Annotated in this window: 55 protein-coding genes, 1 pseudogene and 1 riboswitch; of the genes and pseudogenes, 29 read left to right on the top strand and 27 right to left on the bottom strand. The window is 60.1% G+C overall.

Annotated elements, in window-relative coordinates; all coding sequences use genetic code 11:
• The 6 genes from hemA to ACIONG_RS19155 all read left to right on the top strand — a co-directional run.
• Positions 1–1,010 (top strand): glutamyl-tRNA reductase (gene hemA, locus ACIONG_RS19180; RefSeq protein WP_401301954.1); only part of this gene is annotated, 1,010 nt, incomplete at its 5' end.
• Positions 1,007–2,089 carry a peptide chain release factor 1 gene (prfA, locus tag ACIONG_RS19175; protein WP_103306075.1) on the top strand — a complete coding sequence of 361 codons (1,083 nt, stop codon included), beginning with the start codon at positions 1,007–1,009 and terminating at the stop codon, positions 2,087–2,089. The genes hemA and prfA, both read left to right, overlap by 4 nt.
• Positions 2,090–2,920 carry a peptide chain release factor N(5)-glutamine methyltransferase gene (gene prmC, locus ACIONG_RS19170; protein WP_103306076.1) on the top strand — a complete coding sequence of 277 codons (831 nt, stop codon included), beginning with the start codon at positions 2,090–2,092 and terminating at the stop codon, positions 2,918–2,920.
• Positions 2,914–3,669 (top strand): molybdopterin-synthase adenylyltransferase MoeB, encoded by a 756-nt coding sequence (locus ACIONG_RS19165; RefSeq protein ID WP_401301950.1) that lies wholly within the window; start codon positions 2,914–2,916, stop codon positions 3,667–3,669. The genes prmC and ACIONG_RS19165 overlap by 7 nt, the downstream gene beginning before the upstream one ends.
• Entirely contained in the window at positions 3,662–4,453 is a 792-nt protein-coding gene (gene murI / locus ACIONG_RS19160) for a glutamate racemase (protein ID WP_315446502.1), read from the top strand. The genes ACIONG_RS19165 and murI overlap by 8 nt, the downstream gene beginning before the upstream one ends.
• A 112-nt stretch (positions 4,454–4,565) precedes the next feature.
• Positions 4,566–5,084 (top strand): acyloxyacyl hydrolase, encoded by a 519-nt coding sequence (locus ACIONG_RS19155; RefSeq protein WP_213026572.1) that lies wholly within the window; start codon positions 4,566–4,568, stop codon positions 5,082–5,084.
• A gap of 129 nt (positions 5,085–5,213) precedes the next feature.
• On the opposite strand, the gene ACIONG_RS19150 is transcribed toward ACIONG_RS19155, so the two are convergent.
• The 12 genes from ACIONG_RS19150 to ACIONG_RS19095 all read right to left on the bottom strand — a co-directional run bounded on the left by ACIONG_RS19150 (position 5,214) and on the right by ACIONG_RS19095 (position 15,330).
• Positions 5,214–5,519 carry a YkgJ family cysteine cluster protein gene (locus tag ACIONG_RS19150; RefSeq protein WP_103306080.1) on the bottom strand — a complete coding sequence of 102 codons (306 nt, stop codon included), beginning with the start codon at positions 5,517–5,519 and terminating at the stop codon, positions 5,214–5,216.
• Positions 5,520–5,572: 53 nt separating this feature from the next.
• A complete protein-coding gene (locus tag ACIONG_RS19145; protein WP_401301945.1) occupies positions 5,573–6,064 on the bottom strand; it encodes a DUF2878 domain-containing protein in 492 nt (163 codons plus the stop codon).
• Complete coding sequence (locus ACIONG_RS19140) at positions 6,057–7,322, bottom strand: cyclopropane-fatty-acyl-phospholipid synthase family protein (RefSeq protein WP_103306082.1); 1,266 nt, start codon at positions 7,320–7,322, stop codon at positions 6,057–6,059. The genes ACIONG_RS19145 and ACIONG_RS19140 overlap by 8 nt, the downstream gene beginning before the upstream one ends.
• Entirely contained in the window at positions 7,309–8,112 is an 804-nt protein-coding gene (locus ACIONG_RS19135) for a DUF1365 domain-containing protein (RefSeq protein WP_401301941.1), read from the bottom strand. The genes ACIONG_RS19140 and ACIONG_RS19135 overlap by 14 nt, the downstream gene beginning before the upstream one ends.
• Positions 8,109–9,356 carry an NAD(P)/FAD-dependent oxidoreductase gene (locus ACIONG_RS19130; protein WP_103306084.1) on the bottom strand — a complete coding sequence of 416 codons (1,248 nt, stop codon included), beginning with the start codon at positions 9,354–9,356 and terminating at the stop codon, positions 8,109–8,111. The genes ACIONG_RS19135 and ACIONG_RS19130 overlap by 4 nt, the downstream gene beginning before the upstream one ends.
• A complete protein-coding gene (locus tag ACIONG_RS19125) occupies positions 9,353–10,135 on the bottom strand; it encodes an SDR family oxidoreductase (RefSeq protein WP_103306085.1) in 783 nt (260 codons plus the stop codon). The genes ACIONG_RS19130 and ACIONG_RS19125 overlap by 4 nt, the downstream gene beginning before the upstream one ends.
• Entirely contained in the window at positions 10,132–10,554 is a 423-nt protein-coding gene (locus tag ACIONG_RS19120; protein WP_213026566.1) for a nuclear transport factor 2 family protein, read from the bottom strand. The genes ACIONG_RS19125 and ACIONG_RS19120 overlap by 4 nt, the downstream gene beginning before the upstream one ends.
• Positions 10,547–11,992 (bottom strand): deoxyribodipyrimidine photo-lyase, encoded by a 1,446-nt coding sequence (gene phrB / locus ACIONG_RS19115; RefSeq protein ID WP_401301936.1) that lies wholly within the window; start codon positions 11,990–11,992, stop codon positions 10,547–10,549. Before phrB ends, ACIONG_RS19120 begins: the two co-directional genes overlap by 8 nt.
• Positions 11,993–12,012: 20 nt before the next feature.
• A complete protein-coding gene (locus ACIONG_RS19110) occupies positions 12,013–12,954 on the bottom strand; it encodes a MerR family transcriptional regulator (RefSeq protein WP_401301933.1) in 942 nt (313 codons plus the stop codon).
• Entirely contained in the window at positions 12,954–13,916 is a 963-nt protein-coding gene (locus tag ACIONG_RS19105) for a DUF523 and DUF1722 domain-containing protein (RefSeq protein WP_103306089.1), read from the bottom strand. The genes ACIONG_RS19110 and ACIONG_RS19105 overlap by 1 nt, the downstream gene beginning before the upstream one ends.
• A 215-nt stretch (positions 13,917–14,131) precedes the next feature.
• Positions 14,132–14,347 (bottom strand): TIGR02450 family Trp-rich protein, encoded by a 216-nt coding sequence (locus ACIONG_RS19100; RefSeq protein ID WP_103306090.1) that lies wholly within the window; start codon positions 14,345–14,347, stop codon positions 14,132–14,134.
• Positions 14,344–15,330, bottom strand: coding sequence for an NAD(P)/FAD-dependent oxidoreductase (locus tag ACIONG_RS19095; RefSeq protein ID WP_401301928.1), 987 nt, complete (start codon positions 15,328–15,330; stop codon positions 14,344–14,346). The genes ACIONG_RS19100 and ACIONG_RS19095 overlap by 4 nt, the downstream gene beginning before the upstream one ends.
• A gap of 197 nt (positions 15,331–15,527) precedes the next feature.
• On the opposite strand from ACIONG_RS19095, the gene ACIONG_RS19090 reads away from it, so the two are divergent.
• Together ACIONG_RS19090 and hemH are read left to right on the top strand one after the other, a co-directional pair.
• Positions 15,528–16,430 carry a TIGR01777 family oxidoreductase gene (locus tag ACIONG_RS19090; RefSeq protein WP_401301925.1) on the top strand — a complete coding sequence of 301 codons (903 nt, stop codon included), beginning with the start codon at positions 15,528–15,530 and terminating at the stop codon, positions 16,428–16,430.
• A gap of 13 nt (positions 16,431–16,443) precedes the next feature.
• The gene (gene hemH / locus ACIONG_RS19085) at positions 16,444–17,469 is read left to right on the top strand and encodes a ferrochelatase (protein ID WP_401301922.1); all 1,026 of its coding nucleotides are present in this window, start codon (positions 16,444–16,446) and stop codon (positions 17,467–17,469) included.
• A 145-nt stretch (positions 17,470–17,614) separates the two neighbouring features.
• Here the strand turns inward: hemH and ACIONG_RS19080 are convergent, their stop codons facing one another.
• A complete protein-coding gene (locus ACIONG_RS19080) occupies positions 17,615–18,889 on the bottom strand; it encodes a uracil-xanthine permease family protein (protein WP_103306094.1) in 1,275 nt (424 codons plus the stop codon).
• Between the two features lie 2 nt (positions 18,890–18,891).
• The gene (gene upp / locus ACIONG_RS19075) at positions 18,892–19,530 is read right to left on the bottom strand and encodes a uracil phosphoribosyltransferase (RefSeq protein ID WP_122599134.1); all 639 of its coding nucleotides are present in this window, start codon (positions 19,528–19,530) and stop codon (positions 18,892–18,894) included.
• 162 nt (positions 19,531–19,692) lie between these two features.
• Here upp and ACIONG_RS19070 point away from each other — a divergent pair, with 162 nt between their 5' ends.
• The 3 genes from ACIONG_RS19070 to ACIONG_RS19060 all read left to right on the top strand — a co-directional run bounded on the left by ACIONG_RS19070 (position 19,693) and on the right by ACIONG_RS19060 (position 21,268).
• Complete coding sequence (locus tag ACIONG_RS19070; protein WP_003228116.1) at positions 19,693–20,250, top strand: hypoxanthine-guanine phosphoribosyltransferase; 558 nt, start codon at positions 19,693–19,695, stop codon at positions 20,248–20,250.
• A 181-nt stretch (positions 20,251–20,431) separates the two neighbouring features.
• Positions 20,432–20,917 (top strand): hypothetical protein, encoded by a 486-nt coding sequence (locus tag ACIONG_RS19065; protein WP_213026561.1) that lies wholly within the window; start codon positions 20,432–20,434, stop codon positions 20,915–20,917.
• A 63-nt stretch (positions 20,918–20,980) separates the two neighbouring features.
• Entirely contained in the window at positions 20,981–21,268 is a 288-nt protein-coding gene (locus ACIONG_RS19060; protein ID WP_315446508.1) for a PA4642 family protein, read from the top strand.
• Positions 21,269–21,521: 253 nt separating this feature from the next.
• Here ACIONG_RS19060 and mqo read toward each other — a convergent pair whose 3' ends face one another.
• Together mqo and ACIONG_RS19050 are read right to left on the bottom strand one after the other, a co-directional pair.
• The gene (gene mqo / locus ACIONG_RS19055; protein ID WP_401301917.1) at positions 21,522–23,030 is read right to left on the bottom strand and encodes a malate dehydrogenase (quinone); all 1,509 of its coding nucleotides are present in this window, start codon (positions 23,028–23,030) and stop codon (positions 21,522–21,524) included.
• A gap of 706 nt (positions 23,031–23,736) precedes the next feature.
• A complete protein-coding gene (locus ACIONG_RS19050) occupies positions 23,737–23,970 on the bottom strand; it encodes a hypothetical protein (RefSeq protein WP_042561026.1) in 234 nt (77 codons plus the stop codon).
• Positions 23,971–24,175: 205 nt separating this feature from the next.
• Here ACIONG_RS19050 and ACIONG_RS19045 point away from each other — a divergent pair, with 205 nt between their 5' ends.
• On the top strand, positions 24,176–24,760 hold the full coding sequence (locus tag ACIONG_RS19045) for a YajG family lipoprotein (protein WP_095190594.1): 585 nt from the start codon (positions 24,176–24,178) through the stop codon (positions 24,758–24,760).
• Positions 24,761–25,041: 281 nt separating this feature from the next.
• Here ACIONG_RS19045 and ACIONG_RS19040 read toward each other — a convergent pair whose 3' ends face one another.
• A complete protein-coding gene (locus tag ACIONG_RS19040) occupies positions 25,042–25,248 on the bottom strand; it encodes a hypothetical protein (protein ID WP_103306252.1) in 207 nt (68 codons plus the stop codon).
• Between the two features lie 191 nt (positions 25,249–25,439).
• On the opposite strand from ACIONG_RS19040, the gene ACIONG_RS19035 reads away from it, so the two are divergent.
• The gene (locus ACIONG_RS19035; RefSeq protein WP_103306248.1) at positions 25,440–25,718 is read left to right on the top strand and encodes a hypothetical protein; all 279 of its coding nucleotides are present in this window, start codon (positions 25,440–25,442) and stop codon (positions 25,716–25,718) included.
• 142 nt (positions 25,719–25,860) lie between these two features.
• Here the strand turns inward: ACIONG_RS19035 and ACIONG_RS19030 are convergent, their stop codons facing one another.
• Positions 25,861–27,024, bottom strand: coding sequence for a 1-acyl-sn-glycerol-3-phosphate acyltransferase (locus ACIONG_RS19030; protein ID WP_177431448.1), 1,164 nt, complete (start codon positions 27,022–27,024; stop codon positions 25,861–25,863).
• Between the two features lie 141 nt (positions 27,025–27,165).
• Between ACIONG_RS19030 and ACIONG_RS19025 the strand changes: the two genes are divergently transcribed.
• Genes ACIONG_RS19025 through ACIONG_RS19015 form a run of 3 tightly spaced genes read left to right on the top strand, consistent with a single transcriptional unit; the run spans position 27,166 to position 28,278 of the window.
• Complete coding sequence (locus ACIONG_RS19025; RefSeq protein WP_103306246.1) at positions 27,166–27,348, top strand: CPXCG motif-containing cysteine-rich protein; 183 nt, start codon at positions 27,166–27,168, stop codon at positions 27,346–27,348.
• A gap of 9 nt (positions 27,349–27,357) precedes the next feature.
• Entirely contained in the window at positions 27,358–27,618 is a 261-nt protein-coding gene (locus tag ACIONG_RS19020) for a putative signal transducing protein (protein ID WP_025109321.1), read from the top strand.
• A gap of 36 nt (positions 27,619–27,654) precedes the next feature.
• Positions 27,655–28,278 (top strand): SOS response-associated peptidase, encoded by a 624-nt coding sequence (locus ACIONG_RS19015; protein WP_401301911.1) that lies wholly within the window; start codon positions 27,655–27,657, stop codon positions 28,276–28,278.
• 206 nt (positions 28,279–28,484) lie between these two features.
• Here the strand turns inward: ACIONG_RS19015 and ACIONG_RS19010 are convergent, their stop codons facing one another.
• Together ACIONG_RS19010 and ACIONG_RS19005 are read right to left on the bottom strand one after the other, a co-directional pair.
• Entirely contained in the window at positions 28,485–29,228 is a 744-nt protein-coding gene (locus ACIONG_RS19010; protein WP_371919333.1) for a methyl-accepting chemotaxis protein, read from the bottom strand.
• Positions 29,229–29,339: 111 nt separating this feature from the next.
• Positions 29,340–29,537 (bottom strand): annotated as a pseudogene (locus ACIONG_RS19005) (HAMP domain-containing protein); the annotation flags it as partial.
• 1,349 nt (positions 29,538–30,886) lie between these two features.
• On the opposite strand from ACIONG_RS19005, the gene ACIONG_RS19000 reads away from it, so the two are divergent.
• Positions 30,887–31,705, top strand: coding sequence for a M48 family metallopeptidase (locus tag ACIONG_RS19000; protein ID WP_103306243.1), 819 nt, complete (start codon positions 30,887–30,889; stop codon positions 31,703–31,705).
• A 124-nt stretch (positions 31,706–31,829) separates the two neighbouring features.
• On the opposite strand, the gene ACIONG_RS18995 is transcribed toward ACIONG_RS19000, so the two are convergent.
• From ACIONG_RS18995 to ACIONG_RS18985, 3 genes are all read right to left on the bottom strand, one after another.
• Positions 31,830–32,414, bottom strand: a complete 585-nt coding sequence (locus ACIONG_RS18995; protein ID WP_103306242.1) for a TMEM165/GDT1 family protein — start codon at positions 32,412–32,414, stop codon at positions 31,830–31,832.
• Between the two features lie 89 nt (positions 32,415–32,503).
• A riboswitch (yybP-ykoY riboswitch) is annotated at positions 32,504–32,626 on the bottom strand.
• 51 nt (positions 32,627–32,677) lie between these two features.
• A complete protein-coding gene (locus ACIONG_RS18990; RefSeq protein WP_401301906.1) occupies positions 32,678–33,676 on the bottom strand; it encodes a methyltransferase in 999 nt (332 codons plus the stop codon).
• 32 nt (positions 33,677–33,708) lie between these two features.
• Positions 33,709–34,674, bottom strand: coding sequence for a 2-hydroxyacid dehydrogenase (locus tag ACIONG_RS18985; protein ID WP_401301903.1), 966 nt, complete (start codon positions 34,672–34,674; stop codon positions 33,709–33,711).
• Positions 34,675–34,967: 293 nt separating this feature from the next.
• Between ACIONG_RS18985 and ACIONG_RS18980 the strand changes: the two genes are divergently transcribed.
• A complete protein-coding gene (locus ACIONG_RS18980; protein ID WP_401301900.1) occupies positions 34,968–35,597 on the top strand; it encodes a LysE family translocator in 630 nt (209 codons plus the stop codon).
• Positions 35,598–35,661: 64 nt separating this feature from the next.
• Here the strand turns inward: ACIONG_RS18980 and ACIONG_RS18975 are convergent, their stop codons facing one another.
• Positions 35,662–36,426 carry an AraC family transcriptional regulator gene (locus tag ACIONG_RS18975; RefSeq protein ID WP_401301897.1) on the bottom strand — a complete coding sequence of 255 codons (765 nt, stop codon included), beginning with the start codon at positions 36,424–36,426 and terminating at the stop codon, positions 35,662–35,664.
• A gap of 85 nt (positions 36,427–36,511) precedes the next feature.
• On the opposite strand from ACIONG_RS18975, the gene ACIONG_RS18970 reads away from it, so the two are divergent.
• The 7 genes from ACIONG_RS18970 to ACIONG_RS18940 all read left to right on the top strand — a co-directional run bounded on the left by ACIONG_RS18970 (position 36,512) and on the right by ACIONG_RS18940 (position 47,608).
• Positions 36,512–37,696 carry an MFS transporter gene (locus ACIONG_RS18970; RefSeq protein WP_401301894.1) on the top strand — a complete coding sequence of 395 codons (1,185 nt, stop codon included), beginning with the start codon at positions 36,512–36,514 and terminating at the stop codon, positions 37,694–37,696.
• 146 nt (positions 37,697–37,842) lie between these two features.
• Positions 37,843–39,525, top strand: a complete 1,683-nt coding sequence (locus ACIONG_RS18965; protein WP_213026553.1) for a fatty acid--CoA ligase — start codon at positions 37,843–37,845, stop codon at positions 39,523–39,525.
• A 338-nt stretch (positions 39,526–39,863) separates the two neighbouring features.
• Entirely contained in the window at positions 39,864–41,753 is a 1,890-nt protein-coding gene (locus tag ACIONG_RS18960; RefSeq protein ID WP_103306236.1) for a DUF1302 domain-containing protein, read from the top strand.
• Positions 41,754–41,780: 27 nt separating this feature from the next.
• On the top strand, positions 41,781–43,145 hold the full coding sequence (locus ACIONG_RS18955) for a DUF1329 domain-containing protein (protein WP_401301889.1): 1,365 nt from the start codon (positions 41,781–41,783) through the stop codon (positions 43,143–43,145).
• Between the two features lie 176 nt (positions 43,146–43,321).
• Complete coding sequence (locus tag ACIONG_RS18950; protein WP_401301886.1) at positions 43,322–46,054, top strand: LuxR C-terminal-related transcriptional regulator; 2,733 nt, start codon at positions 43,322–43,324, stop codon at positions 46,052–46,054.
• A gap of 60 nt (positions 46,055–46,114) precedes the next feature.
• Positions 46,115–46,759, top strand: a complete 645-nt coding sequence (locus tag ACIONG_RS18945) for an MBL fold metallo-hydrolase (protein ID WP_103306233.1) — start codon at positions 46,115–46,117, stop codon at positions 46,757–46,759.
• Positions 46,760–46,873: 114 nt separating this feature from the next.
• Complete coding sequence (locus tag ACIONG_RS18940) at positions 46,874–47,608, top strand: OmpA family protein (protein ID WP_103306232.1); 735 nt, start codon at positions 46,874–46,876, stop codon at positions 47,606–47,608.
• A 253-nt stretch (positions 47,609–47,861) separates the two neighbouring features.
• On the opposite strand, the gene ACIONG_RS18935 is transcribed toward ACIONG_RS18940, so the two are convergent.
• Complete coding sequence (locus ACIONG_RS18935; RefSeq protein WP_007961596.1) at positions 47,862–48,296, bottom strand: YhcB family protein; 435 nt, start codon at positions 48,294–48,296, stop codon at positions 47,862–47,864.
• 144 nt (positions 48,297–48,440) lie between these two features.
• Here ACIONG_RS18935 and ACIONG_RS18930 point away from each other — a divergent pair, with 144 nt between their 5' ends.
• From ACIONG_RS18930 to zapE, 3 genes are all read left to right on the top strand, one after another.
• Entirely contained in the window at positions 48,441–49,070 is a 630-nt protein-coding gene (locus tag ACIONG_RS18930; protein WP_401301959.1) for an alpha/beta hydrolase, read from the top strand.
• Positions 49,071–49,094: 24 nt separating this feature from the next.
• The gene (locus ACIONG_RS18925; RefSeq protein ID WP_103306231.1) at positions 49,095–50,450 is read left to right on the top strand and encodes a tryptophan--tRNA ligase; all 1,356 of its coding nucleotides are present in this window, start codon (positions 49,095–49,097) and stop codon (positions 50,448–50,450) included.
• A 90-nt stretch (positions 50,451–50,540) separates the two neighbouring features.
• A complete protein-coding gene (gene zapE, locus ACIONG_RS18920) occupies positions 50,541–51,635 on the top strand; it encodes a cell division protein ZapE (protein ID WP_103306230.1) in 1,095 nt (364 codons plus the stop codon).
• A gap of 195 nt (positions 51,636–51,830) precedes the next feature.
• On the opposite strand, the gene ACIONG_RS18915 is transcribed toward zapE, so the two are convergent.
• On the bottom strand, positions 51,831–52,727 hold the full coding sequence (locus tag ACIONG_RS18915; RefSeq protein ID WP_169842445.1) for a GlxA family transcriptional regulator: 897 nt from the start codon (positions 52,725–52,727) through the stop codon (positions 51,831–51,833).
• 250 nt (positions 52,728–52,977) lie between these two features.
• Between ACIONG_RS18915 and ACIONG_RS18910 the strand changes: the two genes are divergently transcribed.
• Positions 52,978–54,114 carry an acyl-CoA dehydrogenase family protein gene (locus ACIONG_RS18910; protein WP_401301881.1) on the top strand — a complete coding sequence of 379 codons (1,137 nt, stop codon included), beginning with the start codon at positions 52,978–52,980 and terminating at the stop codon, positions 54,112–54,114.
• A gap of 145 nt (positions 54,115–54,259) precedes the next feature.
• Here ACIONG_RS18910 and ACIONG_RS18905 read toward each other — a convergent pair.
• Positions 54,260–55,290, bottom strand: a 1,031-nt coding sequence (locus ACIONG_RS18905) for an NADP(H)-dependent aldo-keto reductase (protein WP_401301878.1), incomplete at its 5' end; no start/stop codon positions are given.

Raw genomic sequence — 55,290 nt, 5'->3', positions numbered from 1 at the left:
CGGCAGTTCGTCACATGATGCGCGTCGCCTCCGGGCTCGACTCGCTAGTGCTGGGCGAACCGCAGATTCTCGGCCAGATGAAATCGGCCTACGCCGTGGCCCGCGAGGCCGGCACCATCGGCCCGTTGCTGGGGCGACTGTTTCAAGCGACGTTCAACGCCGCCAAGCAAGTACGCACCGACACCGCCATCGGCGAAAACCCGGTGTCCGTGGCATTTGCCGCGGTCAGCCTGGCCAAGCAGATTTTCAGCGACCTGCAACGCAGCCAGGCCTTGCTGATCGGCGCCGGCGAGACCATCACCCTGGTCGCCCGTCACCTGCATGAGCTGGGGGTCAAGCGCATTGTCGTCGCCAACCGTACGCTGGAGCGCGCCAGCCTTTTGGCTGAACAGTTCGGCGCTCACGCGGTGCTGCTCTCGGACATCCCGGCAGAACTGGTGCGCAGCGACATCGTCATCAGTTCGACCGCCAGTCAGTTGCCGATTCTGGGTAAAGGCGCAGTCGAGAGCGCGTTGAAGCTGCGCAAGCACAAACCGATCTTCATGGTCGACATTGCCGTTCCCCGGGATATCGAACCGGAAGTCGGCGAGTTGGACGACGTTTACCTCTATAGCGTCGATGATCTCCACGAAGTGGTCGCCGAAAATCTCAAGAGCCGCCAGGGTGCAGCCCAGGCGGCTGAAGAAATGGTCTCGGTTGGCGCCGACGATTTCATGGTGCGCCTGCGCGAGCTGGCAGCGGTCGACGTGCTCAAGGCCTATCGTCAACAGAGCGAACGCCTGCGTGACGAAGAGCTGCAAAAAGCCCTGCGTCTGCTGGCCAACGGCGGCAACGCCGAAGACGTGCTCGGGCAACTGGCCCGTGGCCTGACCAATAAACTCTTGCATGCGCCCAGCGTGCAATTGAAAAAGCTTTCTGCCGAAGGCCGCCTCGATGCGCTGGCCATGGCCCAGGAACTCTTCGCCCTCGAGGGCTCACCGGATAGCTTTTCGGATAAAAAACCGCAATGAAAGCGTCACTGCACAATAAGCTGGACACCCTCCAGGACCGATTCGAGGAACTGACCGCGCTGCTCGGCGATGGCGAAATCATTGCCGATCAGGCCAAGTTCCGCGCCTATTCCAAGGAATACGCCGAACTCGAGCCGGTCGTACACGCCTATCAAAAGCTGCTCAGCGTACAAAGCGATCTTGAAGGCGCGCAGGCGCTGCTCAAGGACAGCGACCCGGACATGCGCGAAATGGCTGTGGAAGAAGTCCGCGAAGCCAAGGAATTGCTGATCACCCTGGAATCCGACCTGCAACGCATGTTGCTGCCCAAGGACCCGAATGACGGCCGCAACGTCTTCCTCGAAATTCGCGCCGGCACCGGCGGCGACGAGGCGGCAATATTCTCCGGCGACCTGTTCCGCATGTACTCGCGTTATGCCGAGCGTCGCGGCTGGCGTGTGGAAATTCTCTCGGAGAACGAAGGCGAACACGGTGGCTATAAAGAAGTCATCGCTCGCATCGAAGGCGACAACGTTTACGGCAAGTTGAAATTCGAGTCCGGCGCGCACCGTGTACAGCGTGTGCCCGCCACCGAATCCCAAGGCCGTATCCACACCTCGGCCTGCACCGTGGCAGTGTTGCCTGAGCCGGACGAGCGCGAAGCCATCGAGATCAACCCGGCGGATTTGCGCGTCGACACGTTCCGCTCCTCCGGGGCCGGTGGTCAGCACGTCAACACCACCGACTCGGCGATCCGCATCACGCACATACCGACCGGCACTGTCGTCGAGTGTCAGGAAGAGCGTTCCCAGCACAAGAACCGTGCCCGAGCGATGGCCTGGTTGTCGGCCAAGCTCAACGATCAGCAAACTGCAGCGGCGGCGAATGCGATCGCCAGCGAGCGTAAATTGCTCGTCGGTTCCGGCGACCGTTCCGAGCGCATCCGCACTTATAACTTTGCCCAGGGCCGGGTCACCGACCACCGCGTCAACCTGACTCTGTACTCGCTGGATGAAATTCTCGCCGGTGGCGTTGAAGCGGTGATCGAGCCGTTGCTGGCCGAATATCAGGCTGACCAACTCGCAGCGATAGGTGAATAAATGACCATCATTGCCAGCCTGTTGCGTGCCGCCGAACTGCCGGACTCACCGACTGCGCGTCTGGACGCCGAATTGCTCCTCGCCGCTGCGCTGGGCAAGTCGCGCAGTTTTCTCCACACCTGGCCCGAGCGCATCGTGCCGAGTGAAGCCGCGCTGACCTTTGCCGAGTACCTGCAACGTCGTCGCGGCGGCGAGCCGGTGGCCTACATTCTCGGCCAGCAAGGTTTCTGGAAACTCGATCTGGAAGTCGCGCCGCACACGCTGATCCCGCGCCCGGACACTGAACTGCTGGTGGAAGCGGCGTTGGAATTGCTGCCCGCGACCCCGGCCAAAGTGCTCGACCTTGGCACTGGCAGCGGCGCGATTGCCCTGGCCCTGGCCAGCGAGCGTCCGGCGTGGAAAGTCACCGCCGTGGACCGTGTACTGGAAGCGGTGGCCCTGGCTGAACGCAATCGCCAACGCCTGCACTTGAACAACGCTACCGTGCTGAGCAGCCATTGGTTCAGCGCGCTGGAAGGTCAGCGTTTCCAACTGATCATCAGCAACCCGCCGTACATTGCCGCGACCGATCCGCATCTGGTCGAGGGCGATGTGCGCTTCGAACCGGCCAGTGCGCTGGTAGCCGGTGAAGACGGGCTCGACGATCTGCGCCTGATCGTCGACCAGGCACCGGAGCATCTGCAGGCCGGCGGCTGGCTGATGCTCGAACACGGCTATGATCAAGCCGAAGCCGTGCGCGACCTGCTGCTGACGCGCGGTTTCGAAGAAGTACACAGCCGCACCGATCTGGGCGGCCATCAACGGATCAGTCTGGGGCGCCTGCCGTGCTGAATGATCAAGAGCTGCTGCGTTACAGCCGACAGATTCTGCTGCAACACATCGACATTGATGGTCAGTTGAAGCTCAAAGACAGTCGTGTGTTGATCGTCGGCCTCGGCGGTCTCGGTGCACCGGTGGCCCTGTATCTGGCGGCGGCGGGCGTGGGTGAGCTGCATCTGGCGGATTTCGACACGGTCGATCTGACCAATCTGCAACGCCAGATTATTCATGACACCGACAGCGTCGGCATGAGCAAGGTCGACTCGGCGCTCAAGCGTCTGGGGGCGATCAATCCCGAAATCAAACTGGTCGCCCATCGTCAGGCGCTGGACGAGGATTCCCTCGCCGCTGCCGTGACGGCGGTGGATCTGGTGCTCGACTGTTCCGATAATTTTTCCACGCGTGAAGCGGTCAACGCGGCGTGCGTGGCCGCAGGCAAACCCTTGGTCAGCGGCGCGGCGATTCGCCTTGAGGGGCAACTCTCGGTGTTCGATCCGCGTCGCCCCGAGAGCCCGTGCTACCACTGTTTGTACGGGCACGGCAGCGAAGCCGAACTGACCTGCAGCGAAGCAGGTGTGGTCGGGCCGCTGGTTGGCCTGGTCGGCAGTCTGCAGGCGCTTGAGACGTTGAAAGTGCTGGTCGGCTTCGGTGAACCACTGGTGGGCCGCTTGTTGTTGATCGATGCTCTGGGTTCGCGATTCCGCGAGTTGCGGGTCAAGCGTGATCCGGGTTGCAGCGTTTGCGGATCGCGCCATGCGTGAGGCACCGATCGCGGTGTTCGATTCCGGTGTCGGCGGCTTGTCGGTATTGGCGGAAATCCAGCGCTTGCTGCCCAATGAATCGCTGCTGTATTTCGCCGATTGCGGGCACATTCCTTACGGCGAGAAAACCCCGGAATTCATTCGCCAACGCTGCGGCGTGATGGCGCGTTTTTTCCGCGAGCAGGGCGCCAAGGCATTGGTGGTTGCCTGCAATACCGCCACCGTCGCCGCTGCGGCCGATCTGCGCCGTGATTTTCCCGACTGGCCGATCGTTGGCATGGAGCCGGCGGTCAAACCGGCGGCCGCCGCAACGCGCAGCGGCGTGGTCGGCGTACTCGCCACTACCGGTACTTTGCAGAGTGCCAAGTTCGCTGCTTTGCTCGACCGCTTTGCCACCGATGTGCGGGTGGTCACTCAGCCGTGCCCGGGTCTGGTCGAGTTGATCGAGAGCGGCGATCTGCGCAGCGCCGAGCTGCGCCAGTTGCTGCAAAGCTATGTCGATCCGCTGTTGGCCAACGGGTGTGACACCATTATTCTCGGTTGCACGCACTATCCCTTCCTCAAGCCGATGCTCAAGTCGATGGTCCCCGAGACCATCAGCCTGATCGATACCGGCGCTGCCGTGGCGCGGCAACTTCAACGTCTTTTGGCCGAACGCGACTTGCTCGCTGAGGGGCCCGACCAAGCGGTCAGATTCTGGACCAGTGGTGACCCGCAGCACTTCCGCAAAACCCTGCCGCTGTTGGGGCAGACCGTGGGCGACGTGCAAAACTTCAGTTTGTAAAAAAAATGTGAAATAACCGAAAAATCAGCTGAACTTCTGATCAAGCGCTGACTTCTATAGCGATGAGTTACCTGGAAAACCAAACGATCGTTCCGGAAAGGGAAGTTTCAAAGTGAAGCGACTATTCTGTTTGGCCGCGATTGCGGCCGCACTGATGGGGCAAAGTATTACCGCACAAGCCGCCGGCGTTGAATTCGCCGTCGGTGCTACCAGCGATTCGACCATGACCTATCGCCTGGGAATGAATTTCGACTGGGACAAGAGCTGGCTGCAAAGCGACGTCGGTCGCCTGACCGGTTACTGGAGTGGCGCCTACACCTACTGGGAAGGTGACAAGACCTCCAGCAACAACAGCCTGTCGTTCTCGCCGGTATTCGTTTACGAATTTGCCGGCCAGTCGGTGAAACCGTATGTCGAGGCGGGGATTGGTGTCGCGGCGTTCTCCAACACCAAATATGAGTCGAACAATCTTGGCGGTTCCTTCCAGTTCGAAGACCGTCTCGGTTTTGGTCTGCGCTTCAATGGCGGGCATGAAGTCGGGATTCGTGCGACGCACTATTCCAACGCGGGCCTTTCCAGCGACAACGACGGGGTAGAAAGCTACGCGCTGCATTACACGATGCCGTTGTAAGCAGTACGCATAACCCCTGTAGGCCTTCGCCTGCTCGCGATTGCGGAGTGTCAGTCAAACAAATGTTGGCTGACACACCGCAATCGCGAACAAGCTCACTCCTACATTTGTTTTAGGGTGTGCTTGGGATCAGCGGTACGCCGTGGCGATGCCCTGGCGCTCTTCGATGCACTCCGGCGCACCCATCTCGAACTCGCGGCAGATCAGCGGACGTTTCTCGTAAATCGTGCACATCATCGTGTCGCGATCCAGCGCCGCACACCAACCGTCGTCCAGACGCAGCATCACTTCGCCGCCCCACTCATCGGTATCGATAAAGCGATCAGGCACGCCCGTGTCGGTGATCAGCATCACTTCGAGCTGGCAGCAGCAGGCTGCGCACGTCGAACAGGTGACCGCCGGTTCGGCGATCTGGAGGTGGGGGATGGTTTTCATGGCCGGCAGTGTAAGGCAGTGCTTGCCGCGTGTGTGAATGCTCTGACAGACGCTCACTGGCCCAGGCGTCGAGCCATCAGGTGGAGCAGTGGAAACAGCAGGGCCCAGAGCAAGCCGATGCCGATCAGGCTGGGTAACTCGCCGTAAGGAAATTGCACCCCGGCCAAGTGTCCGCCACCGTAATAAGACAAGGCGCCGCCGCCGGCACCGAGCACGCTGGCCAGCCACCATGGCCGGGCGCTCCACGCCAGACAATGGCGCAAGGTGGTGGCGAGCAACGCCCACAGCAACATCAGCCACAGCGGAATCAACGGCGATGGATCCTGAAAGTCGAACACGCCGAGGCCACGCAAAGCGCTGTCCACGGCAGTGCCGACAATCACCACACTCAGTATCAAGCGGCCCTCGGCTGCCCAACTGCTGATCCAGCGCAGATGGATCACCAGCACCGCCAATGCCACTAGCAGCCACAAACTGTTGCCGCCGAGCACGCAGGTCAGCCAGCCGATCTGGAACAACACGGCATTGGCGATCCGCTCAAGCATCGAAGCGTCCGAGCAGCGGCGCCGGCATCGCCGCCGGTTTGGCCAGCAGCAATTGCGCCGTGCCGATGGTGCGCTCGAGGAAGCCACCCTCGCAGTAGCACAGGTAAAACTCCCACAGCCGCAGGAAATAATCGTCATAGCCCAGCTCGCTCAAGCGACCGTGAGCGCGACGAAAATTCTCGTGCCACAGGCGCAAGGTCTTGGCGTAATGCAAACCGAAATCTTCCATGTGCAGCAGGTTCATATCGGTGTCACGGCTGACGATTTCGAGCATCTTCTGCACGCAGGGCAGGGCCCCGCCGGGGAAGATGTAGCGCTGGATGAAATCGACGCCGCGCTTGGCCTGTTCATAGCGCTGCTCGCGAATGGTGATCGCCTGGATCAGCATCAGGCCGTTGCTCTTGAGCAGGTGTGCGCATTGTTTGAAGTAGGTCGGCAGGAAGCGGTGGCCGACGGCTTCGATCATCTCGATCGACACCAGTTTGTCGTACTCGCCGGTGAGGTCGCGGTAGTCCTTGAGCAGCAGCGTCACTTGATCCTGCAAGCCCAGTTGTTCGATGCGCCGGGCGGTGAAGGCGTACTGCTCTTTCGACAGCGTGGTGGTGGTCACGCGGCAGCCGTAATGCTGCGCGGCATAAAGTGCCATGCTGCCCCAGCCCGTGCCGATTTCCAGCAGATGATCCTCAGGCTTGAGCGCAAGCTTCTGGCAGATCCGCTCCAGTTTGTTCAGTTGCGCCTGTTCCAGACTGTCCTCGGGGGTGAGGAACTGCGCGGCGGAATACATCATGGTCGGGTCGAGAAACTGCTCGAACAGATCGTTGCCAAGGTCGTAATGTGCGGCGATGTTTTTCTGCGAACCCTTGCGTGTGTTGCGGTTGAGCCAGTGCAAGCCTTGCACCAGCGGCCGGCCGAGACGGGCCAGCCCGCCCTCCATCGCATCGAGCACGTCGAGGTTGCTGACGAACACCCGCACCACGGCGGTCAGGTCCGGCGAGCTCCAGTAACCGTGGATAAATGCTTCGCCGGCGCCGATCGAGCCATTGCTGGCGACCATGCCCCATGCAGCCGGATCGAGTACATGGATCTCGCCCAGCAAAGGGCTACCCTTGGTGCCGAACAGCATCTGCTCACCGTCCTCGACCACCAGCAACTGGCCGTGTTTGAGCTGAGCCATTTGCCGCAACACACCGCGACGCAGCAGCGATCCTGTCAGGCCGTTGGTGCTGAACAGGCTGGCCGAAAGGCTAGAGGATTTCATGGCGGTGCTCCCTGGGAGGCGCTTTAGCGGTTTGAAAGCTGCCATCGGCAGCCTGATGAGCAAAGATCGGTGCGCGTTTGACCAGCAGTCGCATGGCTTGCCAATAGATCGCCAAAGCGGTTTTCGCGGTCATCCACGGAAAGCGTCGCAAGTAACGATGCAGGCTATGACGGTCGAGCGTTTCGCGTTGCAGATTGAGGGTCGCGTCGAACAGCTTCTCTTCGCCCTGCCAGTCGGCCATGTGCACGCCGAGGTTTTGCGCGGCGGGGCTGAAGCTCATGCGGTATTCAAGATCGCGTGGCAAAAATGGCGATACGTGAAACGCCTTCGCCGCCGCGAAATGTTGATGGTGTTCATGCCGACCCGCCGGCAGCACGTAGTGGTAGCGCTCGCGCCAGGGCGTGTTGGTGACTTCACAGACAATCGCCGCCAGTTGCCCATCGGCTTCATGGCAATAAAAGAAACTCACTGGATTGAACGCCAGGCCCCAACTGCGCGGTTGCGTCAGCAGGCACACCGCGCCTTGTGGTTCATGACCGATGGCGATCCCGACCTGCTGGCGCACCGCGTCGATCAGGCGCATGCCGGTGCCGGTAAAGGCTTTGAGGTAGTCGCTCTCGCGAAATGAAAACGGCGCAAAACGGCTGCGGCTGGCCAATGGCGACAGGCCGAGGACCGCGTCCTGTTCTGTCAGATCGAGGTAGAGCAAACCGATCCGGTAGCGAAACTCATGCCGGCGCGGCGCGAAACGCCGATGGCCGATCCAGCCGCTGTACAGGGCGCTGTTCATAAGGTTTCCCCGAACGCCGCCGCCACGCGCAACGCGCTGACCACTCCGTCTTCATGAAAGCCGTTGGCCCAGTAGGCGCCGCAATAATGCGTATTGTGCACGCCATCCAGTTCGCTCCAGCGGTTCTGCGCGGCGACGGCGGCAAGGCTGAATTGCGGATGGGCGTAGGTGTATTTGGCGAGCACTTTGAACGGGCTGATGCCGGCGCTCTGATTGAGGCTGACGCAGAACGTGGTGTCGCTCTCGATCCCTTGCAGGATGTTCATGTCATAGGTCACGGCTGCATGCGTATGGCCCGCGCCGTTCAGACGAAAATTCCAGCTCGCCCAGGCCAGTTTGCGTCTGGGCAGCAGACGCGTATCGGTGTGCAACACCACTTCGTTGTCGGCGTAGGGCAGGGCGCCGAGGATCGCCTGTTCGGCGTCGCTCGGGCTGGCGAGCAATTGCAGGGCTTGATCGCTGTGACAGGCGAACACCACTTTGTCGAAATGCTCGATACCTGCCGGGCTGTGGATAACCACGCCATGTTCGTCGCGATCAACGCGAGTCACCGGGCAGTTCAGGCGAATCTTGTCCTTGAACGTTGCTGTCAGCGGCGCGATGTAGGCGCTGGAGCCACCTTCGATGACCTGCCATTGCGGGCGATCACTGACTGACAGCAAACCATGATTCTTGAAGAAACGCAGAAAGAACTGCAGTGGAAAATTGAGCATCTCGGCCATCGGCATCGACCAGATCGCCGCGCCCATCGGCACGATGTAATGCAGGATGAAGCGCTCGCCATAGCCGCCGGCCTTGAGGTAATCGTCGAGGGTCATGTCAGCGGCGATGCGCAGTTCGGCGAGGTCGCGCTGGGCTTCTTTGTTGAAGCGCAGGATGTCCCGCAGCATGCCCCAGAAGCCCGGCGACAACAGATTGCGGCGCTGGGCAAACAGGCTGTTGAGGTTGTTGCCGTTGTACTCAAGGCCAGTGTCCGGATCGCTCACCGAAAAGCTCATTTCGGTCGGCTTGAAGCGCACGCCGATCTGGCCCAGCAGGCGAATGAAGTTCGGGTAGGTCCAGTCGTTGAACACGATAAAACCGGTGTCCACCGCGTATTGGCGATCCTCGACTGTGACTTGCACGGTGTGCGTGTGGCCACCGACCCAGTCGCTGGCCTCGAACACCGTGACGTCGTGCCGGCGATTGAGCAGGTAGGCGCAGGTCAGCCCGGCGATTCCGCTACCGACGATGGCTATTTTCATGCTGGATCCCGCAGTGGCGGTGGTTTGCGCACCATGCGTTTGCCGATCATCAATTGCACACGGGCGGGCAGTTTCGACAACGGCCACAGCGCCGCCATGAACAGCGCCGGAAAAGCGATCTCCAGCGGACGGTCCTTGAGTTTGGCGAAGATGTGCCGCGCGGCTTTATCCACAGGCCAGCTCAACGGCATCGGAAAATCATTCTTGGCGGTCAGCGGTGTTTCGACAAAGCCCGGGCTGATCACGGTGACTTCAATGCCCTCATCGGCCAGATCAATGCGCAGCGATTCGAACAGATAACGCAGCCCGGCCTTCGATGCTCCGTAGGCTTCGGCCCGGGGCAGCGGCAGGTAAGTCACCGAACTGGCCATGCCGACCAGATGCGGCGCCGTGCCTTTGCGCAGCAGCGGCAGGGCGGCTTCGATGCAGTAGCTGCTGGCGAGCAGATTGGTGCGCACCACATGTTCGACGATGGAGGAATCGAATTGCCGGGCATCGACATATTCACAGGTGCCGGCATTGAGGATCACCGAGTCCAGCGAGCCCCAATCCTCGGCAATCTGCTGGCCGATTTCGCGCACGGTCTGGCTGTTGGTCAAATCCCCCGGCACCACCAGCACTTGCCCGGGATAACGCTGCGAGAGCACTTTGAGCGCAGCGACCTGGCGGGAACTGACGGCCAGGTGCGCGCCGGTTTTCAGAATCTCTTCAGCCAGAGCCGCACCGATGCCACTGCTGGCACCGGTCAGCCAATAACGTCGTGGAGTTGTACGACTCATCCCATTCTCCTTTTCAGCCAGGCGATCACTCGGCCCAATACGGGTAAATGTTCATACAGCAACGCCCCGGCATCGAAATAATCCCGATGGCGATAAACCTTGTCGCGCCACAGCAGGTGCGAGCAGCCTGCGACACGAATCTCCCTGCCACTGGCCAGACGCGGATGGCGGTAACTCATGACCCAGCGCAGATAACCTTCACCCTCGCTGATCTGGTCAAAACCGTGAAAATCGAAGCGCAGCTCGCTGACGTTGGCGTACAGCTCAGCGAAGTAGTCGCGCAGTTGCGCCAGCCCCTGAACTTCGTGCAGCGGGTCGGTGAAATGAATGTCGTCGCTGTACAACTCGCCCAGGCGTTGCAGATTGTCTTTGTTCAACGCTGAAAATTGCCGGGCGAAGTTGCGCAGGAAATCACTCATCGGCCTCTCCGATAGACGTACGCGAAGGCAGGTTCTTGAAGGCGGTTAGCGCGCGTTCCCGCGAGGCGCTGAGGTTGACGATCGGGGGCGGATAATCCGCGACGCCAAACAAGCCGCCGGCGCTGGCCGGGTTGTGCACCTGCTTTTTGTCGAGGTCGGCCAATTCCGGCAGCCAGTGCTTGATGAACAGGCCTTCGCTGTCGAATTTTTCCGACTGGCTCAGCGGGTTGAAAATGCGGAAGTACGGCGCCGAATCGGTGCCGGTCGACGAGCTCCATTGCCAGCCGCCGTTGTTCGCCGCCAGATCCCCATCGATCAGATGCCGCATGAAAAAGCGTTCGCCTTCACGCCAGTCGATCAGCAGGTTCTTGGTCAGGAACATCGCCACGACCATGCGCAGGCGATTGTGCATCCAGCCGGTTTCGAGCAATTGGCGCATCGCCGCATCAATGATCGGCAGGCCGGTGCGCGCCTCTTGCCACGCCAGCAGATCGTCCGGCGCGTCACGCCAGGCCAGCGCTTCGGTTTCCGGGCGGAACGCGCGGTGGCGCGAGACCCGTGGATAGCCGACCAGAATGTGTTTATAGAATTCGCGCCAGAGCAGTTCGTTAATCCACGTGACCGCACCGACCTTGCCGCTTTCGAATTCCCCCTGATTGCTTTGCAGGGCAGCGTGCAGGCATTGGCGCGGCGAGATCACGCCCGCTGCGAGATAGGCCGAAAGCTGACTGGTGCCGGGTTTGGCCGGGAAGTCGCGTTCATTTTTGTAGTAGTCGATCTGAGCGTCGGCGAAGGTGTCGAGACGCCGCCGGGCTTCCTGCTCGCCCGCCGGCCACAAGTCGCGCAGCGACTCACTCGGGGTAGCAAAGCCTTTGACCGCCGCAGGAATCGGGTCACTGTCGATGTTCAGTGGCGATTGTTTGCCGGGAGTTTTCACCAGCGCCGGCATCGAACGGTGCAGGCGTTCGTAGCAGACTTTGCGGAACTGGCTGAACACCTGAAAGTACGTGCCGGTCTTGGTCAGCACGGTGCCGGGCTTGAACAGCAGTTGGTCGAGGTAGCTGTGAAATTCGGTGCCCTCGGCTCGCAATACCTCGGCCACCGCGGCATCGCGACGCGTTTCGTGGACGCCGTATTCTTCGTTGACGTGCACCGCCTGGATATTCAGTTGCCGACAAAGTTTGAGCAGCTCTGCCGGCGCCTGATCCCAATGCGCCGCTGTACGAATCAGCAACGGAATGTTCAGTTGAGCGAGACCGTTGCTCAGCTCTGTCAGGTTGCGCAGCCAGAAGTCGACCTTGCAGGCGGCGTCGTCATGTTCAAGCCATTGCTCTGGGCTCAACAGATACACGGCAACCGTCGGGCCGCGCGCTGCGGCGGCCGCGAGGGCGGTGTTGTCGTGTTGGCGCAAGTCGCTGCGCAGCCAGATCAATTGCATATCGGTAGTCGTCGCGTCCATTAAATCAGCCCACGCTGAACGAGTGCCTGGTGCGCTGAAAGCGCGTCTTCAGCCAGGTACAGATCAGCTATCTCGCAAGTTCTTACGGACAACTCGGCGTGGTGGATGCACACCGTTGGTCCGACGATCATTTTTGGGCAACCGACGCCAGCCAAAAGTTTTGGCAACTGCCCAGGCTGCATGGCTTTGCTGGAATACAGCAGTACGCCGCGCGCTTGCAGATGTTCGACCGCCAGTGCCAGCTCTCCGGCCGGCACCGGCCAGTCAAACACTTGTACCGGGCAATCGGCGCTGCTGATCAGCCACGCGCACAGCCACAGATGAGGTTCCAGTGGCAGGTCGGAATGATTGATCAGCAACAGAGGGGCGGCGTGCAATTGACGATTGTTATGGTAGATGCGTGCGCCGAATTTGCTGCGTAACCATGAATAAAAAAAGACTTGTTCCATCTGCGCGCCGAACTGGCCCTGCCAGCGCTGTTCGAGTTCGGCCAGCAGCGGCAGTAGCAATTGCTCGCACAGCGTGCGCGGCGGGTAGAGCGCCATGGCTTGATTGACGCTGTCGTCGAGGGCGCGTTCGTCGAGTTGGGTAACGGCCGCCAGTAGCGCCTGTTGCAAGCGTTGCCAGTCGTTTTCCACCGGTTCGCTGAAAGCCTGCGCCGTGTCGAGCAGCGGCTTGACTTGACTGACCGCGACGCCGCGATTGAGCCAGGTGAGGATGGTCAGGATGCGTTGCACATGTTCGGCCGAATACAACCGGTGCCCCTTGGGCGTGCGCTGGGGGATGACCAGGCCGTAACGGCGCTCCCATGCGCGCAGGGTGATCGCATTGACGCCAGTCTGGCGCGCCACTTCGCGAATCGGCAGCCAGCCTTCGTCGAGGGCTTTCTTGAAGTCGGCGCCGAGGTCTTCCTGGGCGCTGGTGTCGAGTTTGTCGTTCATCAAATGGCGTTTCGCAGGCTGAGATTTTCCGGGTGCGGCTGTAGGTAAACCTGCTGCGCAATGTATGGATCGGGATGGAGACGGAAGTGATGCTTGAGCAGCGTCAGCGGCACCACCAGCGGCACGATGCCTTGGCGGTACTGGCCGATGACGTGAACCATTTCCTGTTTATCTTCGGCGCTGATCGCCTGTTTCAGATAGCCGCTGATGTGCAGCAGCACGTTACAGTGAGTACCGCGTGTGGCGCATTTTTTCAGTGCCGCCATCAGTTGGCTGAAATAGCGCGGGCCGAGTTCGGCGGGATCGCTCTGCGCCATGTTACCCAACAGCTTGCCCAGCGCTTTGTATTGCGGCGGGTTGTGAGCCATCAGCAGGTATTTGTAGCGTGAGTGGAATTCGGTGAGCGCGCGGCGGCTCAAGCCTTGAGCGAGCACTTGCTGCCAGGCGCTGTAGGCGAGCACGCGAGTGATGAAGTTTTCTCGCAGCACCGGATCGTTGAGGCGTCCGGCTTCTTCCACCGGCAGGTCCGGGTGCTGCGCGCAGAAGGCCTGGGCGTAGATGCCGCGTCCACCGCCATTCACCGGGGCGCCGTTGGCGTGATAGACCTTGACCCGTTCGAGGCCGCAGGACGGCGATTGCTGCATGAAGATATAGCCGCAGAGGTCATCGAGTTCGGCAGCCATTTTTTGCCCGTATTCGGCAAGGGGGGCGGTGACGTTGATCGCCGGGTTGACGGTACCGATGGCTTCGGGGTTTTGTGGGTCGCCGACCAGGCGGATCGGCTCGCGGGGAATACCCAGGCCGATGGCGACTTCCGGGCAGAGCGGGACGAATTCGAAATATTCAGCGAGCGTGCGGCTGCACAGCCGCGATTCCTTGTGTCCGCCGTTGTAGCGCACCTCGGCACCCAGCAGGCAAGCGCTGATGGCTATCTTTGGTTTGAGCGCGGAAGGTTCGGACATGGGCACCTCAAATCTATACCTGTACACAGAACGATCTCTGTACAACTTTTTATTAGCATAGATTCAATGGTGTACAAGTCAAACAATTTGTATAAGTTTTGAGGTTGAATGCGATCTCTGTAGGAGTGAGCCTGCTCGCGATCGCGGTCGGGCATTCAATGTTTGTGTTGACTGACAAACTGTCATCGCGAGCAGGCTCACTCCTACAAGGGGATCTATTGCCAACCCAATAACCAGTGTTCGCTGTTTTTGAGGCTGTGCCAATCGAGTCGTTCGGCACGTTTGGTCAACACCGCTTGCAGTTCAACTTCCAGCACCGTGCCGTCCTCATCACGGATCAGTTCGGTGACCAGAAAATGCTTTTCGCGGTTCTGCGGGTGGGCTGCTGTCCATTTCGACAGCAGCAGTTTTTGCGGATTGAGGCGGTTCACTGCAGGTGTTCGTGCAAACGGCGAGCGGCTTCCTGGCCGCTGAGCCAGGCACCCTCAACGCGCCCGGACAGGCACCAGTCGCCGCAGGCGTACAAGCCCAGATCGGCATCCGCCAGCGTGCCCCATTCGTGGCCGGTTGCAGGCCGGGCGTAGAGCCAGCGGTGGGCGAGGCTGAAGGTCGGCGCGGGCATGGCGCTGTGCAACAGTTCGGCGAACGCACCGTGCAGTTGCTCGATCACCTCTTCCTTGGGCAGGTCGATGTGTTGCCGGCTCCAGGCACTGGTGGCGTGCAGCACCCAGGTGTCGAGGGTGTTGTCGCGCCCGGGTTTGCTGCGGTTGCGCGCCAGCCAGTCGAGCGGGCTGTCTTGCACGAAGCAGCCTTCGATGGGTGTATCCAGCGGCGTATCGAAGGCGAGGGCGACGGCCCAGGTCGGGTCCATTTTCACCCCGGCGGCGGCACCGGCCAGTTTCGGTGCGGCGGCCAGCAGCGCGGTGGCTTGCGGGGCCGGCGTGGCAATCACGACATGGCTGAAGGGCCCGTGAGTGAAGCCTTCGGCGTCTTGCAGATGCCAGTGTTCTTCGCCACGGAAGACCTCGGTGATGCGGCAGGCGAAATGCACCTCCAGACCGTCGAGCAAGCCGCGAGTGATGGCGCTCATCCGTGGCGCGCCGACCCAGCGCGTCTGCTCGTCCGGCGACAGGTTCAGTTGTCCGCCCTGGAAGGTGTAGAGCTGCGGCGTCCACTCGGCGACCCAGCCCTGGCTTTGCCAACGCTGGACCTCGGTGACGAAACGCCGGTCGCGGGCGGTGAAATATTGTGCGCCCATGTCCAGCGATCCGGCGTCGCTGCGCTTGCTCGACATGCGTCCGCCGCTGCCGCGGCTTTTATCGAACAATTGGACGATGTGCCCGGTCTCAGTCAGAGCCTGAGCAGCCGAGAGCCCGGCGATGCCGGTGCCGATGATTGCGATAGGTACAGTCATAGGGGCCTCGTTTACCTTTCTGTACAGACTACGCCGTGGATGAAACCTGTACAATTTTGTTTTTTGGTATAACTTCCAGCATTCTCGTTCTGACAGCTTGGCCTATGGTTAAACAATAGAGCCTGCCCAATAGAAAAGATCCCTGCTTATAAAAATAGACTAGTGATCCGGGTAAAACGCCACGCGAGGAAGAAGTCATGCACATATTGCTGACCGGCGGTACTGGTTTGATAGGGCGCCAGCTCTGCCGGCATTGGTTGGCGCAGGGCCATCGCTTGTCGGTGTGGAGCCGGCGCCCGGAAAAAGTTGGCAAAATCTGTGGTGCTCAGGTGCGTGGTATCGCGCGTCTGGAAGACCTCGGTGATGAGCCAGTGGACGCCATTATCAATCTGGCCGGTGCGCCGATTGCCGATCGACTGTGGACGCATCGGCGCAAAGCGCTGCTGTGGAGCAGTCGTATCAAGCTGACGGAAACCCTGTTGGCCTGGCTCGAAACACGGGCGCAGAAACCCGCGCTGCTGATTTCCGGATCGGCGATTGGCTGGTACGGCGACGGCGGTGAGCGTGAGCTGAGCGAAGACTCGCCGCCGGTGATCGACGATTTCGCCAGCCAGTTGTGCATCGCCTGGGAGGAAACCGCCCTGCGTACCGAATCGCTGGGGATCCGTGTGGTGCTGGTGCGCACCGGTCTGGTGCTGTCGGCCGAGGGCGGCTTTTTGTCGCGGCTGTTGCTGCCGTTCAAAATCGGGCTGGGCGGGCCTTTGGGTAATGGTCGGCAGTGGATGCCGTGGATTCACATCGATGATCAAATCGCCCTGATTGATTTTCTTCTGCACCGCGATCAGGCGCGTGGTCCTTATAATGCGTGCGCGCCAAAACCTGTGCGCAATCGCGAATTTGCCAAGACGCTGGGCAGCGTATTGCACCGCCCGGCGTTCATGCCGATGCCGACGCTGGCGTTGAAAGTCGGCCTTGGCGAAATGTCTTTGTTGTTGCTCGGCGGCCAACGGGCCACGCCGGCACGCTTGCTGGAAGCGGGCTTCACTTTCCAGTTCACGGATTTACGCGCGGCCCTGGATGATCTCTCCAGCCGCCTCTGAAATAGGACGTTGCATGACCGATCACGCCTTGCTTCTGGTCAACCTGGGTTCCCCGGCCTCCACCTCGGTGGCAGACGTGCGCAGCTACCTCAATCAATTTCTGATGGACCCGTATGTGATCGACCTGCCGTGGCCGGTGCGGCGTCTGCTGGTCTCGTTGATCCTGATCAAACGCCCCGAGCAATCGGCGCATGCCTACGCGTCGATCTGGTGGGAGGAAGGCTCGCCGCTGGTGGTGCTCAGCCGGCGCTTGCAAGAGCAGATGAAGGCGCAGTGGAAACACGGCCCGGTCGATTTGGCGATGCGTTACGGCGAGCCTTCCATTGAAACGTGCCTGACCAGACTGGTCGCAGCGGGGCACAAGCGCATCACGCTGGCGCCGCTTTATCCACAGTTTGCCGACAGTACGACGACCACGGTGATCGAAGAGGCCAAGCGTGTGATCCGCGCGAAGAAGCTCGATGTGCAGTTGTCGATCCTGCAACCGTTCTACGATCAGCCGGAATACCTCGAAGCCTTGGTCGCCAGCGCCAGGCCGCATTTGCAGCAGGATTACGATCACTTGTTGCTGAGCTTTCACGGTTTGCCGGAACGCCATCTGACCAAGCTCGACCCGACCGGCAATCACTGCTTCAAGAATGAAGACTGCTGCAAGAACGCTTCACCGGCGGTATTGGCCACCTGTTATCGCGCGCAGTGCCTGCGTACTGCGGCGCTTTTCGCCGAGCGCATGGGCTTGCCGGATGGCAAATGGTCGGTGTCCTTTCAGTCACGATTGGGCAGGGCGAAGTGGATCGAACCGTACACCGAAGCGCGGCTGGATGAACTGGCAAAAAGTGGCGTGAAAAAGATTCTGGTGATGTGCCCGGCGTTCGTGGCCGACTGCATCGAGACGCTGGAAGAGATTGGCGATCGCGGCAAGGAGCAGTTCCGCGAAGCGGGGGGCGAGGAGCTGGTGCTGGTGCCGTGCCTCAATGACGACCCGCAATGGGCGAAGGCGTTGGCCACCCTATGTGAACGAGCGCCGTTGGCCCTCTAAAAGCCAAAAGCATCGCGGGCAAGCCCGCTCCCACATGATCGTTCCCACGCTCTGCGTGGGAATGCCTCTAGGGACGCTCTGCGTCCAGTGACGCGGAGCGTCACGGGCTGCATTCCCACGCAGAGCGTGGGAACGATCAGCTTGATCAGATCAGCGGCTCATCCGCCTTCTTGTTCTTCCAGCCATCATTGCCCGGCAGAATCAGGTTCAGCGCAATCGCCACCACCGCGCACAGCGCGATGCCTTTGAGGCCGAAGTCGTCCGGGCCAGTGCCGGTACCGACGAGTACACCGCCAATGCCGAAAACCAGCGTCACCGAAACGATCACCAGGTTGCGCGCCTCGCCCAGGTCGATCTTGTGACGGATCAGGGTGTTCATCCCCACCGCCGCGATCGAACCGAACAACAGGCACAGAATCCCGCCCATCACCGGCACCGGAATGCTTTGCAGCAGCGCCCCAAACTTGCCGATGAACGCCAGGCTGATGGCGAAGATCGCCGCCCAGGTCATGATTTTCGGGTTGTAGTTCTTGGTCAGCATCACCGCGCCAGTCACTTCGGCGTACGTAGTGTTAGGCGGACCGCCGAACAGGCCGGCAGCCGTGGTGGCAATGCCGTCACCCAGCAGGGTGCGGTGCAAGCCCGGCTTCTTCAGGTAATCGCGACCGGTCACGCTGCCAACGGCAATCACGCCACCGATGTGCTCGATGGCCGGAGCCAATGCCACGGGAACGATGAACAGAATCGCCTGCCAGTTGAACTCCGGCGCAGTGAAGTGCGGAATCGCGAACCACGGCGCAGCGGCAATCTTCGCGGTGTCGACCACGCCGAAATAGAACGCCATGCCGAAGCCGACCAGTACGCCCGAGATGATCGGCACCAGACGGAAGATGCCTTTGCCGAACACCGCCACGATCAACGTGGTCAGCAGCGCCGGCATCGAGATCATCATCGCGGTCTGGTAGTGGATCAGTTCGGAGCCATCGCCAGCCTTGCCCATCGCCATGTTCGCGGCAATCGGCGCCATGGCCAGGCCGATGGAAATGATCACCGGACCGATCACCACCGGCGGCAGCAGACGGTCAATGAACCCCGTGCCTTTGATCTTCACGGCAAGGCCGAGGAAGGTGTAGACGAAACCGGCCGCCATCACGCCGCCCATGGTCGCGGCAAGGCCGAACTGGCCCTTGGCGAGGATGATCGGGGTGATGAAAGCGAAGCTCGACGCCAGAAACACCGGCACCTGACGCCCGGTGACGATCTGGAACAGAATCGTCCCTAAGCCCGCGGTAAACAGTGCCACGTTCGGGTCCAGGCCGGTGATCAGCGGCATCAGCACCAAAGCGCCGAAAGCCACGAACAGCATCTGGGCGCCGGACAGCACCGTGCGCCAGAGCGGATCGTTGAACTCTTGCTGCATGGTCACGCGTCCTTCTGCTTGGTGCCGAAGATCTTGTCACCCGCATCGCCAAGCCCAGGAATGATGTAACCGTGTTCGTTCAAACGCTCATCAATGGACGCGGTGTAGATGGTCACGTCCGGGTGAGCCTTCTCGACGGCAGCAATACCTTCCGGCGCGGCAACCAGCACCATCGCGCGGATGTCTTTGCAGCCAGCCTTTTTCAGCAGGTCAATGGTCGCAACCATCGAGCTGCCGGTGGCGAGCATCGGGTCGATGATCATCGCCAACCGTTCGTCGATTTCCGGAACCAGTTTTTCCAGATAGGTGTGTGCTTGCAGGGTTTCTTCGTTGCGGGCGACACCCACAGCGGAAACCTTGGCACCCGGGATCAGGCTCAGCACGCCTTCCAGCATGCCGATGCCGGCGCGCAGGATCGGCACTACGGTGATCTTCTTGCCGGCGATTTTCTCGACTGACACGGTGCCGCACCAGCCTGGGATATCGTAGGATTCGAGCGGCAAATCTTTTGTAGCTTCATAGGTCAACAGGGCGCCGACTTCCTGAGCAAGCTCGCGGAAATTCTTGGTGCTGATGTCAGCGCGGCGCATCAGGCCGAGTTTATGGCGGATCAGCGGGTGGCGGATCTCGAGGATGGGCATGGAAAAACTCCGGCGGCGGGCAAAAAAACCGGCCTAGATTAATCTATCCGAGGGTGATGTCCTATAGGACATTGAGTACGTTAGTCCATTAAGGCTTGATTCGACCTCGCGGGATGCGTACCTTTGCCCGCTTTTCCGAAAAACATCCCCCTGGAGAGCGCCATGTCCGCTGATCTCGAGCATATCCGTCAAATCATGCGAGAGGCTGACTGCCTGTACACCGAGTCTGAAGTCGAGGCTGCCATCGCCCGCGTCGGTGCACAAATCAACGAACAACTGGCTGACAGCAACCCGGTGGTGTTCTGCGTGATGAACGGCGGCCTGATCTTCTCCGGCAAGCTGCTGACTCACCTGCAATTCCCGCTGGAAGCGTCCTACCTGCACGCTACCCGCTATCGCAACGAAACCAGCGGCGGCGACCTGTTCTGGAAAGCCAAGCCGGAAGTTTCGTTCATCGACCGCGACGTGCTGATCATCGACGACATCCTCGACGAAGGTCACACCCTGGGCGCGATCATCGACTTCTGCAAACACGCCGGCGCGCGCAAAGTGCACACCGCCGTGCTGATCGACAAGGATCACGACCGCAAGGCGCGTCCTGACCTGAAAGCCGATTTCGTCGGCCTGCCGTGCGTTGACCGTTACATCTTCGGTTACGGCATGGATTACAAAGGCTACTGGCGCAACGCCAACGGGATCTTTGCCGTTAAAGGCATGTAATCCCGGGCTAGCCCGATCCCTGTGGGAGCGGGCTTGCCCGCGATGGCGGACTGTCCGACACATTGATGTTGGATATGCTGACGCTATCGCGGGCAAGCCACGCTCCCACAGTTGTTTTGTGTGTGCTGATCCGTTTTGTACACCCATGCTAGAGTGCTCGGCCCCGCCTCCGGAGCCTGTCATGCGCCTCTTGATCCGCAGCTTTGCCGCCCTGTTGCTGGCCATCAGCCTGCCAATTTCTGCCGCCCCGGCCCCGATGCACAGCCAATTTCTGCCGCCGGACGATCTGACCCTGCGCGATGCCGAACCTGAACAGCAACAACTGCTGCAGGTCACCGACTATTCCGTGGTAGTCGGTGCGCAACGCCAATCCAATCAGCAACCGATCCCGGTCACATCCCCGCTGATGATCCGCCTCAAGGGCAAATCCCTGAACAAAGGCGCGACGATCACTCAGGTGCTGGTCAATTTCGATGGCGAAAGCAAAAGCCTGAAAAAGCCGCTGTATGACGACAAGAGCAAAACCCTGACGTTGTTCTACCCGCTGGCCCAATATCGCGTGGTCATCGATCTGCTGCGCAACGATACCGTCTATGTGCAGTTCCTCAGCTACGCCAATGGTCATATCTGGGCCGATTTGCACACCGGCAGCGTGCGCACGCGTTGAGCCCGGCGGCAGGGCAGGGGTAAACTGCCTGCCCCGTGTAATGTCTGCGAGCTGGAGTCGGCAATGCGTAAAGATAAGAAACAAGTGATTGGTGACGAGATCGGCGATGAGCAGATCAAGCTGTTCCTCGATTTTGAGCCGGTCGACGCCACTTCGCCGTCGCTGCACAAACTGGTCAAGGCTTATCGTGGTCTGCGCATTGATGATTTCGAGCGCTTTCTGACCTTCTTTGTCGAGGCAGGATATGACGTCGATGGCAAGGACGAGCAGGGCAAGACCTTCGTTGACCTGATCGCTGATCAACGCAACGCCCCGGACTACATCGAGCTGATCGAAAAGTCCCGTACCTGAGGTCACCCGATACCTGTGGCGAGGGGATTCATCCCCGATGGGCTGCGAAGCGGCCCCAAAATCTGAATGCATGGTGTATCAGGCACTCCGCATGCACCGGATTTGCGACTGCTGCGCAGCCGATCGGGGCGGTGCGACGTTTCGCTAAATCCCCTCGCCACAAAAGTAGGTGAGCCAGCAGTGTTGGTTTTTACCCCAGCATAAAAAAACGCCCCGCACTCACTGAGTACGGGGCGTTTTTCATGCCGCAAGATCAAGCGAAGCTTGGGGTCTCGCTGCTTTCTTCAACCAGTTCCAGGGCGATATTGTTCTGCGTGTTGATCTTGCGATACAGCGCAGCATCGGTTTCCAGAACCTTTTCACGGGCCGGGAAGATCTCGGCCAGTTTGCCAGCCCATTCACCCTTGGCCTTGGCCGGGAAGCACTTCTCGATCAGTTCCAGCATGATCGAAACAGTCACCGAAGCGCCTGGCGAAGCGCCGAGCAGGGCGGCGAGGGAGCCGTCCTTCGCGGCCACCAGTTCGGTACCGAACTGCAGGATGCCACCCTTTTTCGGGTCTTTCTTGATGATCTGCACCCGTTGGCCGGCCACTTCCAGGCGCCAGTCTTCGGCTTTCGCCTCAGGGTAGAAGCGGCGCAGGGAGTCCAGGCGCTGCTCCATCGATTGCATCACTTCGCTGACCAGATATTTGGTCAGGTCCATGTTGTTTTTCGCCACCGCCAGCATTGGGCCAATGTTGCCGGCGCGAACCGACAGCGGCAGGTCCATGAAGGAACCGTGCTTGAGGAACTTGGTGGTGAAACCGGCGTATGGCCCGAACAGCAGGGATTTCTTGCCATCGACCACGCGGGTGTCCAGGTGCGGCACCGACATCGGCGGAGAGCCGACGGCGGCCTGGCTGTAAACCTTGGCCTGGTGATGCTTGACCACTTCCGGGTTGTCGCAACGCAGCCACTGGCCGCTGATCGGGAAGCCGCCGAAGCCTTTGCTTTCTTCGATGCCCGAGGCTTGCAGCAGTGGCAGAGCCGCGCCGCCCGCGCCAAGGAAGACGAACTTGGCGTCGACTTCACGGCTGCTGCCGCTGTTGACGTCCTTGATGCTGACGGTCCAACCGGCGCCATTACGCTTGAGGCCGGTCACGCGTTTGCAGTATTTGACCTGAGTGTCCGGCGCGCTGGTCAGGTGCTTGAGCAACTGATTGGTCAGGGCGCCGAAATTGACGTCGGTGCCGTTCATCACGCGGGTGGCGGCGAGGACTTCGTCCGGCGAGCGGCCCGGCATCATCAGCGGCATCCACTCGGCCATTTTGGCCTTGTCTTCGGTGTATTCCATGTCGGAGAAGGCGTGGTGCTTGCTCAGCACGTTGAAGCGTTCCTTGAGGAACGACACACCTTTTTCGCCCTGCACGAAACTCAGGTGCGGCACCGGGCTGATGAAGGATTTGCACGAGCCGAAGGTGCCTTTCTTGGTCAGGTACGACCAGAACTGCTTGGACACTTCGAACTGGGTGTTGATGTGCACGGCTTTCTTGATGTCGACGGTGCCGTCGGCAGCCTGCGGCGTGTAGTTCAGCTCGCACAGGCCGGCGTGACCGGTACCGGCGTTGTTCCACGGGTTGGAACTCTCCGCAGCACCGGAATCCATCAGCTCGACGACTTCCAGCTTGATCGCGGGGTCGAGCTCTTTGAGCAGCACGGCAAGGGTGGCACTCATGATGCCGGCCCCAACCAGTACTACGTCGACTGCTTCGTTATGCGCCATTTAACGCGTCTCCAAAATCTGCAGCACCAAATTGTCGGCATGGCTGCCAGGCGTTCCGGGACAGATCTGTTGTGCCCCAGCTATCCATGGTCAGGTCGCCATGTCCGAATCTTCGCAATTTTTCGCAACTTCGACGGATGCGTGCGGCCTGGCTTCAAGAGCTCCATGAACTCATTTCAGCACGTGGCTGGCAATTCGACTTATGGTCGAGACATCCGTTTTTGTGCAACCAAATCCGTAGCGGACAGGCTTCAGGCTCCGATATTCGAGGTATACCCGGTCCTGTGTCGTTGGGCTGTTTCAGACGCTAATGGTGCATGTTCAGACGCAAAACTATTCATTTGCTCGCCACACTCTTGTGAAGTTGTGAAAACCCGTTTTTTTCACGCTCTTTTGAAGACGTGAACCTCAAAAAGGGCTGTCGAAGCCTGGCACCGTGCCCGCAAAGGCAAAACAGCTCGGTGGCAGAGCGTAATGACAGCTCTGCAGATTCGCGAAAAGCGGGGTTTTGCCGGAAGAACAGGCAAGCGCGCCAACTTCACTCGATCTGTGTGGGCGGCTCTCTGTGGGCGATTTGGGTGTCGAATGCATGCGCATTGACGCTGTTGCGGGGCCCGATCAGGAGACGTCCTTATAATCGGGGGGAGATTGTATCGAAGAAATGCGCGGAGTTGCTCGTGTTTAATGACTTTTATTAGGCATCCGGTCAGATGCTCAACTGCACCTGGGCCCGTGCGCGCATTTGTCGCGGTACGACCCGTGCGCTGGCCGGCAGCGGCTGGTTCAACCAAGTGAGGCGGATTTCTTCGATTTCCACCCAGCCATCGCCCATCGGTTGCAGGCTGCACTGCTTGAACGCCTGGCAGTGGCCGTTGCGGTCGAGCAGGGCAAAGCTGCGGTGCAGCGGACGTGGAGCGAACAACGAGATCAGATAACGCATGGCCGAGTACCTTGTTGGAGGACTGATTGGAAGGTTGCCGAACGGCCGTGACGTCAAGGTGTATGGGCGGTGAAGAATCTGTGACAGGAACCGCTTTCGACGGGGTTTGTCAGACATTTCAGTATTCACTGCGCGATGCTGGTGAGCTGCAGTGGCCCACCGCTATACTGCCGGCCTGTTTGTGCCTGATTCTGGAGAGAAGAGCATGTTGCAACGCCTGTTGTTCGGTTTGATCACTGTGGCCGGTTTGACCCTGGCCGGCTGCGCCCACAGCCCGCAACAACTGAGCCCGGAGCCGAAGCTGACCACGCAATTGGCCGCGGTCGGCCGCGGTCAGCCTGTGGTAGTACGTGTGGTCGACGGTCGTCCGTCGCCAACCCTCGGCACCCGTGGCGGTCTGTACCCGGAAACCAGCGCCATCACCGTGCAACGCGAGCAGATCCTGCCGAAGTTGCAGGCCCAGGCTGAAGCCGCCGTGCGACTGCTCGGCTTCACCCCGACCAACAATGCGCCAAACGCGCCGCAGCTGACCGTGACCCTGGCCGAGCTGAAATACCAGTCGCCGAAAGAAGGCATGTACGTGACTGAAGCGACCATCGGCGCAACCTTCCGCTCCGACGTGCAGAACGCCAACCGTCGCTACAGCGGCCGTTACGGTGCTTCGCTGGACCAGCGTTTCGGCATGGCGCCGAACCAGGAAACCAACACCAAACTGGTCAGCGATGTATTGAGCGATGCGCTGACGCGTCTGTTCAAGGACCCGACTGTGGGTCAGGTGCTTGCTGAGTAAGTTTTTTGTCGATGTGAAAAAGCCCGGGGCCAGTGATGGTTTCGGGCTTTTTTTTGGGGGGCCGGATTGGAATTTGTGTTGTATGGGAGATCGATCCCCCTCACCCCAGCCCTCTCCCCCAAGGGGTAGAGGGGGAAGGGAGCCGATTTGCGTTGTTCTTGAGATCTACATTCACCTCGAAGTTTCAGGTCGATGTATTTCGACCAAGCAACTCGGTCAGTCCCCTCTCCCGCTGGGCGGTCCGACTTTTCGGGAAGGCTGGGGTGAGGGTGCTTTTGCTTTTAGGCGGCCTGAGAATAGAAGTCGAGCACGCTGACCCCCGTTAGCAAATCGGTCTCGGGCAAATCCGCATGCTGGTGCCCGCCCAGCGCGCAATACACCAGCCAATGGCGATCCTGAACATTGAAGGCGAGGCTGCCGACGAGGCTTTGCTGTTCGTCGTAAGGGGCGATGAGGTACAGGCGATCCTGGTTTTCAGCGTGAAGCATGTCGCGTTCCGTGTCGGTTTCGAGGCGCGCATGGTGGTGCATCTACATGACGAAGCCGTGACACAAGACAGCCATCGGTCGATTGTTGGGTTATTTGTCGTAAAGGGCAGGCGTCGGGGGCAGGTTTCGGTAGAATCCCGCCGCGGTCGTCGGTCTGGCGTCCGCCACACCGATTACGTTTGAGGTCTGTGATGTCGCTGCATTTGATGACGCTGTTTACCGCCCATCCCGCCAAATTGATCAACCTGCTCGCGCTGTTATTGGCGTTCCCGGGCAGTTGGCTGCTGCACGCGACCCGCCGCCGTGAACAGCGCGCGATGGCCAGCATTGCTGCTCAGCGTCAGGCGCAACCGAACGCCGAGCCGATCCTCGATTGGGCAACGCTGCGCATGAACCGGTTTTTCTACCGTTTCGGGTTTGCCTGCCTCGGCCTGGCCCTGATCATCTCGTGGATCAGCACCCGCTTCTGAAGCGAATGCAAAACCTTGTGGTGAGGGGATTTATCCCCGATGGCCTGCGCAGCAGGCCCATGATTTCTCAGGCAGAAACCTGGGGCCGCTTCGCGCGCCATCGGGGATAAATCCCCTCGCCACAGGTGCGCAGCGCTGTTGATTACAGCGGCAACCCAGCCTTGACCCGGTACTGATTACGCACCGGCGTCGCATATTGCAGCACCAGATACGGTCGATGCTCCTCAGGGCAGGCATCCAGTCGGCTCAGCCATTCTTCCTGCGCCTTGGCCAGTTCATCCGCCGGGAACACCTCGGCAGCCTTTGGCACATTCAGTGCCGGATCAGCTTCCGCCCACTGCGCATACGCCAGGTAATGCACCGGGAACAGGCGATAGCCGCCGAGAATCTGCTTGTCCATTTCGACTGCCAATTGCTTGGTGTCTTCGAACAGTTCTTTGATCGGCGCCGCGAAGTTCACGTGCACCCGGCCCTTGTAGCCGGTGATGCCCTTGGCGATGCTCACGTCATCCTCGCCCGGTGCCTTCGCGTAAGTGCCAGTGGTGGCGCGGATGTACAGCTCGCGGGCCTTGGCCTGGTCGCACGGGTCGTATTCGTAACTGATCGACACCGGGGTGACGTTCAGCGACTGAATCACTTCGCCGAACGGCTCGTCCTTGCGGCTCATGTGGAACATCTTGAGGATCGCCGACTCGGTACGGTCGTCGCCATCCTTCGCCCGGCCTTCAGCCTGAGCAATCCAGATCGACGCGCAATCGTTGCGGATCGAGTGGTTGATGTACGCCGAGAGCAATTGATAGGCGGCCATTTTCTCGCGGCGCCCGGTGATCGAGCGGTGCACGATAAAACTTTTGTTCAAGCGCATCAGGTCACTGACAAACGGCTTTTGCAGCAGGTTGTCGCCAATTGCGATGCGCGGCGTCGGCAGGCCGGCGTGGTACACGGCGTAATTGACGAAGGCCGGATCCATGACGATGTCGCGGTGGTTGGCGATGAACAGATAAGCGCTGCCGGACTTGAATTGCTCGACACCGGTGTAGGTCACGCCGTCGGTGGCGCGCTCGATGGTGTGGTCGACGTAAGACTCGACCTTGTCCTGCAAACTCGCCACCGAGGTCACGTCGGCAAACTCACGACGCAGCCGATGGGCTATAAGTGGTTTGAGCATCCAGCCGAAGGCACCGGCAAAACGCGGGAAGCGGAAGTGGGTGAGGATATCTAGAAACGCCTTGTCGCCGAGCAGCCTTGCCAGTACCACAGGTACTTCGCTGTCGTCGTAAGGTCGGATGGCATCGAATTCGCCCATCATGCTCTCTTGTTGGAAACGGCTAGGGTAAGTAAAGGTGTTGATCAAACACCACGGGGCACGGTCTGAAAAAGTAGCCAGACAAAAATAGCCCTGCAAATAGACCGGCGATTATACGCACAAGTCACTTGGGAGACCGCGATGCTGGAAACCGCACTGTATGAATGTCCGTATTGTGGTGAAGAGGTCGAGACGACGGTGGACCTGTCCGCTGGGGATCAGACCTACATCGAGGACTGTCAGGTGTGTTGTCGGCCGATCACGTTCGTATTGCAGGTACATGAAGAGGATTGGTTTCTGGAAGTCTTCAGCGAAAACGAGTGAGGCGCGCCCATGCAGCGAATCTACGAGCCGGAAAACCTGATGGAAGGCGAAATGCTCAAGGGCATGCTCGCCAGCGAAGGCATCGAGGCGCACCTGGTGGGGCGCGATCTGCTCGGCGGTACGGGTGAACTGCCAATTTTTGGCCTGTTGGGACTGTCGGTCGACAACGATCAGGCCGAGTACGCCCGCGAGCTGATCACCGCGTACAATGCCGCGCTGCCGCTGCCCGGCGATGAACCGGAGAGCTTCCCCGGTACGCTGGTCTGTTAGGCTGACGTTCGTTTTACTTCTGAGTCGTGTTGCCCCATGTGTGGACGTTATGCCCTGTTTCGCTGGAACCGTGATTTCGCGGCCCTGCCTGGTTTTCCTGCCGATCAACTGGCGCAGTGGAACATTTCCCCCAGTGATTCGGTGTTGATGCTGCGTGCCGCTGAAGACGGCCAGCGCACATTGGCCCGTGCGCGCTGGGGGCTGACGCCACCGTGGCTGACCGATCTGTCGCGCACGCCAGCGCATGCCCGGGCGGAAACCGTGGCCGAGCAACCGATGTTTCGTGAAGCCTTGCGTCTGCGTCGTTGCCTGCTGCCGGCCAACGGCTTTTATGAATGGCGTGGCACCCAGCGCAAACGCCCGTACTGGCTGACGCCGGGGGAGGGCTCCTCGCTGTTTTTTGCGGCGATCTGGGAAGCGTATCCGGTTCAGGAACAGGTGTGGCTGAGCACGGCGGTGATCACGCAAGCGGCGGCCAGTCAGCGCCGGCCGTTGATTCTCGATGAGGCCGGGCAGGCGGCGTGGCTCGATCCCGAGACGCCGTTGCATGTCTTGCAGGGTCTGCTCGCCAGTGAACCTGCCGCGCTGCGTGAGCGGGTGTTGGCGAATATGGTCAATGATCCGAAGCTCAATGGGCCGGAGTGTCTGACGCCGGGTTAAAGCCTGTAGATCAAAAGCCCCTCACCCTAACCCTCTCCCGGAGGGAGAGGGGACTGATTGGGGGATATTGACGAAATACACCGACTTGAAAGCATTTCACCGAATCCATAATCACCACGATTTTTCAGGTCGATGTATGACGGTAGACACCTCGGTCGGCCCCCTCTCCCTCCGGGAGAGGGCTGGGGTGAGGGGCTTTTGGCTTTTCAGACCTTGAACTGATTGATCAACCGCCGCTGCTGCTCCGCCAACTTGGTCAAATCAGCACTCGCCGAACTCGACTCATCCGCGCCGCCCGCCACTTCATTGGCTACCTGACCGATATTGATCACGTTGCGATTGATGTCATCGGCCACCGCGCTCTGCTCCTCGGCCGCACTGGCAATCTGCGTGTTCATGTCGTTGATCACCGACACCGCCCGGGTAATCGTCTCCAGCGCCTCAGCCGCTTTCGCCGCGTGCTGCACGCTTTCGTCGGTGCGGTTCTGGCTGTCTTCCATGACCCGCACCACATCGCGCGTGCCCTGTTGCAGTTGCTGGATCATGGACTGGATTTCTTCGGTGGCTTTCTGGGTTTTCTGCGCCAGATTGCGCACTTCATCCGCCACCACCGCAAACCCGCGACCCTGTTCACCGGCTCGCGCAGCCTCAATCGCCGCGTTCAGCGCCAGCAGATTGGTCTGCTCGGCGATCCCGCGAATCGCGGTCAGAATCGCGTTGATATTCTCGCTGTCCTTGGCCAGCGTCTGCACAACTTCCACAGCCTTGCCGATTTCCACCGCCAGCACGCCAATCGAGTTCGACGTGTCGCGAACAATCTGCATGCCTTGACCGGCGGCCTGGTCGGCGTGGCTGGCGGCTTGCGCGGCCTGGGTGGCGTTGCGCGCCACGTCCTGCGCGGTGGCGGTCATTTCCTGCACCGCCGTCGCAACCTGATCAATCTCGGCCATCTGTTTCTGGATGCCGATGTTGGTGCGAATCGCAATGTCGGCCGTGTGTTCCGACGAATCGCTAACGCTCTGCACCGACGTCACCACTTGGGTGATCATCGCCTGCAACTTGCTCAGGAAAGTGTTGAACCCCTTGGCGATCGAGCCCAGTTCATCGCTGCGGTCACTGCTCAAGCGCCGGGTCAGATCACCCTCGCCCTGAGCGATGTCATCGAGCATGGAGACCATTTGTTTCAGTGGCCGGGCGATGCCGTGGCCGACCAGCCAGATCACCAACAGGCCGACGCCGGCGATGATCAGACCGACCATGGCCATGCCGAAGGTGTCGGATTTGCGTTGGGCGTCGAGGTCGGCCTGAAGTTTCTGCAAGTCAGCCATCACCGCGTTCAACGGCAATTGCAGCATCAGTGTCCAGCGTGCGTCGGTCTGGCCGATGCCGAACGGCAGGTACAACTCGATGCGGCCCTTGTCCTTGTTGACTGAATAAGTGACTTCGCCGCGCTTGAGATTGGCCATGTTGGCAATCTGCTCGGCGTCGAGAATGTCGCTGACCTTCTCGCCGAATTTGCTCGTGTCCTTGGTGTAGGCGACGATCCGCCCGTTGCCGCCGACCAGCGCCATCTGCCCGGCGCCGCTATAAAGTTTCTGGTTGGCGCCCAGAAGCATTTCCTGAATGAAGTTCACCGACAGGTCGGCGCCGACAATGCCTTGGAACGCGCCGTTGAGCATGATCGGCTCAATGAATGAAGCGAGCATGACGATCTTGTCACCGACTTTATAAGGCGCCGGATCGATCACGCAGGATTTCTTGCTCTCTTTCGAGCACAGGTAGTACTCGCTGGCGCGCACGCCGGTGGAGAGGACTTTCTGATCGTCGACGTCCACCAGTTTATCGAGGCCGAGCGTGCCGTCGTCATTACGGAACCACCACGGCAGGAAGCGCCCGTTGGCCGCATCGATACCCACCACGCTGGTGCCGATGTAGGCCGCGTCGTTGTGATCGAGGACGTTTTTTTCCCAGCCGATGTAGGTGCCGAGAATCTTCGGGTTCTTCTCGACGTTCTCTTTGATCAGGCTGATCAGTTGTTCACGACTGACGTTCAAGCGCGGCTGGCCATCGGCGCCCGGCGTGCCGAGCAGGGCGTTGACCCGTACGAGTCCGCCGGCAATCAGCAGCGGCGCTTCGAGTTCGCGCTGGATCTGGCTGACCTGGGTTTGTGCCAGCGAGGTCAGGCGCTGTTCGATGACTTGCTCGAACTGGGCCTGGGTGCGCTGTTGCACCATATCCTGAGTGCGGGCGCCGGAAAACAGCGCATACAGCACCAGCGCGGCGACCACGCTGAGAACGATGGCGCCGGCCAGGGCGGCGACGGAAAACTGGATCGACTTGAACTTCATGGGAGCTCCGCACGCAAGAGGACGTCTGCGCTGTTGTATCGGCAGCAGGCATTGCGCCATGAGTCGCGGCGAAGGGATTTGCCCAGGGATGTCGCAAATGGATCAGTGGGCGACGCCGTGGCAGAGGCTTGTCGGGCGCTGTGAATTTTTTACGACAGGGGTGCGGGAAATTTCTGAAAGTCGCTGCAATACGTCCGTTGTATCTGGCGTCGATACAATTACCCGCCTAGGATACGCGCAGGTTTTCAGGGAGCTTTTGAATGAACAAGACATTGGTTGTAAGTGCACTGAGCGCAGCGCTGTTGCTGGCTGGTTGTCAGTCGGTCAACACCACCAGCGGCGGCGCCGTGGGTGTGGAGCGCAAGCAGTACATGTTCAGCATGCTGTCCTCGCAAGAGGTCGACCAGATGTATGCCCAGTCGTATCAGAAGACCGTCGGCGAAGCATCGAGCAAAGGCGTGCTGGACAAGACCAGCCCAGAGGCCAAGCGGGTTCAGGCGATTGCCAACCGTTTGATCGCCCAGGCGCCGAACTTCCGTCCGGATGCGGCGCAGTGGCAGTGGGAAGTCAATCTGATCAAGAGCGATGAGCTCAACGCCAACTGTGGTCCTGGCGGCAAGATCATTTTCTATACCGGGCTGATCGACAGCCTGAAACTCACCGACGATGAAATCGCTGCGGTGATGGGCCATGAAATCGCCCACGCCTTGCGCGAGCACGGTCGTGAAGCGATGTCGAAAGCCTATGGCGTTGAAATGGCCAAGCAGGGCGCGGGCGCGTTGCTCGGTCTGGGTCAGGACAGTCTGGCGCTGGCCGACACCGTGGCCAACTACGGCATGACCTTGCCCAACAGCCGTGCCAACGAAAACGAAGCCGACCTGATTGGTCTGGAGCTGGCCGCACGCGCGGGGTACAACCCGAACGCGGCGATCACGCTGTGGAACAAGATGAGCAAGGCGTCGGAAGGTTCGCCGCCGGAGTTCATGAGCACTCACCCGGCATCGACCAGCCGGATTGCCTCGTTGCAAGCGGCGATCCCTAAGGTTATGCCGCTGTACGAACAGGCCCCGAAATCCTGAGTCGGTGATCGTTCCCACGCTCTGCGTGGGAATGTCTCAAGGGACGCTCCGCGTTCCAAAAGGGATGCAGAGCGTCCCCGGCTGCATTCCCACGCAGAGCGTGGGAACGATCCTTCTCTCAGGGTTAAACCCAGCCACTGCTCTGCATCGCCTTGTACACCGCGACGATCGCCAGAATCAGGAATGCCGAAGCCGCCAGGCGACGGATCAAGGTCAACGGCAATTTATCCGCCGCAAAATTACCCGCCAATACCACCGGCACGTTGGCAATCAACATGCCCGCCGTGGTGCCGATAATCACCAGCCAGAGTTCCGGGTATTGCGCGGCGAGCATCACTGTCGCGACCTGTGTCTTGTCACCCATTTCGGCCAGGAAGAACGCAATCAGCGTGGTCAGGAAAGGCCCGAACTTGCGTGCGGTGCTGGTTTCATCGTCGTCCATTTTGTCTGGCACCAGCGTCCACAACGCAGTGGCGGCGAAGCTTGCGGCGAGAATCCAGTGCAGAACAGAGTCTGAGAAAAAGCTGCCGAACCAGGCGCCGACCGCACCGGCTGCTGCGTGGTTGGCCAGTGTCGCGGCAACAATACCGGCAATGATTGGCCAGGGTTTGCGGAAGCGAGCGGCGAGAATCAGCGCGAGCAGTTGCGTCTTGTCGCCGATTTCGGCCAAGGCAACGATTGCGGTGGGAACGAGTAATGAGTCCAGCATCAGGATTTTCCTAAGGGGCGGGTCGACACTGCTATGACACGTACAGCCTTCCCGCCCCGGGTAAGGTGTGCGTGTCATAGGTCTTGTCAAACCCTGCGATCCGTCTGGTGCGGACGCTTGGGTCGCATACGCCATGATCTGAGGATCAAGTATGTTGACGTATGCCGGACGAGCTTGGCGCTCGTGGGAGACTACTCCCCTAGGACGGAGCGGATTCTGCCTAGGCAAATCCGATTGAGCAAGCCTCTTTTTGAAAAGAAATTTCAGCCGCGCTTGGCGCGGTAGATGCGAAAACCATTGCCCTCGGCCTTGATTGCACAGACCCCAAGATGCTCTTCGATCAACGGTTGATACTTCAGGAAGCTGTTCGCCACCAAGCGCAGTTCGCCGCCGTTTTTCAGATGTTTGGCTGCTTTTCGCAGCAAGTTCTCAGTGGCGAAATAATCGGTATGCACGCCGACATGGAACGGCGGGTTGCTCAGAATGGCGCTCAAGCCCATCGGCGCGGCGTCGATTCCGTCACCGGTCAGCACCTCGGCTTCCAGACCGTTGGCAGCCAATGTCAGACGGCTGCTGGCGGCGGCAAATGCATCAACATCGAGCAACGTGACTTGATTGTGCGGGTAGCGACGTTTGACCGCAGCGCCCAACACGCCCGCGCCACAACCGAAGTCGAGCAGATGACCGCTCGGCAGTTTGTCCAGATGCTCCAGCAGCAGCGCGCTGCCGCGATCAAGTCGGCCATGGCTGAACACGCCCGGCAGGCTGATGACTTTCAGCGGGCCTTCGGCCAGTGGCAGCTCATAAGTCTGCGCCAGACTGTCCAGCGATTTCGCTTCAGGCGCATTGGCGACCGTGACTTGCCACAGTTGGCAGTGACGCGCGCTATCGAGCTTGCGTGGCTTACCGAACGGGTTGAGCTGCTTGGACGCGCCTTCAATACCGCTGCGTTTTTCGCCGACCAGAAACACTTCGCGCCCAGCCAGACGCGCAGCCACCGCGTTCAGGATGTAATCGGTCAGGTCCTTGGACTTGGGCAAAAACACCACGGCGCTGTCGAACTCGCGCTCTGGAATGTTCACGCCAAAATGACTGCGACCTTCGAAACGCGCTTCGAGGGCGGCTTGATCGCCGGCATGCCAGCACCAGCCAAACGCATTGGGCAGGCGCCCGAGCAAATCGTCGGCAGGCAAACCGGCCAGCAACAGCGAACCCTGGAATAACTCGGCCTGACGAAGCAGTACTTCACTGCGCGGATCCATAACTGCTCCTCAAAAAAAAGTGCCGCAGTTTATCAACTGACGACCCGCAGCGCCTTACCGCTGAAGAACGCTTCGGCGTTTTCGGTCAATTGACCGACGATGCGCTGTCGGGCTTCGCGGCTGCCCCAGGCGTTATGCGGGGTGACAATCAGGCGCGGAATGTCGGCGGCCAGCAGCGGATTGCCCTGGGTGGGTGGCTCGACGCTGAGCACATCAGTGGCAGCGCCGCCGAGATGGCCGGCGCGCAAGGCATCGGCCAGCGCCTGTTCGTCGATCAGTCCACCGCGGGCGGTGTTGACCACGAACGCCCCGGGTTTCATCGACGCCAATTGGTGGGCGCCGATGAAGTGACGAGTGTGTTCGTTGAGCGGGCAGTGCAGGGTGAGGGCGTCGACCTGCGGCAGCAATTCTGCCAGTGGCAGACGATCCGGGCGGGCCGGGCGCCCCGGAATCTGCCCGAGCAATACGCGCATGCCGAAAGCCTCAGCCAGACGTGCGACGGCGCCGCCGAGTTCGCCATGGCCGAGCAGGCCAAGGGTTTTGCCTTCTAGTTCGACAATTGGGTAGTCGAGCAGGCAGAACTGTTTCGCCTGCTGCCAGCGACCTTCGCTGACGGCTTTCTGATAATCGGCCAACCGTGTGGCGAGGTTGAGCAGCAACATGATCGTGTGTTGCGCCACCGATGGCGTGCCGTAACCCTGGCAGTTGCACACGGTGATGCCCTGAGCGCGGGCGGCGGCGAGGTCGACGTTGTTGGTGCCGGTGGCGGTGATCAGGATCAGTTTCAGATCCGGGTTGGCGGCCATGGCGGCGGCGTCGATCAGGATCTTGTTGGAGATCGCTACTGTTGCGCCTTGCAGGCGTTCGGTGACTTGTTCAGGCAAGGTCTGGGCGAACAGTTGCAGGTCGCTGAAGCAGGCGCGCAAAGGGCTGAGGTCGAGATCGCCAAGGTCCAGCGAAGGGTGATCGAGGAATACGGCGCGGCGCGGGTTCATCATCAACTGTACCTTTTGTGCTTTGAACGGAAGGCGTAATCTGCCGAGCCTACCAGATGAAACAAATCGTTACGCACAGCGCCCGCAATACCCTGTGGCGAGGGGATTTATCCCCGATGGGTTGCGAAGCAGCCCAAAAACGGCTGTTTGGGTGGATCAGACCAGGCAATGGCAATGGTATTGCGACTGCTGCGCAGTCGGTCGGGGCGGTGCGACGTTTCGCTAAATCCCCTCACCATAGGCACTGCGTTTCCTACAGATTTATTTATTGACCAAGCTGACCCAGAGGAGCCCCCATGTACTGGACCGAGTTCTTGACCGTTGCACTGATCCATTTGCTGGCCGTCGCCAGCCCCGGCCCGGACTTTGCCGTGGTGGTGCGCGAGAGCGTGACCCATGGTCGACGCGCCGGCACCTGGACGGCGTTGGGTGTCGGCACGGCGATTTTCCTGCACGTGGGGTATTCGCTGCTGGGCATCGGCCTGATCGTGTCGCAGTCGATCGTGCTGTTCAATGCGTTGAAATGGGCCGCCGCCGCTTACCTGCTGTACATCGGTTTCAAGGCCTTGCGCGCTCAACCGGCAAAAACCGTCACCGATGACCTGCACAAGGAAGCGGGTGTGCGCACTGCGCGTGGCGCTTTCACCTCGGGCTTCGTCACCAACGGTCTGAACCCGAAAGCCACGCTGTTTTTCCTGTCGCTGTTCACCGTGGTCATCAACCCACACACGCCGCTGGCGATTCAGGCGGGTTACGGGGTTTATCTGGCGGTCGCGACAGCGTTCTGGTTCTGCCTGGTGGCGATGCTGTTCAGCCAGCAACGGGTACGCGCCGGTTTTGCCCGCATGGGCCACTGGTTTGATCGCACCATGGGCGCGGTGTTGATCGCGTTCGGCGTGAAAATCGCGTTTACCGAAATGCATTGAGAAAAAACCGCAAACAACCTGTGGGAGCGAGCCGGCTCGCTCCCACAGGTTATTGGGGTGATTCCTAAAGGATTTCGCTGAGCTTGCTGAGGGTATTGAGATACTCGCGGGGATTCTCCCCAAGCAAGCGGCGAAACATCGCGCTGAACGCCCGCGCACTGCCGTAACCCAAGTCCCGCGCCACGCTTTGTACGCTGTCTCCGGCGAGCAGGCGCGGCAGGGCTTCCATCAGGCGCAGTTGCTGGCGCCAGGCATTGAAATTCATCTGCAGTTGTTGCTGAAACAGCCGCGTCAGCGTGCGCGAGCTGGCGCCGACCTGCTGCGCCCAGTCTTCCAGCGTGTTGGGATGATCCGGGGTTTGCAGCAGCGCCAGACAAATGTTCTGCAGGCGCCGGTCGCTGGGCATCGGGATGTGCAGCGGCAGGTTTTCCAGGCTGGCGAGTTCTTCCAGCATCAGTTGCTGAATCAGCGGATTGTCGGCATGCGGCGGACCTTGCACGGCACGCAGGATCAGCTCGCGCAACAACGGCGTGACCGCCAATACGCAACACTGATGCAAGCTGGACGGCGACAGCTCAGGGGCGATGAACAGCGAGCGCATTTGCACATCGCCGGACATGAAAATCTCGTGCGCCACTTCCGGTGGAATCCACACCGCGCGGCTGGGCGGAATCACCCACGCGCCCGATTCCGTGACCACGCGCATGACGCCGCAGACGGCATACAGCAACTGTGCCTCGCGATGCAGGTGCAGCGGCTGGTGCGCGCCGTCCAGATAATCCCGGGGATAGGCGCTCACCGGGCCGTGTTCGAAGTGGCTGATCAACATGGCGGTTTTGATGACTTGTTTGGCAGGAATGCGCTTTTTCGCCAACTTAGCATAGGCGCATCACAACAACGAAAAGCGTGCCGCAATGAATCAATCCAGCCAAGTCATCCGCTACATCAACGCTGCCCATGTGATCGATCACATGTTCATGCTGATATTTCCCGCTGCCGTGCTCGGCATGACCCAGGCCTTCGGCCTTGATTACGCCGCGCTGATCGGCCTGTCGCTCGGCGGCTTCATCGCTTTCGGCGCCTGTTCGCTACCCGCCGGTTGGCTGGGCGATCACTGGAGCCGGCGGCAGATGATGCTGGTGTTTTTCTTCGGCATCGGCGCTTCGGCGATCTTCACCGGCCTGAGTAACAGCCCGGCCATGCTGGTGATCGGCCTGACGCTGATCGGCATTTTTGCCGCGATCTATCACCCGGTGGGCACGGCAATGTTGGTCGCGTACGCGCAGAACCGAGGCCGGGAAATCGGCATCAACGGTATGTGGGGCAACCTCGGCGTGGCGTTTTCGGCGCTGATCACCGGTTTGCTGGTGGCGCAATTCGGCTGGCGCTCGGCGTTTCTGTTACCGGGGGCGGTGGCGATTGTGTTGGGTATCGGCTTTGCCTTGCAGGTACGTGAGGAGCCGATTCCGCAACGCCCGCACACCGCCCTCAAAGGTACCGGCGGTCAGCGCATTTCGATGGTTATGGTGTTCGGCGTGCTGGCGTTGGCCACGGCCACCGGCGGCGTGGTGTTCAACGCCACCACCATGACCTATCCGAAATTGTTTCAGGAGCGTTTGCATGAGCTGTTCGCCTCGCCGCAGACCCTTGGCGTGGTGGTCAGTCTGGCCTACGCGTTTGGTGCGGTCGCGCAGTTGAGCATTGGTCGGGTGTTGCACCGGATCAGTCTGAAATGGCCGTTCATTGTGTTGACGATGTGCCAGGCACCGCTGTTGTTCGCGCTGGCCTATGCCGACGGCTGGGTGGTGATCGCCCTCGGTGCAGCGTTCATGTTTGTAGTGTTCGGTCAGGTCACGGTGAACGATGCCATGGTCGCCAACTTCGTCGCACCGCAGTGGCAATCCCGGGTCTTTGCCCTGCGTTACTGTTTATCGTTCGGTGCCAGTGCGACGGCGATTCCGCTGATTTCTTTTGTCGAACCGCGCCAGGGTTTTGTGGGGCTTTATCTGATTCTGGCGGGTTTCGGTGCTTTGACCTTCCTGGCCGCAGTGGTTTTCCCACGCACACCTTCCGAAGAGGCGGCAGGACAAACCGCCTGAGCGGTGGCGAATTCCGGCAAATGCTGGCGCAAAGCTAGCATTTGTACGGCTGTGCAAATCATTCCTTCGGCTGATTTGGCTGGCGTATAAGGGTTCTAGAGTACAAATCTCTACGCCAACACCGTGCAGTCAGAAAAGGGATTCTTATGTTGCAGACTCGCGTCATTCCCCCGGCCGATGGGGCCTACCAGTATCCATTGCTGATTAAACGGCTGCTGATGTCCGGCGCCCGCTACGAGAAAACCCGCGAGATCATCTACCGTGACCAGTTGCGCTACAGCTATCCGACCCTGATCGAGCGTGTCGCCAGGCTGGCCAACGTGTTGACGGCGGCCGGTGTGAAGGCCGGTGATACCGTGGCGGTGATGGACTGGGACAGCCATCGTTACCTGGAATGCATGTTTGCCATTCCGATGATCGGCGCGGTGATCCACACCATCAACGTGCGCCTGTCGCCGGAGCAGATCCTCTACACCATGAACCACGCCGAGGACCGCTTTGTGCTGGTCAACAGCGAGTTCGTCGGCCTGTATCAAGCGATCGCGCCGCACCTGACCACAGTGAAGAAAACCCTGCTGCTGACCGATCTGCCGGAAAAAACCGCCGAGCTGCCGAACCTGGTTGGCGAGTATGAGCAACTGCTGGCAGCCGCCAGCCCGCAATACGACTTCCAGGATTTCGACGAAAATTCGGTCGCCACCACGTTCTACACCACAGGCACCACCGGCAACCCGAAAGGCGTGTATTTCACCCATCGACAACTGGTGCTGCACACCATGGGCGTGTCGACCATCATGGGCTCGATCGACAGCGTGCGTCTGCTCGGCACCAACGACGTGTACATGCCGATCACCCCGATGTTCCACGTTCACGCCTGGGGCCTGCCTTACGTGGCGACCATGCTTGGACTCAAACAGGTTTATCCGGGGCGTTACGATCCGGAGTTTCTGGTCGAGTTGTGGCGCAAGGAGAAGGTCACGTTCTCCCACTGCGTGCCGACCATCCTGCAAATGTTGCTGAATGCCAAAGGCGCGCAGGGCACCGATTTCGGCGGCTGGAAAATCGTCATTGGCGGCAGCGCGCTCAATCGCACCTTGTATGAAACCGCCAAGGCTCGTGGCATTCAGCTCACCGCTGCGTACGGCATGTCCGAGACCGGTCCGCTGGTTTCCTGTGCGCATCTCAATGATGAGCTGATGGCCGGCACTGAAGACGAGCGCACCACCTACCGGATCAAGGCCGGTGTGCCGGGGCCGTTGGTGGAGGCAGCCATCGTCGACGCCGAGGGCAACTTCCTCCCGGCCGATGGCGAAACCCAGGGCGAACTGGTACTGCGCGCACCATGGCTGACCGAGGGGTATTTCAACGAACCGCAGAAGGGCGCCGAACTCTGGGCCGGTGGCTGGCTGCATACCGGTGATGTGGCGACGCTCGACAGCATGGGCGTGATCGACATCCGCGACCGCATCAAGGACGTGATCAAGACCGGCGGCGAGTGGATCTCTTCGCTCGATCTCGAAGACCTGATCAGTCGTCATGTCGCGGTACGCGAAGTAGCAGTGGTGGGCATCGCCGATCCACAGTGGGGCGAGCGCCCGTTTGCCCTGCTGGTGATTCGTGAAGGTCATGAAATCGGGGCGCGCGAGCTCAAGGAACACCTCAAGCCCTTCGTCGAACTTGGGCACCTGAGCAAGTGGGCGATTCCGAGTCAGATCGCCCTTGTTACCGAAATTCCCAAGACCAGCGTCGGCAAGCTCGACAAGAAGCGCATCCGCCTCGACATCACGGAATGGCAGACCAATAACAGCACCTTCCTTTCGACACTTTGAGTGTCTGCTGGCGCGCCGAAAACGGCGCGCCAGACCCACCAAGCAAGCGCTTGGCTTGTGAAATCGAAAAAATCAGCCATCCTTGCCGTGCCGACATCTGTCGGACTGGCGAAAGGACTGTTCCAGAGTGGTTGGCGACTGCAAATCACACTTTAGAGGGATCTAGCAGTACCACCTGCTGGCTATAGTCCGCTCAAGGATTTTTAAGAACGGGGCACACGCACACATCGGGGCGATGCATCTTTGGAGTGATTTCGGGTCGCCGCTGGCACCCGGTCATCCACAACGTTTTTAAAAGTACTCACTGCCATAACAATAATGCACATGGAGTAGCGTCGATGACCTCAGTAAACCAGTTCTGGCGCCGGGCGAAACTGCCTCTGGCGGTCAGTCTTGCTTCTTCGCTCGCCGGGCCCGCATTCGGCGTCAGTTTCAACGTCGGTGAAATCGAAGGTCAGTTCGATTCATCCCTGTCGATCGGCGCCAGTTGGTCTACCCAGAGCCCGAACAAGAACCTCATCGGCGTCAACAATGGTGGTCACGGTCTGTCGCAGACTTCCGACGACGGCCACGCCAACTTCAAGAGCGGCGAAACCTTTTCGAAGATCTTCAAGGGCATCCATGACCTTGAATTGAAATACGGCGACACCGGCGTGTTCGTCCGTGGCAAATACTGGTACGACTTCGAACTCAAGGACGAAAGCCGCGAGTTCAAGGACATCAGCGATTCGGGCCGCAAAGAGGGCGCCAAGTCGTCCGGCGGGCAGATCCTCGACGCCTTCGTCTACCACAACTACTCGATCGCCGATCAGCCGGGCTCCGTGCGTCTGGGCAAGCAGGTAGTGAGCTGGGGTGAAAGTACCTTCATCGGTGGCGGCATCAACTCGATCAACCCGATCGATGTGTCGGCGTTCCGCCGTCCAGGTGCCGAGATCAAGGAAGGCCTGATTCCGGTCAACATGTTCTACGTGTCCCAGAGCCTGACCGAAAACCTTTCGGCCGAAGCGTTCTATCAGCTGGAATGGGACCAGACCGTTGTCGATAACTGCGGCACGTTCTTCTCGCAGCCGGACATCGTTGCCGACGGTTGCAACGACAACCTGCGCGTGCTGAACAAGCGTTCGCAAATCCCGGCCATTGCCTTGGGGCCGTTGGGCGCCAACGGCGTCAACGTCAACGAGGAAGGCGTGCTGGTACGTCGTGGCCCGGATCGCGATGCCCGCGACAGCGGGCAGTGGGGCGCCTCCTTCAAGTACATGTACGAACCGCTGGACACCGAGTTTGGCGCCTACTTCATGAACTACCACAGCCGTGCGCCGATCTTCAGCGCCACCGGTGCGCCACAATCGGTCTACAACACGGCGCGCGCGCTGCCGGGGCCTTTTGCGGCACTCGCACCACTGCTGGTCGCGGGTAACTCGAATTACTTCATTGAATATCCTGAAGACATTCGTCTCTACGGCCTGAGCTTCTCCACCACCCTGCCTACCGGTACGGCGTGGAGCGGCGAGATCAGCTACCGTCCGAACGCACCGGTGCAACTGAACTCCACCGATATCCTGTTCGCCGGTGTGCGTCCGATCGGCGGCGCACTGACCAACGCTTCGATACTCAATGGCGTGCCGGGTCAGGATCTACACGGTTACGAGCGCAAGGAAATCACCCAGCTGCAGACAACGTTCACGCACTTCTTCGATCAGGTCATGGGCGCCAGCCGTCTGACCCTTGTTGGTGAAGTCGGCGCGACCTACGTCGGCGGCCTGGAAAGCCGTTCCGACAAACGTTATGGCCGCGATCCGGTATATGGCCCGGGTGAGTTGCCGGCCACTGGCGGCGTCAATACCTGCGCCAATATTCTCAACGCCAGCACCATCAATGGCGCCGGGCCTGGCTCGCCGCAGAACAACCGCAGCCGCAATTGCGACAACGACGGTTTTACCACGTCGATGTCCTGGGGCTACCGCGGTCGGGCGATCTGGGAATACAACGACGTGTTTGCGGGTGTGAACCTCAAGCCGAACGTGGCCTGGTCACACGACGTCAGCGGTTACTCGCCAGGCCCTGGCGGCAACTTCGAGGAAGGGCGCAAGGCTGTCAGCCTCGGCGTTGATGCCGAGTACCAGAACACCTATACCGCGAGCCTGGCTTACACCAACTTCTTCGACGGCAAGTACACCACCGTGGATGATCGCGACTTCGTTGCGCTCAGCTTCGGCGTGAACTTCTAAGCACTGCATTTCAGGACGAACGAATTTATGAAAATAACAAAGAGTCTGTTCCACGCCGGTGTTCTGGGCCTGTCGCTGCTGGCGACCGGTGTCATGGCCGCAGTGCCTGCTGCCGAAGCCGACAAACTGGGCAAGAGCCTGACCCCGATGGGCGCCGAAATGGCCGGCAATGCCGACGGTTCGATCCCGGCCTGGAAGCCGCTGCCGAAGAATGCGGGCAGCGTCGACAGCAAAGGTTTCCTGTCCAACCCGTACGCCAGTGAGCAACCGCTGTTCACCATCACTGCGAAGGACGCCGACAAATACAAGGACAAGCTTGCGCCGGGCCAGTACGCGATGTTCAAGCGTTACCCGGACACCTTCAAGATGCCAGTGTATCCGTCGCATCGCGGCGCCACCGTGCCGGATGAAGTGTTCGCCTCGATCAAGAAAAACGCCACCACCACCAATCTGGTGTCCGGTGGCAACGGTCTGGAAAACTTTGAAACCGCTGTACCGTTCCCGATTCCGAAAAGCGGTGTGGAAGTCATCTGGAACCACATCACCCGCTATCGCGGCGGCAGCGTGACCCGTCTGGTGACCCAGGCGACGCCACAGCCGAACGGCTCGTTCAGTCTGGTGTACTTCCAGGACCAGTTCGTGTTCCGCGACAAGATGAAGGACTACGACCCGAAAAACCCGGGCAACATCCTGTTCTACTTCAAGCAGAAAGTGACGGCGCCGGCACGTCTGGCCGGTGGTGTGTTGCTGGTGCACGAAACCCTCGACCAAGTGAAGGAGCCACGTTCGGCGTGGGTCTACAACGCCGGTCAGCGTCGTGTGCGCCGGGCGCCACAAGTGTCCTATGACGGTCCGGGTACTGCGGCGGACGGTCTGCGTACCTCCGACAACCTCGATATGTATAACGGTGCGCCGGATCGCTACGACTGGAAGCTCGAAGGCAAGAAAGAGATGTACATCGCCTCCGACAGCTACAAGCTCGACGATCCGAAGCTGAAATACGCCGACATCATCAAGGCTGGCCACATCAATCAGGATCTGGCGCGTTACGAGCTGCGCCGCGTCTGGCATGTGGTTGCAACCCTGAAAGAAGGTCAGCGCCACATCTACGCCAAACGTGACTTCTACATCGACGAAGACACCTGGCAAGCTGCGGTGATCGACCACTACGACGGTCGTGGTCAACTGTGGCGTGTGGCCGAGGCGCATGCCGAGAACTACTACGACAAGCAAGTGCCGTGGTATGCCCTGGAAACCCTCTACGACCTGCAGTCCGGCCGCTACCTGGCACTGGGCATGAAGAACGAAGAGAAGCAGGCGTATGACTTCGGCTTCACCGCCACCACCAGCGACTTCACCCCGGCTGCACTGCGTCAGGATGGTGTTCGCTAAACCGCTGTAAACGCGAGGCCGCATCCTCGTGAAAACGCCCCGACTGGTTCGGGGCGTTTTTTTGCCTGTAGTCTTTTTGTAGCCATTTGTAGCAGCAACCTTCATAACCGGTTCGTTTAAGGCTAGTCTGCGGACATCTGCAACGCCGCCAACAGCAATTCGAACAAGAGCCGGCCATGACTGATCTGTCCCCACTTCCGGGTCCCGCAAGCGTTGCCGTCGCGGCATTGGACGGGCGTTTTTTTCGCCCGCCGCTGCCCGATGGCTACGTCTTGCGACCACGCCTTTGCGAGCGCCTGCAGGCCGGGCTCGGTGGGCGCCTGTTGCTGGTCAGCGCCCCCGCCGGGTTTGGCAAGAGCTCGCTGGCGGTGGAGTTCTGCCAAAGTCTGCCGGCGCACTGGCAGAGCCTCTGGCTGGGGTTGAGCCCGCGCGACAGCGACCCCGGGCGGTTTCTCGAGCGTCTGCTCGAAGGCTTGCAAGACTACTTTCCGCAACTGGGCAGCCGCGCACTGGGCCTGCTGAAGATGCGGCAGCGCCACCAACCGTTTGCCTTCGAAGAATGGCTCGACGGTTTGCTCGATGAGCTGACGCTGCACCTCGATCCGGCCACGCCGCTGTTGCTGGTTCTCGACGATTACCATCTCGCCCAAGGGCCAGTGCTCGACCGTTGCCTGCAATTTTTCCTCAATCATTTGCCCGATGGCTTGCTGGTCATGGTTACCAGTCGGCAGCGTCCGGACTGGCATCTGGCGCGCCTGCGGCTGTCGCGGCAGTTGCTGGAGTTGCACGAGGCGGATCTGCGCCTGACCCATGACGAAGCCTTGACCCTGCTCGATCGCCACAGCACATCACTGCGTGGCGAAGCCCTGGAAAACCTCATCCAGCGCAGCGAAGGCTGGGTCGCCGGTTTGCGTTTCTGGCTGCTTGCGGTGTCCGAGGCCGGCAGCGATGCGGCGTTACCGCAAGCGCTGAACGGCGGGGAAGGGCTGATCCGCGACTATCTGCTGGAAGAAGTCATCGATTGCCTGCCCGCCGAAGTCCAGGCGTTTCTCTACGACACTGCCCCGCAGGAGCGCTTTTGCAGCGAGTTGTGCGACGCCGTTCGCGAGGCCCACGACAGCGCCGAGATCCTGCGTTTCCTGCTTGCGCATCAGGTCTTTCTGGTGCCGCTGGATGAACATGGGCACTGGTATCGTTATCACCATCTGTTTTCTGATTTGTTGCGCAGTCGGCCGATTGCTCAAGCTATGGTGCCCACCGCGACCCTGCATTTGCGCGCCTGTCGCTGGTTCAACGCTCAAGGTTTGCTCGACGAAGCGGTGGAGCAGGCCTTGCGTGCCGGCCACCTCGACGTGGCAGCGAATCTGGTACAGAACCTCTCCGAGGAGCAACTGCTCGCCGAGCAGAACGTCGGCATGCTGCTGCGCTGGAAAATGGACTTGCCCGACAGCCTGCTGATCAGTACGCCGCGGCTGATCGTCCTCTATAGCTGGGCACTGGGGCTGGCCTGCCAGCTCGATGCGGCCGAAGAACTCTCCAGCCACTTGAGCCGTTTCCTTCCGGCGCCGTCCGCCACGGCACAAAGGTCGATGCTGGCGCAATGGCTGGCGCTGAGCGGGATCATCGCTCGTGGTCGCGGCCATCGTGAATTGACCCTCAGGTATTGCAGCGAAGCCCTGGAGAGCCTTCCGGCCAAACGCTACGGTCAACGGCTGATGTGTTTGTCGACGCTGTCCAATCTGGCAATCGCCGACGGCGATCTGTGGCGCGCTCGCGGCTTGAACCGCGAATCCCTTGAGCTGGCGCAACGCGTCGGCAACCCGTTGTTCGAAGCGTTGGCGCATTACGACCGTGCCCGCGTCTTGCAGGCACGCGGCGAAATCCTCCGCGCGCTGGATGAAGTCCATCAAGGACTGGAACGCCTGCGCGGATTGTCCCCACAACGGTTATACGCGGTGCGCGCACGGCTGACGTTGTATGAAGGTTTTCTGCTGGCGATGCGCTTGCAGCCGCAAGCCGCCCGCGTGCGTCTGCTGGCCGGGATAGGCGAAGCGCGGGCCTGCCGCGATATCAGCGTGTTGATCGGTCACTGCGTGATCGCCCGCCTGGACGGCGCCACCGGCGAATTCGCCAAAGCCTTCGCCGAACTCGCCGAAGCCGAACGGCTGATGCACATCTGGGACGTGCCGCCGATCTACTATCTGGCGATGATCACGCTGGTCAAATGTGAACTGTGGCTGGCGCAGGGGCGCACCGATCTGGCCGAGGCCTGGCTGGCGCGTCTGGGCCAGACTTACACCGGCGAACGCGCCGCCGCACCACCTGAATTTCATCCACAGCTGCCGCTGCACGTTGAGTTGCAACAGGCATTGCTAGATATGATCCAGGGGCAACCGATGCTCGCCGAAGGGCGGCTGAACGTGCTGCATGAGAACGGTCAGCAAACCGGGCGACAGTTGCTCAGTGTGATGGCGTTGACCCAAAAGGTTGCTTTGCTGCTGGCAGGTGGGCGCGAGCCGGAAGCGCGCAAGGCGTTGGGCCAGGCGCTGGAAGCCGCGGCAGGGGGTGTGCTGCAACCGTTCGATGCTTTGGTGAAAAGACATGCCGACTGGTTACGCGGACATTTACAGGCTTCACCAGCGCTGGCGGGGCAGCAGTTGCTCGAACACTTTCCACCTGCCACACCCCGTCCAGCCGCCGAGTCAGCGACCACCGAACAACTCAGCAGTCGGGAGCTGGCAGTGTTACGTCTGATCGCGCAGGGTTGTTCGAATCAGGAAATCAGCGAGCAGTTGTTCATTTCGCTGCATACCGTGAAAACCCACGCTAGCCATATCAACAGTAAATTGGGGGTTGAGCGGCGGACGCAAGCAGTGGCGCGGGCCAAAGAATTGGGGTTAATGGTCTAGCGGCGGTAAAATCCGGAATCTTCCGTTTTCGACGTTGTTGAACAATGCTCAGGATTCCCCATGACCGTTCCAGGCCCAGCACTTATCCGCGAAACCTTCCCCGTCGGCCCGCTACAGTGCAACTGCACCATCATCGGTGACCCGATCACCAAAAAGGCCATCGTCGTTGACCCGGGCGGCAATCCGGACCTGATTATGGCGCGCCTCGACGCGCTGGGTCTGAAAGTGGTCAGCATCATCCACACCCACGCGCATCTCGATCATTTTCTCGCCTCTGGCCAGATGAAAGAGAAAACCGGCGCGACCCTGCATTTGCACAAGGATGACCAGTTTTTGTGGGACAACCTTGAGATGCAGTGCCAGATGTTCGGTGTGCCCTATACCCCGGTGCCGTCGCCGGATCGCTGGCTCAGCGATGACGAAGAATTGGCCTGTGGTTGCGGCGTGGCGCTGCATACGCCGGGTCATACGCCAGGTTCCATGAGCTTTTGGTTTTCCGAGGCTAAGCTGTTGATTGCCGGCGACACGCTGTTTCGTCGCGGCGTAGGGCGCACGGATTTGTGGGGCGGCGATCAGGCGACCATCGTGCGTTCGATCAAGCAGCGGCTGTACACCCTGGACGAAGACGCAATCGTCGTTGCCGGGCATGGTCCGGACACGCGTCTGGGCGATGAGATGCGCGAAAACCCGTTTGTGCGGGCCTAAATATTTTGTCACGAGTGTGCGGCGGAATTTTTGTGCATTGTCAGGATCCAACGCCCGCAGAGGTCCATTGCCAAACGGCCGCTGCATCACAGAATGCAAAAGTAGGAGCTCTCAATGTTCACCAAGCGTCGTTTGATTATTGTCGCTACTGCCGTGGCCTTGCTGTCCGGCTGCGCCTCGCCCAACCCGTATGACAATCAGGGCCAGGCCGACGGTGGCTCCCAAGGCATGAGCAAAACCGCCAAGTACGGTGGCCTGGGTGCGCTGGCTGGTGCCCTGGCGGGTGCTGCCATCGACCATAACAACCGTGGCAAGGGCGCCTTGATCGGTGCGGCCGTGGTGGGTGCTTCGGCGGCCGGTTACGGTTACTACGCTGACAAGCAGGAAGCCAAGCTGCGTGCGAGCATGGCCAACACCGGAGTTGAAGTGCAGCGTCAGGGCGATCAGATCAAGCTGATCATGCCGGGCAACATCACGTTCGCTACCGATTCGGCGAACATCGCGTCGAGCTTCTATCAGCCGCTGAACAATCTGGCCAACTCGCTGAAAGAGTTCAACCAGAACCAGATCGAAATCGTCGGCTACACCGACAGTACCGGCAGCCGCCAGCACAACATGGATTTGTCCCAGCGTCGTGCGCAGAGTGTGGCGACCTACCTGACCTCGCAAGGCGTCAGCGGTGCCAATCTGTCGGCCCGTGGTGCCGGTCCGGATAATCCGATTGCCAGCAACGGCGACGTCAATGGCCGTGCGCAGAACCGTCGGGTTGAAGTCAACCTGAAAGCGATTCCTGGCCAGCAGTATGGTGGCCAGCAGCAACAGCCGGGCACCGTTCAGCAGTATCCGTAAGCGATTGCCTGAATGAAGAAATGCCCGGTCCTGTGATCGGGCATTTTTTTGTCTGGCCTGTTATGGCCTCATCGCGGGCAAGCCCGCTCCCACAGGTATTGGTGGTGTACACAAAACCTGTGTTCCACACATCACCCTGTGGGAGCGGGCTTGCCCGCGATGAGGCCATCACTGGCGATACAAATCGGCGGATACAAAAAAGCCCCCGGACAACAACATTGTCCGGGGGCTTTTTCTTTGGTGCGAAGACTGATTACTTCTTCAAACCATAATGCTCATCGAGCATGCCCGGCGAGTTCGGGGCTTTCGGTGCGTAATCACGCGGTGGTTCCTGATCGCGCGGTGGCGTCAGGCGTTCGCGTGGTGCCTGCGCCGCGTCGGCGTGCAAGGCAGCGATCAGGCGTTGGCGGGTTTGCTCGTCCAGGGCCAGACGATTGGCGCCCTCGGCGAGGTGATCCTGCACTTCCTGATAGCTCTGGGTCAGTTTCTTGACCAGCATCGCGGTGCTGTTGAAGTGGGTGACCACCTCGTTTTGATAACTGTCGAAACGCTCCTGGATATCATCCAGTTGACGCTGCGTACGGCTCGGCGCGGCGTTTGGTGCAACGCGCGCGATCAGGAATCCAATGGCGACACCCACAACCAGGGCAAGAGTCGGTAACAACCAAACTAAGAGCGAGTGTTCCACGAGTCCTTCCTCTATAAACGGCTTTGCTTTACGTTAACGGCTCGAACCTGCGCTGTATACCGCGATTCACTCGCAATAGATTGGCACAGACAATTTGCTAGACGAGTCGACCCGATTCGAGGTCACGGAGTTCCTTCCTTGCTGATGCGTGAAACCCCTGTAGTGATTGACGGCCCGGTGGGTCAACTTGAGTCCCTGTACCTGGATAACGAGCAGCCGCGAGGCATTGCGCTGATCTGCCATCCGAACCCGGTGCAGGGCGGCACCATGCTCAACAAGGTCGTCTCGACCCTGCAGCGCACCGCGCGCGACGCGGGTCTGATCACCTTGCGCTTCAACTATCGCGGCGTCGGCGCCAGCGAAGGGACGCACGACATGGGCACCGGCGAAGTCGATGACGCCCAGGCTGCCGCCGCATGGCTGCGGGAAAAACACCCGGATCTGCCGCTGACCCTGTTCGGTTTTTCCTTCGGCGGATTTGTTGCAGCAAGTCTCGGCGGGCGCCTCGAAGCGCAAGGCGTGCCGCTCAAGCACCTGTTCATGGTTGCCCCGGCGGTGATGCGTCTTGGCGAACAGGATCCACTGCCACAACACGGCGAACTCACCGTGATCCAGCCAGAAACCGACGAAGTCATCGATCCGCAACTGGTTTACGACTGGTCGGAACAACTCCTGCGCCCCCATGAGCTGCTGAAAGTGGCAGAATGCGGACACTTTTTTCATGGCAAGCTGACCGATCTCAAGGATCTGATCCTGCCGCGTCTTTCGAATTGATTGCAGTCTGACAAGCGATTACCCATGACGAACCGTACCCGCATCCTCACCGGCATCACCACCACCGGCACGCCGCACCTGGGCAACTACGCCGGCGCCATCCGCCCGGCGATTCTCGCCAGCCGCGACAGCAATGCCGATTCGTTCTACTTCCTGGCCGACTACCACGCCCTGATCAAATGCGATGACCCGCTGCGCATTCAGCGCTCGCGTCTGGAAATCGCCGCGACCTGGCTGGCCGGTGGCCTCGACGTCGATCGCGTGACCTTCTACCGTCAGTCCGACATCCCGGAAATCCCTGAACTGACCTGGCTGCTGACCTGCGTCGCCGCCAAGGGATTGCTCAACCGTGCCCACGCCTACAAGGCCTCGGTGGACAAGAACGTCGAGACCGGCGAAGACCCGGATGCCGGCATCACCATGGGCCTCTACAGCTATCCGGTGCTGATGGCGGCGGACATTCTGATGTTCAACGCGCACAAGGTGCCGGTCGGTCGCGACCAGATCCAGCACGTGGAAATGGCCCGGGATATCGGCCAGCGCTTCAACCACTTGTTTGGTCAGGGCAAAGAATTCTTCACCATGCCCGAAGCGCTGATCGAGGAAAGTGTGGCGACGTTGCCAGGCCTCGACGGTCGCAAGATGTCGAAGAGCTACGACAACACCATCCCGTTGTTCTCCAGCGCCAAAGAAATGAAGGACGCGATTTCGCGGATCGTCACCGACTCCAAAGCTCCAGGCGAAGCCAAGGATCCGGACAACTCGCACCTGTTCACTCTGTTCCAGGCCTTCGCCACGCCGGCGCAATCCGACGAATTCCGCAGCGAACTGTTGGGCGGTCTGGGTTGGGGCGAGGCGAAGAACCGTCTGTTCCAGTTGCTCGACAACCAACTCGGCGAGGCTCGCGACAAGTATCACCAGTTGATCGAGCGTCCGGCTGATCTGGAAGACATCCTGCAGATCGGCGCGAAAAAGGCCCGTGCCGTGGCGACGCCGTTCCTCAACGAACTGCGCGAAGCCGTTGGCCTGCGTTCCTTCGTCAATCAGGTGCAGGTCGCTGCGACCACCAAGAAGAAAGCCGCGAAAGCCGCACGCTTCGTCAGCTTCCGTGAAGACGACGGCAGCTTCCGTTTCCGTCTGCTGGCGGCCGATGGCGAACAACTGCTGCTGTCGCGCAACTTCGCCGACGGCAAAACCGCCGGCCAGGTGACCAAGCAACTGCAATCCGGCCAGCCTTTGGACGTGCGCAGCGAAGACCTGAGCTTCAGCGTGTGGCTGGAAGGCGAGTGCGTCGGCGACAGCCCGGCGTTCGCCGATGTTGCTGCGCGGGATGCGGCCGTCGAGGCCTTGCGGATCGCTCTGACACCGGTTCAGGAATAATCAACGGGCCGGCCCGACCAAGGGCTGATTGCCATTCCCACGGGCCGTCGCTACAGTGACGGCCCGTTTTTGTTGCCTTGCTAACGAATTATGACGCCCCTAGAACGATACCAAGCTGATCTGAAACGCCCGGACTTCTTCCATGATGCCGCGCAGGAAACTGCTGTGCGTCATTTGCAGCGCCTGTACGAGGATCTGATCGCCGCCGATCAGAACAAGCCGGGCCTGCTGAGCAAACTGTTTGGCAAAAAGGATCAGACCCCGGTCAAGGGCCTGTATTTCTGGGGCGGCGTGGGTCGCGGCAAAACTTACCTGGTCGACACCTTCTTCGAAGCGCTGCCGTTCAAGGAAAAGACCCGCACCCACTTCCACCGCTTCATGAAGCGTGTGCACGAAGAGATGAAAACCCTCGGCGGCGAGAAAAACCCGCTGACCATCATCGCCAAGCGTTTTGCGACTGAGTCGCGGGTCATCTGCTTCGATGAGTTCTTCGTTTCCGACATCACCGACGCGATGATCCTCGGCACGCTGATGGAAGAGCTGTTCAAGAACGGCGTGACCCTGGTCGCGACCTCGAATATCGTCCCGGACGGTCTGTACAAGGACGGCCTGCAGCGTGCGCGCTTCCTGCCAGCCATCGCGCTGATCAAGCAGAACACCGATATCGTCAACGTCGACAGCGGCGTCGACTACCGTCTGCGTCACCTCGAACAAGCGGAACTGTTCCACTATCCGCTCGACGAAGCCGCGCACGAAAGTCTGCGCAAGAGCTTCAAGGCGCTGACACCGGAATGCACGGCGGCGGTGGAAAACGATGTGTTGATCATCGAAAACCGCGAAATCCGCGCCCTGCGTACCTGCGATGACGTGGCCTGGTTCGACTTCCGCGAACTGTGCGACGGCCCGCGTAGCCAGAACGATTACATCGAGTTGGGCAAGATCTTTCACGCTGTGTTGCTCAGCGGTGTCGAGCAGATGAGCGTCACCACCGACGACATCGCCCGACGCTTCATCAACATGGTCGACGAGTTCTACGACCGTAACGTCAAGCTGATCATTTCTGCTGAAGTCGAGCTGAAGGATCTGTACACCGGTGGACGTTTGAACTTCGAGTTCCAGCGCACGCTGAGCCGTCTGCTGGAGATGCAATCGCACGAATTCCTGTCGCGGGCGCACAAGCCTTAAACAGAATCGGCAAAGAAAAAGGGCCTGCGATTGCAGGCCCTTTTTTATGCGCTGAAGAAAAATTCGAGTGCGCCGCGACCCCTGTGGGAGCTGGCTTGCCAGCGATAGCGGTTTGTGAGCGAAATGAATATCGCCTGACACGACGCCATCGCTGGCAAGCCAGCTCCCACAGGTTTTGTATTTGCTTCGGGGGGGTTAAGCAGCCTGCTGAAACTGCTGCCGATACTGGTTCGGTGACAACTCGGTGTGCTGGCGGAACAATCGCGCAAAGAAGCTCGCATCGTCGTAACCGACTTCATAGCTGATGGTCTTGATGCTCTTGCGACTGCCGGACAGCAAGCCTTTGGCCGTCTCGATGCGCAGACGTTGCAGGTAGTGCAGCGGCTTGTCGCCCGTCGCGGTCTGGAAGCGGCGCATGAAATTGCGGATGCTCATGCCGTGCTCGCGGGCCACGTCTTCGAAGCGGAACTTGTCGGCGAAGTGCTCTTCGAGCCAGTGCTGAATCTGCAGGATGATCACGTCCTGATGCAGCTTCTGGCCGCCGAAACCGATACGTCCCGGCGAATAGCTGCGCTGCACTTCATAGAGGATGTCGCGGGCCACGGCTTGCGCCACGTTGGCCCCGCAGAAGCGTTCGATCAGGTAGATGTAGAGGTCACACGCCGAAGTAGTGCCGCCGGCGCAATACAGGTTGTCGGCGTCCGTCAGGTGTTTGTCCTGATTGAGGTAAACCTTCGGGAAGCGCTCGGCGAAGGCATTGAAGAAGCGCCAGTAGGTGGTCGCTTCCTTGCCGTTGAGCAGCCCGGCCTCGGCCAGCCAGAACACCCCGGTGGCTTCGCCGCACAGCACCGCGCCGCGCGCATGCTGCTCGCGCAACCATGGCAGGACTTGTGGATAACGGCTGCAAAGCGTATCGAAATCGTCCCAGAACGCTGGAAGGATGATCACGTCGGCGTTTTCCAGGCCGCCGTCCACCGGCATCACGACGTCACTGAAACTGTTCACCGGTTTGCCGTCAGGGCTGACGAGGCGGGTTTCGAACGCCGGTGTCAGGCCGTGGCCCAGTTGTTTGCCGTAACGCAGGCTGGCCAGATGGAAGAAATCCTTGGCTTGCATGAGAGTGGAGGCGAAAACCCGGTCGATAGCCAGGATGCTGACGCGCCGCAAGGGCGTGGAGACTTGCTTAGACATAATTCAACTTTTGTTTTGTTTTTATAAGGGAAAGTGGTCACCAGACGGCTGGATCGTCTTATTTTTTGTCGGATGTGTCCAGTGTCCTGTATCGGAGGCGAGGCTTAGTCTCTGAAGGTCATAACCCTCCAACAAGAAAGAAAGGTGCCGCATGATCCCCAGAACCTTGTTCAGCTCCGAGCACGAATTGTTCCGCGACAGCGTACGAACCTTCCTCGAAAAAGAGGCCGTGCCGTTCCATGCTCAGTGGGAAAAACAAGGCCATATCGACCGCAAGCTGTGGAACAAGGCAGGGGAGGCGGGGATGCTCTGCTCGCATCTGCCGGAAGAATACGGCGGGCTGGGGGCGGATTTTCTCTACAGCGCGGTGGTGATCGAAGAAGTCGGTCGATTGGGCCTGACCGGGATCGGTTTCTCACTGCATTCGGACATCGTTGCACCGTACATCCTGCATTACGGCAGTGAAGCGCTGAAGCACAAATACCTGCCGAAACTGATCTCGGGCGAAATGGTCACGGCCATTGCCATGACCGAGCCGGGTGCCGGCTCCGACCTGCAGGGCGTGAAGACCACCGCTGTGCTGGACGGCGATGAATATGTGATCAACGGTTCGAAAACCTTCATCACCAACGGCTTTCTCGCCGATCTGGTCATCGTCGTCGCCAAGACCGATCCGAAGGCCGGCGCCAAGGGCACCAGCCTGTTTCTGGTCGAGGCGAATACGCCGGGCTTCGAGAAGGGCAAGCGCTTGGAGAAGGTCGGTATGAAGGCCCAGGACACGTCGGAATTGTTCTTCCAGGACGTGCGTGTGCCGAAGGAGAACCTGTTGGGTCAGGCCGGGGCAGGGTTTGCCTATTTGATGCAGGAGCTGCCGCAGGAACGTTTGACCGTGGCGATCGGCGGTCTGGCCTCAGCCGAGGCTGCGCTGAAGTGGACGCTGGATTACACCCGTGATCGCAAGGCGTTCGGCAAGGCGATTGCCGATTTCCAGAACACGCGCTTCAAGCTGGCGGAGATGGCAACTGAAATCCAGATCGGTCGAGTGTTCGTCGATAAATGTCTGGAACTGCACCTGCAAGGCAAGCTCGACGTGCCGACGGCGGCGATGGCGAAATACTGGGGCACCGACCTGCAATGCAAGGTGCTCGACGAGTGCGTGCAGTTGCACGGCGGTTACGGCTTCATGTGGGAATACCCGGTAGCCCGGGCGTGGGCGGATGCGCGCGTGCAGCGGATTTATGCCGGCACCAATGAAATCATGAAGGAGATTATTGCGCGGTCGCTGTAATACAGCGTGATCGTTCCCACGCTCTGCGTGGGAATGCCGCCGGGGAGACGCTCCGCGTTCCGCTGTGGATGTGACGCGGAGCGTCACGGGATGCATTCCCACGCGGAGCGTGGGAACGATCAGGCGGGAAGGGTGGGGTGGTGGATCAAGGTGCAGGGTTCGGATGATCCTTGTGAATCGCCTCGATCCCCGCCAGCACTTCATCGGAAAGCTTCAGATCGAAGCTGGCAATGTTGCTGTCCAGTTGCTCAAGCGTCGTCGCGCCAATGATGTTGCTGGTGACGAACGGTTGCTGAGTGACGAACGCCAACGCCATTTGCGCCGGATCCAGACCGTGCTCTCGGGCCAGCGCGACATAACGGCTGCACGCTGCTTCCGATTGCGCATTGAAATAGCGGCTGAAGCGGCTGTAAAGGCTCAGGCGACCTTTTGGCGGACGCGCACCACCTTCGTACTTGCCCGACAGGAAGCCGAACGCCAGCGGCGAATAGGCGAGCAACCCGCACTGTTCGCGAATGGCGACTTCCGCCAGGCCGACTTCAAAGCTGCGGTTTAGCAGGTTGTACGGGTTCTGGATCGACACCGCACGCGGCCAGCCACGAGCTTCGGCCAAGGCGAGAAAACGCATGGTGCCCCATGGTGTTTCGTTGGACAGGCCGATGTGGCGGATCTTGCCGGCCTTAACCTGCTCGTCGAGTGCTTCGAGGGTGTCTTCGAGCGGGGTGAGGTTGGCTTCGATCTTGTGTTTGTAGCCCAACTGTCCGAAAAAGTTGGTGCTGCGCTCAGGCCAGTGCAACTGGTAGAGATCGATGTAATCGGTCTGCAGGCGCTTAAGGCTGGCATCCACCGCTGCGGTGATGTGCTGGCGGTTGTGGCGCAGGTTTTTGTCGCGGATGTAGTCGATGGTGTTGCCTGGGCCTGCAATCTTGCTGGCGAGGATCCAGTCGGCGCGGTCGCCACGACTTTTGAAGTAATTGCCGATGTAGCGCTCGGTCGTGGCGTAGGTTTCGGCTTTTGGCGGCACCGGATACATTTCGGCGGTGTCGATGAAATTGATCCCGGCCTCTTTGGCCCGTTCGATCTGCGCGAAGGCTTCAGCTTCAGTGTTTTGCTCGCCCCAAGTCATGGTGCCGAGGCAGATTGCACTCACGTTCAGGTCGGTACGGCCTAGCTGGC

Source organism: Pseudomonas sp. NPDC087817 (assembly GCF_044742875.1).
Classification (GTDB): Bacteria; Pseudomonadota; Gammaproteobacteria; order Pseudomonadales; family Pseudomonadaceae; genus Aquipseudomonas.
Note: the sequence above shows the minus strand (reverse complement) of the source record. Positions and strands in the feature narration are given on the sequence as shown.

Excerpts from the sequence above, each read along its gene's own strand:
- ACIONG_RS19010 (WP_371919333.1), bottom strand. The coding sequence starts at position 29,228 with ATGGCCGAGATTGATCAGGTTGCGACGGCGGTGCAGGAAATGACCGCC.
- ACIONG_RS18955 (WP_401301889.1), top strand. The coding sequence starts at position 41,781 with ATGAAAATAACAAAGAGTCTGTTCCACGCCGGTGTTCTGGGCCTGTCG.
- hemH (WP_401301922.1), top strand. The coding sequence starts at position 16,444 with ATGACCGATCACGCCTTGCTTCTGGTCAACCTGGGTTCCCCGGCCTCC.
- ACIONG_RS19090 (WP_401301925.1), top strand. The coding sequence starts at position 15,528 with ATGCACATATTGCTGACCGGCGGTACTGGTTTGATAGGGCGCCAGCTC.
- ACIONG_RS19045 (WP_095190594.1), top strand. The coding sequence starts at position 24,176 with ATGTTGCAACGCCTGTTGTTCGGTTTGATCACTGTGGCCGGTTTGACC.
- upp (WP_122599134.1), bottom strand. The coding sequence starts at position 19,530 with ATGCCCATCCTCGAGATCCGCCACCCGCTGATCCGCCATAAACTCGGC.
- ACIONG_RS18980 (WP_401301900.1), top strand. The coding sequence starts at position 34,968 with ATGTACTGGACCGAGTTCTTGACCGTTGCACTGATCCATTTGCTGGCC.
- ACIONG_RS19105 (WP_103306089.1), bottom strand. The coding sequence starts at position 13,916 with ATGTCCGAACCTTCCGCGCTCAAACCAAAGATAGCCATCAGCGCTTGC.
- ACIONG_RS18950 (WP_401301886.1), top strand. The coding sequence starts at position 43,322 with ATGACTGATCTGTCCCCACTTCCGGGTCCCGCAAGCGTTGCCGTCGCG.
- ACIONG_RS18910 (WP_401301881.1), top strand. The coding sequence starts at position 52,978 with ATGATCCCCAGAACCTTGTTCAGCTCCGAGCACGAATTGTTCCGCGAC.
- ACIONG_RS19110 (WP_401301933.1), bottom strand. The coding sequence starts at position 12,954 with ATGAACGACAAACTCGACACCAGCGCCCAGGAAGACCTCGGCGCCGAC.
- ACIONG_RS18960 (WP_103306236.1), top strand. The coding sequence starts at position 39,864 with ATGACCTCAGTAAACCAGTTCTGGCGCCGGGCGAAACTGCCTCTGGCG.
- ACIONG_RS19035 (WP_103306248.1), top strand. The coding sequence starts at position 25,440 with ATGTCGCTGCATTTGATGACGCTGTTTACCGCCCATCCCGCCAAATTG.
- murI (WP_315446502.1), top strand. The coding sequence starts at position 3,662 with ATGCGTGAGGCACCGATCGCGGTGTTCGATTCCGGTGTCGGCGGCTTG.
- ACIONG_RS18930 (WP_401301959.1), top strand. The coding sequence starts at position 48,441 with ATGCGTGAAACCCCTGTAGTGATTGACGGCCCGGTGGGTCAACTTGAG.
- ACIONG_RS19000 (WP_103306243.1), top strand. The coding sequence starts at position 30,887 with ATGAACAAGACATTGGTTGTAAGTGCACTGAGCGCAGCGCTGTTGCTG.
- ACIONG_RS19025 (WP_103306246.1), top strand. The coding sequence starts at position 27,166 with ATGCTGGAAACCGCACTGTATGAATGTCCGTATTGTGGTGAAGAGGTC.
- zapE (WP_103306230.1), top strand. The coding sequence starts at position 50,541 with ATGACGCCCCTAGAACGATACCAAGCTGATCTGAAACGCCCGGACTTC.
- ACIONG_RS19130 (WP_103306084.1), bottom strand. The coding sequence starts at position 9,356 with ATGAAAATAGCCATCGTCGGTAGCGGAATCGCCGGGCTGACCTGCGCC.
- ACIONG_RS18985 (WP_401301903.1), bottom strand. The coding sequence starts at position 34,674 with ATGATGAACCCGCGCCGCGCCGTATTCCTCGATCACCCTTCGCTGGAC.
- ACIONG_RS18970 (WP_401301894.1), top strand. The coding sequence starts at position 36,512 with ATGAATCAATCCAGCCAAGTCATCCGCTACATCAACGCTGCCCATGTG.
- ACIONG_RS19040 (WP_103306252.1), bottom strand. The coding sequence starts at position 25,248 with ATGCTTCACGCTGAAAACCAGGATCGCCTGTACCTCATCGCCCCTTAC.
- ACIONG_RS19020 (WP_025109321.1), top strand. The coding sequence starts at position 27,358 with ATGCAGCGAATCTACGAGCCGGAAAACCTGATGGAAGGCGAAATGCTC.
- ACIONG_RS19065 (WP_213026561.1), top strand. The coding sequence starts at position 20,432 with ATGCGCCTCTTGATCCGCAGCTTTGCCGCCCTGTTGCTGGCCATCAGC.
- prfA (WP_103306075.1), top strand. The coding sequence starts at position 1,007 with ATGAAAGCGTCACTGCACAATAAGCTGGACACCCTCCAGGACCGATTC.
- ACIONG_RS19060 (WP_315446508.1), top strand. The coding sequence starts at position 20,981 with ATGCGTAAAGATAAGAAACAAGTGATTGGTGACGAGATCGGCGATGAG.
- ACIONG_RS19070 (WP_003228116.1), top strand. The coding sequence starts at position 19,693 with ATGTCCGCTGATCTCGAGCATATCCGTCAAATCATGCGAGAGGCTGAC.
- ACIONG_RS19030 (WP_177431448.1), bottom strand. The coding sequence starts at position 27,024 with ATGGGCGAATTCGATGCCATCCGACCTTACGACGACAGCGAAGTACCT.
- ACIONG_RS19145 (WP_401301945.1), bottom strand. The coding sequence starts at position 6,064 with ATGCTTGAGCGGATCGCCAATGCCGTGTTGTTCCAGATCGGCTGGCTG.
- ACIONG_RS19095 (WP_401301928.1), bottom strand. The coding sequence starts at position 15,330 with ATGACTGTACCTATCGCAATCATCGGCACCGGCATCGCCGGGCTCTCG.
- ACIONG_RS19120 (WP_213026566.1), bottom strand. The coding sequence starts at position 10,554 with ATGAGTGATTTCCTGCGCAACTTCGCCCGGCAATTTTCAGCGTTGAAC.
- ACIONG_RS18965 (WP_213026553.1), top strand. The coding sequence starts at position 37,843 with ATGTTGCAGACTCGCGTCATTCCCCCGGCCGATGGGGCCTACCAGTAT.
- ACIONG_RS18990 (WP_401301906.1), bottom strand. The coding sequence starts at position 33,676 with ATGGATCCGCGCAGTGAAGTACTGCTTCGTCAGGCCGAGTTATTCCAG.
- ACIONG_RS18925 (WP_103306231.1), top strand. The coding sequence starts at position 49,095 with ATGACGAACCGTACCCGCATCCTCACCGGCATCACCACCACCGGCACG.
- ACIONG_RS18975 (WP_401301897.1), bottom strand. The coding sequence starts at position 36,426 with ATGTTGATCAGCCACTTCGAACACGGCCCGGTGAGCGCCTATCCCCGG.
- prmC (WP_103306076.1), top strand. The coding sequence starts at position 2,090 with ATGACCATCATTGCCAGCCTGTTGCGTGCCGCCGAACTGCCGGACTCA.
- ACIONG_RS19015 (WP_401301911.1), top strand. The coding sequence starts at position 27,655 with ATGTGTGGACGTTATGCCCTGTTTCGCTGGAACCGTGATTTCGCGGCC.
- ACIONG_RS19050 (WP_042561026.1), bottom strand. The coding sequence starts at position 23,970 with ATGCGTTATCTGATCTCGTTGTTCGCTCCACGTCCGCTGCACCGCAGC.
- ACIONG_RS19125 (WP_103306085.1), bottom strand. The coding sequence starts at position 10,135 with ATGAGTCGTACAACTCCACGACGTTATTGGCTGACCGGTGCCAGCAGT.
- phrB (WP_401301936.1), bottom strand. The coding sequence starts at position 11,992 with ATGCAATTGATCTGGCTGCGCAGCGACTTGCGCCAACACGACAACACC.
- ACIONG_RS19140 (WP_103306082.1), bottom strand. The coding sequence starts at position 7,322 with ATGAAATCCTCTAGCCTTTCGGCCAGCCTGTTCAGCACCAACGGCCTG.
- ACIONG_RS18995 (WP_103306242.1), bottom strand. The coding sequence starts at position 32,414 with ATGCTGGACTCATTACTCGTTCCCACCGCAATCGTTGCCTTGGCCGAA.
- ACIONG_RS19150 (WP_103306080.1), bottom strand. The coding sequence starts at position 5,519 with ATGAAAACCATCCCCCACCTCCAGATCGCCGAACCGGCGGTCACCTGT.
- ACIONG_RS18945 (WP_103306233.1), top strand. The coding sequence starts at position 46,115 with ATGACCGTTCCAGGCCCAGCACTTATCCGCGAAACCTTCCCCGTCGGC.
- ACIONG_RS19080 (WP_103306094.1), bottom strand. The coding sequence starts at position 18,889 with ATGCAGCAAGAGTTCAACGATCCGCTCTGGCGCACGGTGCTGTCCGGC.
- ACIONG_RS19135 (WP_401301941.1), bottom strand. The coding sequence starts at position 8,112 with ATGAACAGCGCCCTGTACAGCGGCTGGATCGGCCATCGGCGTTTCGCG.
- mqo (WP_401301917.1), bottom strand. The coding sequence starts at position 23,030 with ATGGCGCATAACGAAGCAGTCGACGTAGTACTGGTTGGGGCCGGCATC.
- ACIONG_RS18940 (WP_103306232.1), top strand. The coding sequence starts at position 46,874 with ATGTTCACCAAGCGTCGTTTGATTATTGTCGCTACTGCCGTGGCCTTG.